At 66.7% G+C, this 54,917-nt stretch carries 50 protein-coding genes (2 of these 50 running past the window's edge); 22 read left to right on the top strand and 28 right to left on the bottom strand.

Annotated elements, in window-relative coordinates; genetic code table 11:
• Positions 1-825: the 5' portion of an acyl-CoA dehydrogenase family protein gene (locus tag AC1EJR_RS08945; protein ID WP_092292465.1), read on the bottom strand. 438 nt of this gene lie to the left of the window's left edge; only the first 825 of its 1,263 coding nucleotides appear in the window; its start codon is at positions 823-825; its stop codon lies beyond the left edge, outside the window.
• Between the two features lie 156 nt (positions 826-981).
• On the opposite strand from AC1EJR_RS08945, the gene AC1EJR_RS08940 reads away from it, so the two are divergent.
• From AC1EJR_RS08940 to ggt, 3 genes are all read left to right on the top strand, one after another.
• The gene (locus tag AC1EJR_RS08940; protein ID WP_092292467.1) at positions 982-1,923 is read left to right on the top strand and encodes a LysR family transcriptional regulator; all 942 of its coding nucleotides are present in this window, start codon (positions 982-984) and stop codon (positions 1,921-1,923) included.
• Between the two features lie 237 nt (positions 1,924-2,160).
• A complete protein-coding gene (locus AC1EJR_RS08935; RefSeq protein ID WP_477112988.1) occupies positions 2,161-3,327 on the top strand; it encodes a CAP domain-containing protein in 1,167 nt (388 codons plus the stop codon).
• Between the two features lie 154 nt (positions 3,328-3,481).
• Complete coding sequence (gene ggt, locus AC1EJR_RS08930) at positions 3,482-5,398, top strand: gamma-glutamyltransferase (RefSeq protein ID WP_441643838.1); 1,917 nt, start codon at positions 3,482-3,484, stop codon at positions 5,396-5,398.
• Positions 5,399-5,492: 94 nt separating this feature from the next.
• Here the strand turns inward: ggt and AC1EJR_RS08925 are convergent, their stop codons facing one another.
• From AC1EJR_RS08925 to AC1EJR_RS08910, 4 genes are all read right to left on the bottom strand, one after another.
• On the bottom strand, positions 5,493-6,494 hold the full coding sequence (locus AC1EJR_RS08925) for a Bug family tripartite tricarboxylate transporter substrate binding protein (RefSeq protein ID WP_092292473.1): 1,002 nt from the start codon (positions 6,492-6,494) through the stop codon (positions 5,493-5,495).
• A 198-nt stretch (positions 6,495-6,692) separates the two neighbouring features.
• On the bottom strand, positions 6,693-7,769 hold the full coding sequence (locus tag AC1EJR_RS08920) for a phosphotransferase (RefSeq protein ID WP_477110248.1): 1,077 nt from the start codon (positions 7,767-7,769) through the stop codon (positions 6,693-6,695).
• 60 nt (positions 7,770-7,829) lie between these two features.
• A complete protein-coding gene (locus tag AC1EJR_RS08915; RefSeq protein WP_441592011.1) occupies positions 7,830-8,609 on the bottom strand; it encodes an oxepin-CoA hydrolase, alternative type in 780 nt (259 codons plus the stop codon).
• A 67-nt stretch (positions 8,610-8,676) separates the two neighbouring features.
• Positions 8,677-10,200: a 3-hydroxyacyl-CoA dehydrogenase gene (locus tag AC1EJR_RS08910; RefSeq protein WP_441592012.1), complete on the bottom strand. Its 1,524-nt coding sequence runs from the start codon at positions 10,198-10,200 to the stop codon at positions 8,677-8,679.
• A 178-nt stretch (positions 10,201-10,378) separates the two neighbouring features.
• Here AC1EJR_RS08910 and AC1EJR_RS08905 point away from each other — a divergent pair, with 178 nt between their 5' ends.
• The 3 genes from AC1EJR_RS08905 (at position 10,379) to AC1EJR_RS08895 (ending at position 12,174) form a co-directional block, all read left to right on the top strand.
• Entirely contained in the window at positions 10,379-11,020 is a 642-nt protein-coding gene (locus AC1EJR_RS08905) for a glutathione S-transferase (RefSeq protein ID WP_092292481.1), read from the top strand.
• 314 nt (positions 11,021-11,334) lie between these two features.
• Entirely contained in the window at positions 11,335-11,559 is a 225-nt protein-coding gene (locus tag AC1EJR_RS08900) for a hypothetical protein (RefSeq protein WP_477112987.1), read from the top strand.
• Between the two features lie 3 nt (positions 11,560-11,562).
• Positions 11,563-12,174, top strand: a complete 612-nt coding sequence (locus AC1EJR_RS08895) for a hypothetical protein (protein WP_477112986.1) — start codon at positions 11,563-11,565, stop codon at positions 12,172-12,174.
• A 761-nt stretch (positions 12,175-12,935) separates the two neighbouring features.
• On the opposite strand, the gene AC1EJR_RS08890 is transcribed toward AC1EJR_RS08895, so the two are convergent.
• Both AC1EJR_RS08890 and AC1EJR_RS08885 read right to left on the bottom strand, forming a co-directional pair.
• Complete coding sequence (locus AC1EJR_RS08890; protein WP_441643836.1) at positions 12,936-14,108, bottom strand: pyridoxal phosphate-dependent aminotransferase; 1,173 nt, start codon at positions 14,106-14,108, stop codon at positions 12,936-12,938.
• A 52-nt stretch (positions 14,109-14,160) separates the two neighbouring features.
• On the bottom strand, positions 14,161-14,688 hold the full coding sequence (locus tag AC1EJR_RS08885; RefSeq protein ID WP_477112985.1) for a putative toxin-antitoxin system toxin component, PIN family: 528 nt from the start codon (positions 14,686-14,688) through the stop codon (positions 14,161-14,163).
• 40 nt (positions 14,689-14,728) lie between these two features.
• Between AC1EJR_RS08885 and yaaA the strand changes: the two genes are divergently transcribed.
• Both yaaA and AC1EJR_RS08875 read left to right on the top strand, forming a co-directional pair.
• Positions 14,729-15,514, top strand: coding sequence for a peroxide stress protein YaaA (gene yaaA / locus AC1EJR_RS08880; protein ID WP_441592021.1), 786 nt, complete (start codon positions 14,729-14,731; stop codon positions 15,512-15,514).
• 25 nt (positions 15,515-15,539) lie between these two features.
• Positions 15,540-16,682, top strand: coding sequence for a M14 family metallopeptidase (locus AC1EJR_RS08875; RefSeq protein ID WP_092292495.1), 1,143 nt, complete (start codon positions 15,540-15,542; stop codon positions 16,680-16,682).
• A 55-nt stretch (positions 16,683-16,737) separates the two neighbouring features.
• On the opposite strand, the gene AC1EJR_RS08870 is transcribed toward AC1EJR_RS08875, so the two are convergent.
• The 3 genes from AC1EJR_RS08870 to AC1EJR_RS08860 all read right to left on the bottom strand — a co-directional run bounded on the left by AC1EJR_RS08870 (position 16,738) and on the right by AC1EJR_RS08860 (position 19,661).
• Entirely contained in the window at positions 16,738-17,490 is a 753-nt protein-coding gene (locus AC1EJR_RS08870; protein WP_369823390.1) for a BspC domain-containing protein, read from the bottom strand.
• 286 nt (positions 17,491-17,776) lie between these two features.
• Complete coding sequence (locus AC1EJR_RS08865) at positions 17,777-18,649, bottom strand: N-formylglutamate amidohydrolase (protein ID WP_092292499.1); 873 nt, start codon at positions 18,647-18,649, stop codon at positions 17,777-17,779.
• 25 nt (positions 18,650-18,674) lie between these two features.
• Entirely contained in the window at positions 18,675-19,661 is a 987-nt protein-coding gene (locus AC1EJR_RS08860; RefSeq protein WP_092292501.1) for a Bug family tripartite tricarboxylate transporter substrate binding protein, read from the bottom strand.
• 160 nt (positions 19,662-19,821) lie between these two features.
• Between AC1EJR_RS08860 and AC1EJR_RS08855 the strand changes: the two genes are divergently transcribed.
• Complete coding sequence (locus AC1EJR_RS08855) at positions 19,822-20,724, top strand: LysR family transcriptional regulator (RefSeq protein ID WP_092292503.1); 903 nt, start codon at positions 19,822-19,824, stop codon at positions 20,722-20,724.
• 19 nt (positions 20,725-20,743) lie between these two features.
• On the opposite strand, the gene AC1EJR_RS08850 is transcribed toward AC1EJR_RS08855, so the two are convergent.
• The 3 genes from AC1EJR_RS08850 to AC1EJR_RS08840 are packed head-to-tail and all read right to left on the bottom strand — an operon-like array spanning position 20,744 to position 23,421.
• Positions 20,744-21,919, bottom strand: a complete 1,176-nt coding sequence (locus AC1EJR_RS08850; protein WP_441592025.1) for a vWA domain-containing protein — start codon at positions 21,917-21,919, stop codon at positions 20,744-20,746.
• Between the two features lie 27 nt (positions 21,920-21,946).
• Positions 21,947-22,537 (bottom strand): GNAT family N-acetyltransferase, encoded by a 591-nt coding sequence (locus AC1EJR_RS08845; protein WP_092292507.1) that lies wholly within the window; start codon positions 22,535-22,537, stop codon positions 21,947-21,949.
• Positions 22,538-22,542: 5 nt separating this feature from the next.
• Complete coding sequence (locus AC1EJR_RS08840) at positions 22,543-23,421, bottom strand: AAA family ATPase (RefSeq protein ID WP_092292509.1); 879 nt, start codon at positions 23,419-23,421, stop codon at positions 22,543-22,545.
• Positions 23,422-23,773: 352 nt separating this feature from the next.
• Between AC1EJR_RS08840 and AC1EJR_RS08835 the strand changes: the two genes are divergently transcribed.
• Positions 23,774-24,121, top strand: a complete 348-nt coding sequence (locus tag AC1EJR_RS08835; RefSeq protein WP_092292511.1) for a c-type cytochrome — start codon at positions 23,774-23,776, stop codon at positions 24,119-24,121.
• A gap of 22 nt (positions 24,122-24,143) precedes the next feature.
• Positions 24,144-24,542 carry a c-type cytochrome gene (locus tag AC1EJR_RS08830; protein ID WP_369823396.1) on the top strand — a complete coding sequence of 133 codons (399 nt, stop codon included), beginning with the start codon at positions 24,144-24,146 and terminating at the stop codon, positions 24,540-24,542.
• Between the two features lie 89 nt (positions 24,543-24,631).
• On the opposite strand, the gene aroG is transcribed toward AC1EJR_RS08830, so the two are convergent.
• The 4 genes from aroG to AC1EJR_RS08810 form a co-directional block, all read right to left on the bottom strand.
• Positions 24,632-25,711, bottom strand: a complete 1,080-nt coding sequence (gene aroG / locus AC1EJR_RS08825; RefSeq protein WP_177219872.1) for a 3-deoxy-7-phosphoheptulonate synthase AroG — start codon at positions 25,709-25,711, stop codon at positions 24,632-24,634.
• A gap of 438 nt (positions 25,712-26,149) precedes the next feature.
• Entirely contained in the window at positions 26,150-27,610 is a 1,461-nt protein-coding gene (gene tldD / locus AC1EJR_RS08820; RefSeq protein WP_092292517.1) for a metalloprotease TldD, read from the bottom strand.
• 68 nt (positions 27,611-27,678) lie between these two features.
• Complete coding sequence (locus AC1EJR_RS08815; protein ID WP_092292519.1) at positions 27,679-28,536, bottom strand: carbon-nitrogen hydrolase family protein; 858 nt, start codon at positions 28,534-28,536, stop codon at positions 27,679-27,681.
• A 36-nt stretch (positions 28,537-28,572) separates the two neighbouring features.
• The gene (locus tag AC1EJR_RS08810; protein ID WP_477112983.1) at positions 28,573-32,955 is read right to left on the bottom strand and encodes a YhdP family protein; all 4,383 of its coding nucleotides are present in this window, start codon (positions 32,953-32,955) and stop codon (positions 28,573-28,575) included.
• A 208-nt stretch (positions 32,956-33,163) separates the two neighbouring features.
• Here AC1EJR_RS08810 and glnE point away from each other — a divergent pair, with 208 nt between their 5' ends.
• The gene (gene glnE, locus AC1EJR_RS08805) at positions 33,164-36,031 is read left to right on the top strand and encodes a bifunctional [glutamate--ammonia ligase]-adenylyl-L-tyrosine phosphorylase/[glutamate--ammonia-ligase] adenylyltransferase (RefSeq protein ID WP_477106921.1); all 2,868 of its coding nucleotides are present in this window, start codon (positions 33,164-33,166) and stop codon (positions 36,029-36,031) included.
• Between the two features lie 37 nt (positions 36,032-36,068).
• Positions 36,069-36,650 (top strand): rhombosortase, encoded by a 582-nt coding sequence (gene rrtA / locus AC1EJR_RS08800; protein ID WP_092292525.1) that lies wholly within the window; start codon positions 36,069-36,071, stop codon positions 36,648-36,650.
• Here the strand turns inward: rrtA and mprA are convergent.
• The 4 genes from mprA to AC1EJR_RS08780 all read right to left on the bottom strand — a co-directional run bounded on the left by mprA (position 36,647) and on the right by AC1EJR_RS08780 (position 41,618).
• The gene (mprA, locus tag AC1EJR_RS08795; RefSeq protein ID WP_092292527.1) at positions 36,647-38,281 is read right to left on the bottom strand and encodes an MprA protease, GlyGly-CTERM protein-sorting domain-containing form; all 1,635 of its coding nucleotides are present in this window, start codon (positions 38,279-38,281) and stop codon (positions 36,647-36,649) included. The two genes, rrtA and mprA, sit on opposite strands and share 4 nt — an antisense overlap.
• 78 nt (positions 38,282-38,359) lie before the next feature.
• The gene (locus AC1EJR_RS08790; protein WP_477105048.1) at positions 38,360-38,800 is read right to left on the bottom strand and encodes a hypothetical protein; all 441 of its coding nucleotides are present in this window, start codon (positions 38,798-38,800) and stop codon (positions 38,360-38,362) included.
• A 66-nt stretch (positions 38,801-38,866) separates the two neighbouring features.
• On the bottom strand, positions 38,867-40,657 hold the full coding sequence (gene recN / locus AC1EJR_RS08785) for a DNA repair protein RecN (RefSeq protein ID WP_092292531.1): 1,791 nt from the start codon (positions 40,655-40,657) through the stop codon (positions 38,867-38,869).
• A 28-nt stretch (positions 40,658-40,685) separates the two neighbouring features.
• Positions 40,686-41,618, bottom strand: coding sequence for an NAD kinase (locus tag AC1EJR_RS08780; RefSeq protein ID WP_092292533.1), 933 nt, complete (start codon positions 41,616-41,618; stop codon positions 40,686-40,688).
• Positions 41,619-41,719: 101 nt separating this feature from the next.
• On the opposite strand from AC1EJR_RS08780, the gene hrcA reads away from it, so the two are divergent.
• The 3 genes from hrcA to AC1EJR_RS08765 all read left to right on the top strand — a co-directional run bounded on the left by hrcA (position 41,720) and on the right by AC1EJR_RS08765 (position 44,363).
• Positions 41,720-42,769 (top strand): heat-inducible transcriptional repressor HrcA, encoded by a 1,050-nt coding sequence (gene hrcA, locus AC1EJR_RS08775; RefSeq protein ID WP_092292535.1) that lies wholly within the window; start codon positions 41,720-41,722, stop codon positions 42,767-42,769.
• A 63-nt stretch (positions 42,770-42,832) separates the two neighbouring features.
• Complete coding sequence (gene hemH, locus AC1EJR_RS08770; RefSeq protein WP_477113011.1) at positions 42,833-43,948, top strand: ferrochelatase; 1,116 nt, start codon at positions 42,833-42,835, stop codon at positions 43,946-43,948.
• Positions 43,949-43,967: 19 nt separating this feature from the next.
• The gene (locus AC1EJR_RS08765) at positions 43,968-44,363 is read left to right on the top strand and encodes an RNA-binding S4 domain-containing protein (RefSeq protein ID WP_092292539.1); all 396 of its coding nucleotides are present in this window, start codon (positions 43,968-43,970) and stop codon (positions 44,361-44,363) included.
• Positions 44,364-44,367: 4 nt separating this feature from the next.
• Here the strand turns inward: AC1EJR_RS08765 and AC1EJR_RS08760 are convergent, their stop codons facing one another.
• Positions 44,368-44,532 (bottom strand): hypothetical protein, encoded by a 165-nt coding sequence (locus AC1EJR_RS08760; protein WP_177219874.1) that lies wholly within the window; start codon positions 44,530-44,532, stop codon positions 44,368-44,370.
• Positions 44,533-44,813: 281 nt separating this feature from the next.
• Here AC1EJR_RS08760 and grpE point away from each other — a divergent pair, with 281 nt between their 5' ends.
• Both grpE and AC1EJR_RS08750 read left to right on the top strand, forming a co-directional pair.
• On the top strand, positions 44,814-45,386 hold the full coding sequence (gene grpE / locus AC1EJR_RS08755) for a nucleotide exchange factor GrpE (protein WP_092292541.1): 573 nt from the start codon (positions 44,814-44,816) through the stop codon (positions 45,384-45,386).
• Between the two features lie 85 nt (positions 45,387-45,471).
• Positions 45,472-45,888, top strand: a complete 417-nt coding sequence (locus tag AC1EJR_RS08750) for a thioredoxin family protein (RefSeq protein WP_092292543.1) — start codon at positions 45,472-45,474, stop codon at positions 45,886-45,888.
• Here AC1EJR_RS08750 and AC1EJR_RS08745 read toward each other — a convergent pair whose 3' ends face one another.
• Together AC1EJR_RS08745 and AC1EJR_RS08740 are read right to left on the bottom strand one after the other, a co-directional pair.
• Complete coding sequence (locus tag AC1EJR_RS08745) at positions 45,889-47,199, bottom strand: phospholipase A (RefSeq protein WP_477112982.1); 1,311 nt, start codon at positions 47,197-47,199, stop codon at positions 45,889-45,891. It lies immediately after the preceding gene.
• Positions 47,200-47,327: 128 nt separating this feature from the next.
• Positions 47,328-47,759 carry a DUF1841 family protein gene (locus tag AC1EJR_RS08740; RefSeq protein ID WP_092292547.1) on the bottom strand — a complete coding sequence of 144 codons (432 nt, stop codon included), beginning with the start codon at positions 47,757-47,759 and terminating at the stop codon, positions 47,328-47,330.
• 106 nt (positions 47,760-47,865) lie between these two features.
• Here AC1EJR_RS08740 and AC1EJR_RS08735 point away from each other — a divergent pair, with 106 nt between their 5' ends.
• Together AC1EJR_RS08735 and AC1EJR_RS08730 are read left to right on the top strand one after the other, a co-directional pair.
• Entirely contained in the window at positions 47,866-48,801 is a 936-nt protein-coding gene (locus AC1EJR_RS08735) for a DMT family transporter (protein WP_477112981.1), read from the top strand.
• Positions 48,802-48,889: 88 nt separating this feature from the next.
• On the top strand, positions 48,890-49,477 hold the full coding sequence (locus AC1EJR_RS08730) for a malonic semialdehyde reductase (protein ID WP_092292551.1): 588 nt from the start codon (positions 48,890-48,892) through the stop codon (positions 49,475-49,477).
• Between the two features lie 19 nt (positions 49,478-49,496).
• Here AC1EJR_RS08730 and nth read toward each other — a convergent pair whose 3' ends face one another.
• The gene (gene nth / locus AC1EJR_RS08725) at positions 49,497-50,141 is read right to left on the bottom strand and encodes an endonuclease III (protein ID WP_441592040.1); all 645 of its coding nucleotides are present in this window, start codon (positions 50,139-50,141) and stop codon (positions 49,497-49,499) included.
• Positions 50,138-50,947, bottom strand: coding sequence for an electron transport complex subunit RsxB (gene rsxB / locus AC1EJR_RS08720; protein WP_477112980.1), 810 nt, complete (start codon positions 50,945-50,947; stop codon positions 50,138-50,140). Before rsxB ends, nth begins: the two co-directional genes overlap by 4 nt.
• A 231-nt stretch (positions 50,948-51,178) precedes the next feature.
• Between rsxB and AC1EJR_RS08715 the strand changes: the two genes are divergently transcribed.
• Positions 51,179-51,814 (top strand): TetR/AcrR family transcriptional regulator, encoded by a 636-nt coding sequence (locus AC1EJR_RS08715; protein WP_092292557.1) that lies wholly within the window; start codon positions 51,179-51,181, stop codon positions 51,812-51,814.
• Between the two features lie 77 nt (positions 51,815-51,891).
• On the opposite strand, the gene AC1EJR_RS08710 is transcribed toward AC1EJR_RS08715, so the two are convergent.
• On the bottom strand, positions 51,892-53,133 hold the full coding sequence (locus tag AC1EJR_RS08710; RefSeq protein WP_092292559.1) for a polyhydroxyalkanoate depolymerase: 1,242 nt from the start codon (positions 53,131-53,133) through the stop codon (positions 51,892-51,894).
• 276 nt (positions 53,134-53,409) lie between these two features.
• The gene (locus AC1EJR_RS08705; RefSeq protein WP_092292561.1) at positions 53,410-54,606 is read right to left on the bottom strand and encodes an amino acid aminotransferase; all 1,197 of its coding nucleotides are present in this window, start codon (positions 54,604-54,606) and stop codon (positions 53,410-53,412) included.
• A 191-nt stretch (positions 54,607-54,797) separates the two neighbouring features.
• Between AC1EJR_RS08705 and uvrB the strand changes: the two genes are divergently transcribed.
• Positions 54,798-54,917, top strand: partial view of an excinuclease ABC subunit UvrB gene (gene uvrB / locus AC1EJR_RS08700; RefSeq protein WP_092292563.1) — the 5' end (the start) only. 1,956 nt of this gene lie beyond the right edge of the window; the window shows 120 of its 2,076 coding nt (coding positions 1-120); its start codon is at positions 54,798-54,800; the stop codon falls past the right edge of the window.

The following is a 54,917-nucleotide window of genomic DNA, read 5'->3' as shown; positions in this document are numbered from 1 at the left end:
GGCCACGCCGATGCTGCGCATGCAGTGGTGGATCCGGCCCGGGCCGAGGCGGCCCTGGGCGATCTCGAAGCCGCGCCCTTCACCCAGCAGGATGTTGGCGGCCGGCACGCGCACGTTCTTGAGTTCGATCTCCATATGGCCGTGCGGCGCATCGTCATAGCCGAACACGGGCAGGAAGCGCTTGATCGTGATGCCCGGGGTGTCCGCCGGCACGACGACCATCGACTGCTGCTCGTGGCGGCCGGCATCGGGATTGGTCTTGCCCATCACGATGTAGACCTTGCAGCGGGGGTCGCCGGCGCCCGACGACCACCACTTGGTGCCGTTGATCACGTAATGGTCGCCGTCGCGCTCGATGCGGCAGCTGATATTGGTGGCGTCCGAGGAGGCCACGTCCGGCTCCGTCATCAGGAAGGCCGAGCGGATCTCGCCGCGCAGCAGCGGTTCCAGCCACTGGTCCTTGAGTTCCTCGGTGGCGTAGCGCTCCAGCGTTTCCATGTTGCCGGTGTCCGGCGCAGCGCAGTTGAACACCTCGGGCGACCAGGGCGCGCGGCCCATGATCTCGCACATCGGTGCGTATTCGAGGTTCGACAGCCCCTCCGGCGCCCGCTTGGAGCGCGGCAGGAACAGGTTCCACAGCCCGGCTTCGCGTGCCAGCGGCTTCAGCTCCTCGACCACCTTGGTGGGAATCCAGGCGTTGCCGGCTTCGCGGTTGGCCTGGATCTCGGCGTAGAAGCGCTTTTCGTTCGGATAGATATGCTTGTCGAAAAAGGCCAGCAGCCGGGCCTGCATGTCCTTGACCTTGGGCGTGTACTCGAATTGCATGGGGTCTCCTCGCTACATTCGGGGGTGTGACGGCAGGCATCGCTTGGGAAGGATGCCGACTGGGGCCTACTCTAGCGGACTGCGCGTAATAAGAAAAATGAATTTTCTGGATTGGACAGTATCAATGTCCTGCATTTTCATGCCAGAATGCCTGCCATGCAGCTATCCCGGATCGACCTCAACCTCTTCGTGGTGTTCGATGCCATCTACAGCGAAGGCAGCATCACCGCAGCCGCGCGTCAGCTCAACCTGACGCAGCCCGCCGTCAGCCACGCGCTGGGGCGGCTTCGCACGCTGTTCGACGATCCGCTGTTCGAGCGGCGCGGGCAGGGCATGGCGCCCACGCCGCTGGCGCGCTCGCTGGCGGGCGAGGTGCGCGGCGCGCTGCAGTCGTTCGCGCGCACGCTGCAGGATACGCCGCACTTCGATCCCACCGCCACCACGCGCCGCTTCACTATCGGCATGCGTGATGCGCTGGAGTCCACGCTGCTGCCGCCGCTGATGGCGCGTGTGACGGCCATGGCACCGCACGTGGAGATCGCGGCGATCCGCTTCGACCGTCGCGAGATGGAGTCCGAACTGCTCGCCGGCACGCTCGATGCGGCCATCGACATCCTGCTGCCGGTGTCCCCGGCGATTCACCATGCCGCGTTCATGTCCGATCCGATGGTGGTGCTGGCCCGGCGCGACCATCCGCTGGTGAAGAAGGAGCTGACGCTGGAGCGCTATCTGGCTGCCGAACATGTGCACGTGTCGTCACGCCGGCGCGGGGCGGGCCTGGAGGACCAGGCGCTGCACCGAATGGGCCTGACCCGCCGCGTGCGGCTGCGCTGCCAGCACTATGCGGCGGCGTGCCGCGTGGTCAGTTGCACGGACCTGCTCGCCACCTTGCCGATGCGCTACGCCCGCATCGCCAACGAACCGTACGCCAACCGGCTGCTGGCGTTGCCGTTCAAGGTGCCGGCGCTCGAACTGCATCTTTATTGGCATGCCGGCGGCGAGAACGACGGCGCCAACCGCTGGCTGCGCGAGCAGCTGATGGCGGTGATGACGTCGCTCGGCAATGGCATGGGCGACGGTCCCCCCGCCGACGCGTAACGCGTAACGCGCATTTCCCCCGCGTGCCGCGCGCGCGGGTCACAACGTAAGCCATTGTTAGCAGGCTGGACGGTGCGGGAGGCGCTCCCTAACATCGTCCCGTTCCACCTGCCCCGGACGCCTCATGCCACGCATGACACCGCGCCGCCGCGCGCGCGTCCACACCCAGGCAGCCCCCTCCATCCACGACGACAGATCCGCATTCCGATGCCAGGGAAACACTTGTCTAACGATTTCATGCCCTCCCGCGCGAACGCCTTCGCGCGACCGATCCCGATGGCGATCCTGGCAGCCTGCGCTGCCTTCGCGCTCAGCGCCTGTGGCGGTGGCGGTGGCGGCGATAGCGCCCCCAGCGCGGGCACCAGCGCCGCCCCGGCAGCCGGCGCCGCCAATGCGAGCCAGGCGGCGTCCGGGCAGGCCCCCGCCAACGGCAGCCAGACGGCGACGCTCCCGGCCGGCGCCGACCGCGCCTGCTACACGGTGACCGGCAGCGCGCCGGCGCCGGTCACGGGCAGCGTGAGCCTGCTGCCGGCGCGCGGCACCGGCGTCTCGGGCTATCGCGTGCTGGACGACGCGCGCAGCGCCGGCCTCTGCTACGCCAACTATCGGCGCGAGCAGGTGGGCCTGCCGCCGCTGACCGCGCGCGACGCGCTCAATACCGTCGCCCAGAACCACACCGCCTACATGCTGGCCAACAACCTGCTCACGCACGACGAGCAGTCGGGCAAGTCCGGCTACACGGGCGCCGCGCCGAACGACCGCATCCAGGCCGCCTATCCGACCAATGCCACGGCCGAAGTCGTGGCGGCTGGCAACAAGTGGACCAGCGCGGCGGGCGCCAACCTGTCGATGGCGCCGAAGGACGCGCTCGTGGCGGACCTCGTCAACGCGCCGTTCCACCGCGCCGCGCTGCTGGGCAGCTACGGCTCGGCCGGCAGCGGGTTTGCGGAAAGCGTGGGCGCCGGCAGCAGCGGCGGCACCTCGGCCAGCTACTACCAGACCATCGACCTCGCCGATGCCAGCAAGGGCGGCGCGGATAACCAGGTGGTGGCGTACCCGTACAGCGGCCAGGCCGATGTGCCGGCGAGCTGGGTCAACAATGAGAGCCCCAACCCGGCGCCTTCGTACACGGGCCAGACCATGGGCTACCCGGTGACGGTGCAGGCCATCAACACGTCGCTGGTGTTCAATGCCGATACGTTCACCATCACCGACGCCGCCGGCACCAACGTGCCCTGCGAGAAGGTGGATGCGCGCACGTCGGGCATGTCGAGCTACGCGCGCGGGCTGGCCATCTGCACGCCGCGCGCGCCGCTGGCCGCCCACACGCGCTACAACGTCACCGTCGGCGGCACGCTGAACGGGCAGGGCGTGAACCTGAACTGGTCGTTCACCACGCTGTGATGGCGAACTGACACTATGTATACGGGGCGGCGCCCGCCGCCTCGTTCCCGTGCCTCCGCGCCGGTCATCCCCGATCGGCCAATCAGCCGTTTACAAGCGCATTACCGGTCATCTGCGTCTACAATCGCCTCAGCTTCCCCCCAGGAGAGATGGCATGGCTCGCGCAGTGACGAAGACACCGGCAGTTTCCCCGTCAACCCCCTCCTTGCTGTGGCGCGGCACGCTGGCCGTGGCGCTGGCCGCCGTGCTGGCGGGCTGCGGCACCGCCGCCAAGGATGCGGGCACGCCATCGGCATCGGGCACGGCCACGGCCGCGCCGGCCCAGGCGCCGGCGGCTGCCATGCCGCCCGCGCCGGAGGTCTCGTCGGGCTACCGGCCCGACATGACCACCAGCTACGGGCAGAAGCACATGGCCGCCGCGGCCAATCCGCTGGCCACCGAGGCCGGGCGCGAGATCCTGCGCGCGGGCGGCTCGGCCATCGACGCCGCCGTCGCCATGCAGGCCGTGCTGACGCTGGTGGAGCCGCAGGCCACCGGCATCGGCGGTGGCGCCTTCATCATGTACTGGGACGGCAAACGCGTGCAGGCCTTCGATGGGCGCGAGACGGCCCCGGCCGGCGCCACCGAGAACCTGTTCATGCGCGCGGACGGCAAGCCGATGGAATTCTCCGAAGGCCAGATCGGCGGCCGCTCGGTGGGCGTGCCCGGCGTGCTGCGCGCGCTGGAGATGGCGCACCGCCAGCATGGCCGGCTACCCTGGGCGCGACTGTTCCAGCGCGCCATCACGCTGGCCGAGAACGGTTTCCCGATGTCCCAGCGGCTCTACACCCAGGTGGCGGCCGACAAGTTCATGATGGGCTCGTCGGAGATGGCCGGCTACTTCCTCGATACGCAGGGCAAGGCCAAGCCGGTCGGCACCCTCGTCAAGAATCCGCAACTGGCCAAGACGCTGCGCGAGATCGCCAAGGGCGGCCCGAACGTGTTCTATAACGGGCCGATTGCGCAGGACATCGCTGCCAAGGTCAACAGCCATGCCAATCCGGGCAGCCTGAGCACGGCCGACCTGAAGGGCTATCGCGCCAAGGAGCGCGTGCCGGTCTGCACGGACTACAAGCGCTGGAAGGTGTGCGGCATGCCGCCGCCGTCGTCGGGCGGCATCGCCATCGCCCAGATCCTGGGCACGCTGGAGGCCCTTGAGAAGCGCGACCCGCGCTACGCGCTGGCCAGCCTGAAGCCGCAGCCGGTGAACACCCCGGCGCGTGTGGAAGCCGCGCCGCTGGCCGTGCACGCCATCTCCGAGGCCGACCGCCTGGCCTACGCCGACCGTGGCCTCTACGTGGCCGATGCCGACTTCGTGCCCGTGGATGTGGCCGCGATGGTCAGCCCGGCCTACCTGACCGAGCGCGCCGCGCTGATCGGCGACAAGAGCATGGGCCGCGCCCAGCCGGGCACGCCGCCGGGAGTGAAGGTGGCGTTCGCGCCGGATCGTTCGCCGCCGCGCATCTCCACGTCGCAGATCGTGGCCGTGGACAACCGGGGCGGGGCGTTGTCGATGACGACGACCATCGAGTCGTACTTCGGCTCGCACATCATGGTGCGCGGCTTCATGCTGAACAACGAGATGACCGATTTCTCGTTCACGCCGAGCGAGAACGGCAAGCCGGTGGCCAACCGCGTGCAGCCGGGCAAGCGCCCGCGCTCGTCGATGGCGCCGACGCTGGTGTTCGACCGCCAGAGCGGCAAGCTGGTGGCGGCGCTGGGCTCGCCGGGTGGCTCGCAGATCATCGAGTACGTGTCGAAGACGTTGGTCGGCCTGCTGGACTGGGACATGGACGTGCAGACCGCCGTGGGCATGGGCAACTTCGGCAGCCGCAATGGCCCGACCGAAGTGGAGAAGGGTCTGGTGACGCCGCAACTGGTGGAATCGCTGCGCGGCATGGGCCATCAGGTGGCCGAGATCGAGATGACGAGCGGCACGCAGGCCATCGTGCGCAAGACCCTGCCGAACGGCAAGCCGGGCTGGGCCGGCGGCGCGGACCCGCGCCGTGAAGGGGTGGCGCTGGGGGAGTGATTCAGCCGGATTGATGCTGCAGGAAAGACAAAAAGGGCGCGAAGATATCGCGCCCTTTTTGCTTGCCGCGTTGCAGCGGGGAATGCCGGTGGCGTCAGCCGTCCAGCTTCACGCCTGCGGCCTTCACCACCTGGGCCCAGCGCTTTTCCTCGGTCGAGAAGAACTTGCTGGTTTCCGGCGGCGTCATGGTCACCACTTCGGCGCCCTGGCCGGCCAGTTGCGCGCGGATTTCGGGGGTGCGGATGATGCGGATCAGCTCGCTCGAGAGGCGGGCCACGAGCGCATCCGGCATGCCGGACGGCGCCATCACGCCCTGCCACGTACCCGATTCGAAGTTCGCCACGCCTTGCTCGGCAATCGTCGGCACCTGTCCGACCAGCGCCATGCGCGTGCGCTTGGACACGGCCAGCAGCTTGAGCTTGCCGGCCTGCACCTGCGGATAGGTCGCCAGCATCCCGTTCATCAGCACCTGCGCGGTACCGCCCACGGTGTCGGCAATCGCCTGCGCGCCGCCCTTGTACGGCACGTACTGCCATGCCGCGCCGGTGGCCTGCTGCACCGCCACGCCCGCCAGATGCGGCGCGCTGCCGATGGCCGTCACGGCGAAGTTCAGCGTCTGCTTGTGCGACAGCGCCACCAGTTCCTTGAGGTTGTTGGCGGGCACCGACGGATGCACCACCAGCAGGTGGGGCGAGTAGGCCAGCATCGACACGCCCTTGAGATCTTTCTCAGGGCTGAAGCTCAGCTTGGTGTAGACGGACGGGCTGATGGCCAGCGCGCCCACATCGCACAGCAGCAGCGTGTGGTTGTCCGTGCCGGCCTGCGCCACCATGGCGGCGCCGATGTTGCCGTTGGCGCCCGGACGGTTGTCCACCACCACGGCCTGGCCCAGCGCTTCGCCGAGCGGCTTGCTGATCAGGCGGGCGATGATGTCCGACGAACCGCCGGCGGGGTAGGGCACCACCAGCCGGATCGGCTTGGTCGGCCACTTGTCGGCAGCCCAGGCCGACGCCGGGGCGAGGATGCCAGAGGTGCCGAAGGCGCCCAGTGCGGCCAGGCCCGATGCCTGGCCAAGGAATTGGCGGCGATTGCTCATGCTGTGTCTCCTAATGCTTATCTGCTTATCGTCTGTTGTCGTACAACATGGCAGCAGTGTAGACGCGATTTAGCCTTTGGTCATCAGGGTTATGGCTAGGGATAGTACTCAGTTGTCTGATGACATGCAGACAATTGCCCCCCCAGAAGGCACATCGCCCCGGCGGTGCGGGGCGATGTCGGGCAGGAAGATGCAGGATCAGGCGCCTGATTTCTGCGCGTAGGCCCAGCCCATTTCGGCCATCGGGCGGGCGCGCTTGCCGGCGTCGGTGGCCTGCGCCGACGACGCCGTGCCATCGACCACGCGCTTCATGATCCCCTGCAGGATGCCCGCGATGCGGAACATGCTGAAGGCGAGGTAGAAATTCCAGTCGCCCGTGATCTGGCGGCCGGTGCGCTGCTCATACAGGCGACGATAGGCGGCTTCATCGGGAATGCCCAGCGCCTGATGGTCGAGCCCGGCGATGCCCCGGAACTGGCCCGGCTGGATATGCCAGCTCATGCAGTGATAGCCGAAGTCAGCCATCGGATGGCCCAGCGTGGACAGCTCCCAGTCGAGCACGGCCAGCACGCGCGGCTCGGTGGGGTGGAACATCAGGTTGTCGAGCCGGTAGTCGCCATGGACGATGGTGGTCAGTTCGTCGGCATCGGCCGGAATGTGATTCGGGAGCCATGCGATGAGCTGGTCCATCGCCGGGATCGATTCGGTCTCGGACAGCTTGTACTGCTTGCTCCAGCGCTCGATCTGGCGCTGGAAGTAGTTGCCCGGCTTGCCGTAGTCGGCCAGCCCGATCGCCTTGTAGTCCACCGAATGCAGCGCAGCGATGACGCGGTTCATCTCGTCGTAGATCGCGCCGCGCTGGGCCGGGGTCATGTCCGGCAGCGCCTGGTCCCACAGCACGCGGCCGCTGACGAACTCCATGATGTAGAACGCGCGGCCGATCACCGACTCGTCCTCGCAGAGCGCGAACATGCGGGCTACGGGCACGTCGGTCTGGGCGAGGGCGGCCATCACGCGGTATTCGCGCTCGATGGCATGCGCCGACGGCAGCAGCTTCGCCTTCGGCCCCGGCTTGGCGCGCATCACATAGGTCTGGCCGGGCGTGATCAGCTTGAACGTGGGGTTCGACTGGCCGCCCTTGAATTGCTCGATGGTCAGCGGGCCGGCAAAGCCCTCCACATGCTGGCGCATCCAGGTCTTGAGCGCGCCCATGTCGAAGCGCTGCTGGTCGGCCACGGGGCGGGTCCCTTCAAAATGCGAAACGTTGCTGCTCATGCTGTCTCCGGTCTGTCTTTTTTATGTGGCGATGGCGTCGGTGCGTGGCGCGGGGGGACTTCAGCGGTAGTTCGGCTTGCGCTTCTCCAGGAAGGCGCTGATGCCTTCGCCCGCGTCCGGGTGGTGCAGCGCTTTCACGAAGCTGTCGCGCTCGGCGGCCAAGTGCTCGGTCAGCGAGGCGCTGCCGGCGTGGTTGATCAGCGCCTTGATGCCCTGGACCGCGTTCGGCGATTCCTTGGCCAGGTTCTCGGCAATGCGCAGCGCCTCGGTCACGGCCTGCCCTGGCGGCACTACGCGGTTCACGATGCCGAAATGGGCCAGTCGTGCCGGATCGACCGGCTTGCCATCCATCATCATTTCACTGGCGAGCTGGCGCGGCAGCATGCGGGCCAGTTCGTAGGAGCCGCCGCCGTCCGGCGTCAGGCCCACCTTCACATAGGCCATGACGAACTTGGCGTCGCTGGCCGCCACCACGAAATCGCACGCCAGCACCAGCGAGAAGCCCGCGCCGGCGGCGGGGCCTTCCACGGCGGCGATGATCGGCTTGGGGAACGCGTGCAGCGTTTCGATCCAGTGATTGAGGATTTCGATGCTTTTGGCCTGTACCTCGGCCGGCTGGGAGCGGTTGCCGAGCAGGCGGTTCAGGTTGCCGCCGGCGCAGAACACGCCGTCGGCGCCGGTCAGCACCACCGCGCGGATGGTGTTGTCGCGCGCCGCCACTTCCAGCGCCTCCTGGCTTGCCGCGTAGATGTCCGGATGCAGCGCGTTGCGCGCCTCGGGGTTCGAGATGGTCAGGACGAGCGTGGCGTCCACGCGTTGGGAAAGCAGCTGAGCGGTCATGGCGGCCTCTTGATGGGCAATGCGGGAGAAAAAAGCGCCCCGTGTCTCGGCGGGGCGCCCGGGAGGATCAGGCTTCTTCGGTCAGCAGCGACAGGCCCAGGCCGGCCCTACGCCACAGCCACGGGCTCGGGCGGTAGCGCATGTCGCCAGTCAGGCGGTCCAGGTTGCTCAGCACTTCGAGGATCTGCGCGGCGCCAATCGCATCGCCCAGCGCCAGCGGGCCCTTGGGGTAGCCCAGGCCGAGGTTCACGGCGAGGTCGATGTCGGTCGGCGTGGCGATGCGTTGCTGGGCGATGTCGCTGGCGATATTGACGATGCAGCCGATGATGCGCTGGGCGACGAAGCCGGCCGAGTCGCGGATCACGGTGACGGGCACGCCATCGCTGGCGAACAGGCCGTGCGCGGCGTCGCGGGCGGCGGCGCTGGTGGCCGGCGTGGTCATCAGCGTGCGGCGCTTGGTGGCTTCGAACGGCAGCAGCGTGTCGATGGCGACCACGCGGCTGGCATCGAGCCCTTGCTGCAGGGCAGTCGTGGTGGCGTCGAGACCCAGCGGGGTGACCACGATCAGTGCGTCGGCGGACGGGGCGTTGCCGCCTTCCGGCGTGACGCCGAGCGCGGTCAGCAGCTTCACGGTCATCGCATGACCACGCTCATTGGCGCGGCTCACCCACACGCTGGCCGGGCGCGCATCGGGCACCGGCTTGGCGGCAGGCACCTGCTTCTGGCCGTCCGGGTAGGCGTAGAAGCCCGCGCCGGTCTTGCGGCCCAGCAGCCCGCCCGTGTAGCGCAGCGCCGTGATCGGCGACGGGCGGTAGCGCGCTTCCTGATAGAACTGGTTGTAGATCGATTCCATCACCGGGTGCGACACATCGAGCCCGGTCAGGTCCATCAGCTCGAACGGGCCCATGCGGAAACCGGCTTGCTCGCGCATGATGTTGTCGATATCGACGAATTCGGCCACGCCTTCCTGGGCGATCTTCAGCCCTTCGATATTCATGCCACGGCCGGCGTGGTTGACGATGAAGCCGGGCATGTCCTTGCAACGCACCGGCGTGTGACCCATGCGGCGCGACAGTTCCATGAGCTGATCGCCGATGGCGGGGTTGCCCGACAGGCCGTCGATGACCTCCACTACCTTCATCAGCGGCACCGGGTTGAAGAAGTGGTAGCCCACCACGCGGCCCGGGTGCCTGGCGCCCACGGCGATGGCCGTGATCGACAGCGACGAGGTGTTCGACGCGATCACCGCGTCTTCCCGGACGATGGCTTCCAGCTTGGCGATCAGGTCGCGCTTGACCTCGAGCTTCTCCACGATGGCTTCCAGCACCATGTCGCAGCCGGCCAGGTCTTCCAGCGCGTTGCACGGCTTCACGCGGGCCAGCGCGGCCTCGCTGTCGGCGGCGCTGATCTTGCCCTTGTCGGCCAGCTTGGCGAACGTGTCCTGCAGGTACTGGCGCGCGGCGGCCACGGCTTGGGCGTTGACGTCGAACAGGTTGACCGTCAGGCCCGCCTGTGCGGCAATCTGGGCAATACCGCGGCCCATGGCGCCCGTGCCGACGATGCCGAGCGTTTGAATAGTGGGTTGGCTCATCGTTCGTCCAAAAAAAGTTGTGGTTAAATTAGCACGATCGTACGATTTCTGCATCTTCCGCGACAGCGGGTAGGCTTACGTGGCGTGCGAAGATCGGCCAGGCGGGGGCGCCTCAAGCGTCCTCGGGTCTACATGGACGCGACCCGGACGATCCATTTCAATAACGGAGAGAGACGACATGCTGAAGCTCTGCGGCTTTGCCGCCAGCAATTACTACAACAAGGTCAAGCTGGCGCTGCTGGAAAAGAACCTGCCATTCGAGGAAGTGCTGGCCTGGATCGGCGAAACCGACCTCGCGGCGACGCCCCTCGGCAAGGTGCCCTACATCATCACCGATTCCGGGCCGCTGTGCGAATCGGAAACCATCGCGGAATACATCGAGGCGACTTATCTCCAGGCGCCGCTGCTGCCGCATGACGCCTACCAGGCGGGCAAGGTGCGCGAACTCGTCACCTTCATGGAGGTATATCTGGAGCTGACGGTGCGCGAGCTGTATCCGGAGGCGTTTTTCGGCGGCAAGGTCAGCGATAACCTCAAGGAGCGCCAGCGCCGCCTGCTGGACCGTTATATCCCCGGTTTCGCCAAGCTGGCGAAATTCTCGCCCTTCGTGGCTGGCGATACCTTCACGCTGGCCGACTGCGCCGCCATCTGCCACCTGCCGCTGGTGTCGTCCTGCACGAAAATCATCTACGGCGAAGATTTGCTGGCGGACCTGCCGGTCAAGGCCTACCTCAAGGCCATGTCCGAGCGGGCGAGCGTGCAGAAGGTCAACGCGGACCGCAAGGCCAACACCGAGCTGATGCTGAGCCGCAACCGGTAAATCGCCGCGATTCACCGGATAGGCTTTGATCAGCATTTTCTGGCGCCCCGCTTGCGGGGCGCTTTGCATTGGCAGGGCCGATGGGAAATGCGCGGCTCGGGGTTTTCCGAGCACTCACCATTTGGTGCAAATTAATCAGGATTCTTCTATATACGGCCGATTTTTTCGTCGGTTAGATGGCGGCTCATCTAACAACGAAGGGGCACGTATGGCGGGTCAAAAAGGCATCGTTCGCCGGGGCGATACGACGACACACGGCGGCAAGGTATTGGAGGGCGAGCCCACGTTCGTCTTCTACGGGGAACCGGCACCCGGTGAGCGGAACCTCGGCCGACCCGGCGCCCGATGAAGAGGACCGCTACGACGACCGCTACATCCTGCGCGACAGCGTCACCGGCGAGCCGCTGCCCAACACGGAATACGCGGCGGTCCGGGCCGGCGCCGCGCCCGAATTCGGCACAACCGACGCACAAGGCCGCACCCATCTGCTGGCAGCCCAGCAACGGGCCGATAACGTGACGATCTACGTCGAGGGGTGAGCGATGACCGAAACGCTGACCTCTCCGACCACGGGCAAGACGCTGGTGCGCGCCGGCGTCCGGGCGACTACGTTGACAAGGTTTGATGAAGCGAAGCCGATTCCCGTGCAGCGGGAGTTTATTGAGGTGGTGGTGTTTGATTCGAGGTTGCTTAGCCGTGGCTCGCAGTGGGGGCGCGCTGCCATCGAAATTGACGGCACCGTCTACAGCCGTGCCCCAATATTATTCTTCAAGGGCGGGTACAGAAAATATCTGATTGGTAACACGAGGCGATGGAGAACCAAGCCAGACGGCACAATCGGAAAGGGCGTATATCGCGATGCCGTCGGGCTGCTGATGTGGGTATCTCTACGAGAGAAGGCCCTCATTAGAGACGAACTGGAAAGACGTGTGGCGGTCAATGCGAAATACTCATTATTCGATAATTCATGCAGCTCCAACGTTGCCGATGTGCTTGAGTTGGCCGGCATCATGGCGCGCGATCCGCGAGCGTTTGGCGAGCTGACACCGGTCATGCCCGCTGAATTACTCGGCGTATTGAAGAAGTCGAATCGTCTCGTCGAGACGCGAAACTATAAAAAGGGGTGGGAAGGTGGCGCGTCGGCAAACTGGTAAAGCCCGTCACTGGTGCGCCGTGGGGCTTGCCTGCATTGTTGGCGGAATGCTCTATGGATACTGGGCGGGCTATCGCATCCCTCTTGGCACTCACGTTGCGACAATACCCATCGAGCTATACGGAGATGCCGCTGGGATGGTTGAGCCCGTTGAATCCGTCATAGGTAAGGTGCAGGCCGGTGAACGCTGCAGGTTTATTCAGGTGACCATTGCGGAGGAAATGATGTTCTCCTACCGGGTGAAGTGTGGGGATTTGGACGGATGGACTGACGCCGGTGGTGCATTTGCGCCGCGGCTAGATCCGTACGAACTGTTCTCACTGAAATAAAGGGGGGGGAAGGTGGCGCGTTGGCAAACTGGTAAGGCGTGGCCATGGTTCGTCGCAGCATTGTTCTGCATCGTCTTGGCTCTGGGATATTGCAGCGGCTACCAAGTACCGATCAGAACGCATGTGGCGACGAAACCCGTCCCCCTCTACGGGAATCCCGAAGGAATGGTGCCTCCAGTTGCCCCCTTGGTTGGGGAAGTCGCACCCGGTGCGCGATGCAGGTTTGTGCAAATCGGCGTTGCAGCGGAAATGATGTACACCTACCGCGTGATATGCGGGGAACTGGATGGTTGGACCGAGGAGGCGTTTGCATTCGAGCCGACTCTGAATTCCTATGAGCCAGTTCAACAGGAAGAATGGAGGGAAGGTGGCACGTCGGCAACTAACCCATGCAGCCCGGGAGCCGACCACGTTCCCGGGCTGCCGGAATCCCTCAAATCTTCGCCAACCGATCCAGCGCCAACTTCAGCGTCTCTTCCTTCTTCGCAAAGCAAAACCGTACCACGCCCGATTCGCGCGGTTGCGAATAGAACGCCGACACCGGAATCGCGGCCACGCCGATCTCGCGCGTGAGCCACATCGAGAAATCGGCTTCGCTCATATCGGAAATCGCCGAATAATCGACGCACTGGAAGTACGTCCCGTCCGAAGGCAGCAGCTTGAAGCGCGTCGAGGCCAGCCCGGTGCGGAAGTAGTCGCGCTTGGCCTGGTAGAAGCCGGCGAGGTCCAGGTAGGGCGCCGGGTCGGCCATGTAGTCGGCCAGCCCGAACTGCACCGGCGTGTTCACCGTGAACACGTTGAACTGGTGCACCTTGCGGAATTCGTTCGACAGCGCAGCCGGCGCGGCCACGTAGCCGATCTTCCAGCCCGTGACGTGATAGGTCTTGCCGAAGCTCGACACCACGAAGCTGCGCCGCGCCAGCTCCGGATGGCGCGAGACCGACTCGTGCCGCTGGCCGTCGTAGACCATGTGCTCGTACACCTCGTCCGAGAGCAGCAGGATGTCCGTGCCGGCTAGCAGATCGGCCAGTTTCTGCATGTCATCGGTACGCCAGATGGTCCCCGTGGGGTTGTGCGGCGTGTTGATGAGGATCATCCGCGTCTTGGGGGTGATGGCGGCGGCGAGCTTGTCGAACGGGATGCGGAACGCCGGCGCTTCAAGCGTGACGGGCACTGCGACGCCGCCGGCCATTTCGATGGCGGGCAGGTAGCTGTCGTAGCAGGGCTCGAGCACGATCACTTCATCGCCCGGATGCACTGCGCACAGGATCGCCGTCAGGAGGCCCTGCGTGGCGCCGGCCGTGATCGTAATTTCCGTATTCCAGTCGTACGTGTGGTCGTACAGCGTGGCGATCTTGCCGGCGATGGCCTGGCGCAGCGCGGGCACGCCGGCCATTGGTGGGTACTGGTTGTGGCCGGTGCGCATGGCGTGGGCCACGGCATCGACGATGCGCGCGTCGCAGTCGAAATCCGGGAAACCCTGGCCGAGATTGACGGCGTTCTTCTCGGCGGCCAGCGCCGACATCACGGTGAAGATGGTCGTGCCGACCTTGGGCAGGCGCGACAGCGGCGGGGTCAGGGGTGCGAGCGAGGATTCTGCGGACATGGCGCGGGAAGGAGGCAGGTTAGGGCGGCGGGTTCAGGACAAGCGGGTCATTTTAGCGGGGATCGGCGCCGGCAGTGGATGCCTCGGTCGCGGCGGCCAGCCAGGCGGCGAAAGCCGGCGGCGGCAGGATCTCCACGCCGCTCATGCGGCGCAGGCGGCTCCTGAGCTTCAGCACGGCCTTGTCCTTGGAGACCAGCAGCGCGGCGTGCGAGAAATGCGCCAGTTCGATGAACTTCTGGTCGTCGGTGTCGCGGCACTTGGGCAGCCGCACGGCGTCGAAGTCGGTCTGGTCCGGGGCGGGTTCGAGCGTGGCGAGCCGGTCCACCTGGGCCAGCGCGGCATCGATATCGACCGAAAACCGCGCGAATTGCGGGTAGGCCAGTACCCGGCACAGCTCCTCCCGGCAGTCGGCGCGGATCACCGGGGCGATGGTTCCGGCGTCAAGCGCGGCGCGGATCGGCGCCACGTGGGGGTCCTGGAATACGAGCAAATCGACCCAGATATTGGAGTCGAGGACCACGCGGGGCGGCGGGGCGGCAAAAGCGACGCAAGGGGCGCCGGCGGTGGTGTCTGTGGGCATTCGCTACAATCTGGTCTTTGTTCCTGCCCGCGATTTTGCCATGCTCATCGTTCTGTCTCCTGCCAAGTCGTTGGATTACGAGACGCCCCCGCGCATCAAGACCCACACGATGCCGCGTTTTGTCGACCGTTCCACCACGCTGATCGAGCGCCTGCGCCGGCTGGCGCCGCAGGACGTAGCCGCGCTGATGGACATCTCCGACAAGCTCGCCGTGCTCAACGTCACCCGCTTTGCGGACTGGAGCCCCGAGTTCACGGCGGCCAACAGCAAGCAGGCGGTGCTGGCCTTCAATGGCGATGTTTACGATGGGCTGGACGCGAAATCGCTGTCCACCGATGACCTCGGGTTCGCCCAGAAGCACATTCGCATCTTGTCCGGCCTGTATGGCGTGCTGCGCCCGATGGATTGGATGCAGCCGTACCGGCTGGAAATGGGCACGCGCCTGGACAACGTGGCCGGCAAGGACCTCTATGCGTTCTGGGGCGACGACGTCACGACCCTCCTGAACAAGGACATGGCCGACCTCAAGCACGAGGGCGCGGCCACGCTCGTGAACCTCGCCTCCGAGGAATATTTCAAGGTTGTGCGACCCAAGGTGCTTGCCGCGCGCGTGATCACGCCAGTGTTCGAGGACTGGAAGGGCGGGCGCTACAAGATCATCTCGTTCCACGCCAAGCGCGCCCGGGGCACGATGGCGCGCTATGCGGTGACGCACCGCGTGACCGAGGCCAGCAAGCTCAAGCGGTTTGCCGAAGACGGCTACGCCTACGACAAGGCCGCGTCGGACGACACCCGCTGGGTGTTCCGCCGCCGCCTGGAAGACTGATCGCTGACTGGAGAACCCGATTCCCATGACCTCAGCCCTGCATATCTCCACGCTGTTCGATTCCGGCGCGATCGAAGTCGAGGCGCTGGACCGTGCCGACGATATCCGCCTGCGCATTCGCGCCGACTCCCACGCCGATTTCCGCCAGTGGTTCCATTTCCGGCTGCAAGGGGCGGCGGGGCAGGCGTGCCGGCTCCAATTCGTGAACGCCGGCGAGTGCACCTATCCCGATGGCTGGCGCGACTACCGCGCGGTGGCGTCCTACGACCGCGCGCACTGGTTCCGCGTGCCCACGCGCTATGAGGGCGGCACGCTGACCGTCGAATTCACGCCCGAGCACGACAGCGTGTGGTTGGCCTATTTCGAGCCGTATCCCGAGGAGCGCCACCTGTCGCTGCTGGCCTCGTGCCAGCGCTCGCCGCTGGCGCGGCTGTCGCATCTGGGCAGTACCGTCGATGGCCGCGACCTGACCTGCGTGACCGTGGGCCAGCCGGGGCCAGGCAAGAAGACAGTGTGGATGATCGCCCGCCAGCATCCGGGCGAGAGCATGGCCGAATGGTTCTGCGAAGGCGTGCTGCAGCGGCTGACCGGCACCGGCATGTGGGCCGGCGACCCGGTGGCCCGCAAGCTGCTGGACCGGGCGGTGTTCCACATCGTGCCGAACATGAATCCGGACGGTTCTGCGCGCGGCAACCTGCGTACCAATGCCGCGGGCGCGAACCTGAACCGTGAGTGGATGCAGCCGAGCCTGGAAACCAGCCCCGAGGTATGGCACGTGCGCCGCGCCATCGAGGCCACGGGCGTGGACCTGTTTTTCGACATCCACGGCGACGAAGGGCTGCCCTATAACTTCGTGGCCGGGAGCGAGATGCTGCCGGGCTTCACCGATGCGCAGCGCGAGCAGCAGACGCGCTTTATCGACGCCTTCAAGCGCGCCACGCCGGACTTCCAGGACGTGCACGGCTACGCGGCCAGCAAGTACAACGCGGACGCCCTGAAGCTGGCGTCGAAATACATCGGCCACACCTTCGGGTGCCTGGCGCTGACGCTGGAAATGCCGTTCAAGGACAACGCCGACCTGCCCGATCCCGCGGTGGGATGGAATGGTGCGAAAAGCGGCCTGCTGGGCACGGCGATGCTCCAGGCGGTGCTGGAGTATCTGGAATAAGGCTCAAGGTGTTCCTCCCCTCCCCGCAAGCGGGCGAGGGGAGAACCTCCAGCGCTTACTGCTTCTTCTTCGTCTTGGTTGACGTCTTCGTCGTCGATTTTGTCGACTTCGACGACGATGTCGACGCCTTGGCGCTGCTCTTGCCCTTCTTCTTCGACGTCGTCGTCGGCGTGGCCACGGCCGGCGCGGCGGCTGGCTCGGCGATGACGTCGCCGTTGCTGTCGAGCAGTTCGTAGGCCAGCATCATCCCCTCGTCATACCCACAACGCACCCGCACGGGTTGCCATTGCGCCTCGCCGACACGCTTGTGGGCCGAGGCCGCGAACGTCACCACCGAATTCACCGGCACAGCCTGCTTGCCCTGCGAGAACCGGCCGCTCCACGGCTCCACCGTGGCCTGCCCATTGCTCAGCGCGCCGGTGGGAATCTTGAGCGCGTCGTAGGTGGCCGAGCGCGGCACCACCCAGCTGGCATGCGCGGCGCAATCGGCCACGCTGGCCGTCGCGTTCTCGGTCTTCATCAGCTGTTCGCGCATCCGGGTCCGATACTCGGCCAGGCTCACGCGGCCCTTGTCGGGCAACGTCACGGTCTTGATCGGTGGGTTGGTATTGACGACTGGCGGGGGCTTGACAGTCGGTGTGGCAGAAGCGGGAGCGGTAGCGGCGGGCGTGGTGCCCGGGGCGGCGGCGGTGTCGGTGGCCTCATCGCCCGGTGCGGTGGCGCACCCGGCGAGGGCCAGCGCGCCTGCCACTGCGGCGGTCAGCATGCACAGCCGGCCACCAAACAGTTCGGAAATTCGTCGGATCACGGGATCGTCTTTGCTTGTTCAGCAAGGAGGGTTGGCGAAGGATTGCCATGATAGAGGAAAGCCCCGCGCCAAAGTTCCGAAATGTTGTTACGTTCCGTTCGAATTGCGCGTAACGGCAGCGCAACCGCCGTGATCACGCTGCGTTCATGCGGGATCGGCTCCGTTCCAATATCAGAAAAGGCGCACGCGGCGCAAGTCAGGCGAACCCCGATGCAGTGCACGCGATGGAATGATCCCCGCCCGCGAGCGCGGGCGGGAACGGTCAGGGATGACCTTGGGGAAGACCTCAGGCGGTGCGCGTGAAGCGCAGCAGGTCGTCCATCAGCGCGTTGAGGTCGCGCTTGAGCTTGTCGAAGCCGGCGTTGGGCGCGAGGCCGACTTCATCCATGTACAGCTTGCGGTTGATCTCAAGCTGCAGGCTGTTGCGGTTGGCCTGGGGCTGGCCCAGCACCCGCACGATCTCCACGCCCTTGTAGGGGTGGTTGCGCCAGACGTCGTAGCCCATCTCCTTGAGCACGCCTTCCACCCGGTCGGTGAAACGCGTGTCGCAGGTGGTGCCGTCACGGTCGCCCACCACGAAATCCGGGTGTTGCAGGCCGGGGTGCTCGGTCGCGTACTGGGCGGCCTCGCTCGGCATGGAATGGCAGTTGATGTGCCAGACCTTGCCGTGGCGCGCCACGCCTTCGTCCGCCAGCCGTTGCAGCTGGGCGTAGTAGGGCACGTAGTAGCGGTCGATGCGGGACTGGAGTTCGGCCACGCCGAGCTTGCGGTCGTAGATCGGCTCGCCGGTGTCCAGCACGCGCCAGACCAGGCCCTTGCCGAGGCGGGTCTTGGAAGTTTCCTGCTTGGCGCCGGGCCACGGCGCGTCCAGCAGGACTTCGTCGATCTCCCCCAGGCCGCGGTTGGCGTCGAGGTAGCTGCGCGGGAAGCCGGCGCAGAGCAGCGGGATGCCGCGCCCGGGGGCGTCGGCATAGAGCGCATCCACGAAGGTGTCTTCCGCCTGCCGCAGCAGCGGCAGGGGCAGGTTGCCGGCGTAGCGGAAGTCCGCCGGATACGTGGTGCAGCTGTGCGGGGAATCGAGAAAGAGCGGGCTGCTCTCGCCTTCCGGCATGTGCAGGAAGTACGGGCTTTCCGCGGTCTTTCGGTCTGCTTCAGTCATGCTGTGCCTGAGTTTGTTCCGTGGATTAGTCCAGGGAGATCTTGGCGGCGGCTGCCACGCGCTTGTTCTTGGCCACTTCGGTGGAAATCTGCTTGGCGAACTGCGCCGGGGTGTCGCCCACCGGGGTGGCGCCGAGCTTTTCCAGCTTGGCCTTCACTTCCGGCATCGCCAGCACCTTCACGGCGGCGGCGTTCAGCTTGGCCTGGATGTCGGCGGGCAGCTTGGCCGGGGCGATCAGGCCGAACCATGCCGAGTCGTTCACTTCGCCCAGACCCAGTTCGGCGAAGGTCGGCACGTTCGGCAGGGCAGCCACGCGCTTCGGCGCGGCTACGGCCAGCGCGCGGAGCTTGCCGCCTTCGATGAACGGCAGCGAGGAGGGCAGGTTGTCGAACAGCACCTGGACCTGGCCGGCCAGCGCGTCGTTCAGCGCCGGGCCCACGCCCTTGTACGGCACGTGCAGCAGTTCGGTGTGGCTGCTCATCTTGAACAGTTCGCCCATCATGTGCGAGACGCTGCCGTTGCCGGCCGAGCCATAGGCCATCTTGTTCGGCTCGGCCTTGGCCAGCGCGATGAACGACTTCATGTCGGTGGCCTTCACACCCGGGTGGATGCTCATCACGTTCGGCACCGAAGCCAGGTTCGTGATGGGGGTGAAGTCCTTGGTGGCGTCGTATTGCAGGCGCGGGTACACGGCCGGGTTGATGCCGTGGGTCGAGGCGGTGGCGATGCCGAGCGTGTAGCCGTCCGGCGCGGCCTTGGCGAGGTAGCCCGTGCCGATGCTGCCGCCGGCGCCGCCGCGGTTATCCACGACTACGGCCTGGCCCAGTTGCTGGCCCAGCTTGTCGGCCACGATGCGGGCCACGATGTCGGTGGTGCCACCGGCCGGGAACGGCACGACCAGCGTGATCGGCTTGGTCGGATACGTGCCCTGGGCAAAGGCGGGCAGGGTCAGGCCAGCGGCCGCGAAGGCAGTGGCGGCGGCGATGGCTTGGAGCAGGGGACGGCGTTGCATCAGGTCGATTCCGAGGAGGGAAAGAGGGGGAAGAGGGGGAAGAGATTCGAAAAGAACGGTTTTTCCGATTCTGCGCGTGCGTGCAAGGGACTGGCAAACGAAATAAAATCCCCGGATCATTCCAATTGGTATTGAAGGAGTTAGATTTGGGAGGTGAAGCATGCGCCGCTTATGTCCGTCAATGACGGAGTTGCAGGCCTTCGAAGCGGCGGCGCGCCACAACAGCTTTACCGTCGCCGCACGTGAACTACACGTCACACAGGGGGCCGTGAGCAAGCAGGTGCGCAGCCTGGAGGCGTTTCTGGGCGTGGAATTGTTCGAGCGTGTCCGCCAGCGCCTGATGCTGACCGACGCGGGCGAGCGCTATCTGGAGCGCATCCGCCCCAGCCTCAACGAGATCGAGGCGGCCAGTGTGGAGTTGATCGCGCGACAGGGCCGCGGCGGCATCCTCCACATCGCCAGCATGCCTACGCTCGGCGCCAAGTGGCTGATACCGCGCCTGCCGCAGTTCTTCGCCCGGTATCCGGAAGTCACGCTGGAGTTCGTGCCCCATGCCCAGGGCTACGATTTTTCCCAGCCCGATCTCGATGCGGCGATTCGTTTTGGCGATGGTGTCTGGCCGGGGAGCCTGGCCGACTATATGACCGGGCGCGAGGTGCTGCCAGTCTGCCGGCCCGGCCTGCTGGCCCAGGAGCCCGACGGGGTGGCGCGCACGCCGGCGGTGCTGCTGGGCTACCCGCTGCTGCACCACACCACGGTGCCCGAGGCGTGGCCAGACTGGCTGTCCGAGCTGGGCGTCTCCACTCGCCAGGCCTGGAGCGGCGCGCGCTTCGACCAGTTCTCGCTGCTCACGCAGGCGGCGATGTCGGGGCTGGGCATCGCGCTGATTCCGCGCTGCCTGATCGAGGAGGAGTTGGCCACCGGCACGCTGGTGGTCGCCCATCCCGCGCGCGTGCTGGCGCGGAAAGGCTACTACCTGTGCTACCCGGAACAGAAGGCGCACCTGCCGGCGCTGCAGACGTTCCGGGCGTGGGTGATGGAAGGGGTGGACGTGGTGGCGTGAGGGGAAACGAGGGCCTGAACTACTTCGACAGCACCTTCATCGCCTGTTCCAGCCCGGCCAGCGTCACCGGATACATCCGGTTCTTCATGATCTGGTTGATCACCGTGATGGACTGGCGGTACTGCCACAGCCCCTCCGGCTCCGGATTGAGCCAGACAAAGCGCGGGAACTGCTCGATCATCCGGTTCAGCCACACCGCCCCGGCCTCGGGGTTGTTGTACTCGACCGAGCCGCCCGGCTGAAGAATCTCATAGGGGCTCATCGTGGCATCGCCGACGAAGATCACCTTGTAGTCGGGCGTGTACTTGTGGATCAGGTCCCAGGTGGCGATCTTCTCGGCGTGGCGGCGCCGGTTGTTCTTCCACACGTAGTCGTACAGGCAGTTGTGGAAGTAGTAGTACTCGAGGTGCTTGAACTCGGTCTTGGTGGCCGAGAACAGCTCCTCCACGCGCTTGATGTGGTCGTCCATCGAGCCGCCGACGTCCATCAACATCAGCACCTTGACCTTGTTGTGGCGCTCCGGCCGCAGCTTGATGTCCAGCAGCCCGGCGTTGGCGGCCGTGGAGTGGATGGTGTCGTCGAGGTCCAGTTCGGTGTCGGCCCCCTCGCGCGCGAAGCGGCGGAGGCGGCGCAGCGCCACCTTGATGTTGCGCGTGCCCAGTTCGACCTGGTCGTCGTAGTCCTTGTAGGCGCGCGACTCCCAGACCTTGATCGCGGTACGGTTGCCCTTGGACGGCCCGCCGATGCGGATGCCCTCCGGGTTATAGCCGCCATGGCCGAACGGCGAGGTGCCGCCCGTGCCAATCCACTTGTTGCCGCCCTCGTGCTTTTCCTTCTGCTCTTCCAGCAGCTGCTTCAGGCGTTCCATGAGCTTGTCCAGCCCGCCCATGGCCTCGATCTTGGCTTTTTCCTCGGCGGACAGTTCGCGCTCGAGCGTCTTCTGGAGCCAGTCGAGCGGAATGTCGCTCTTCCAGTCCACCAGACTCTCCACGCCCTTGAAATAGGCGGCGAAGGTCTGGTCGAATTTGTCGAAGTGCTTCTCGTCCTTGACCAGCGTCATGCGCGACAGGTAGTAGAACTCGTCGATCGACGGCGAGATGACCTGCGCGCGCAGGGCCTCCAGCATGGTCAGGTATTCCTTGACCGAGACCGGCAGCTTGGCGTGCCGCAGCGAGAAGAAGAAGTCGATCAGCATCGCATTTCCCTTAATTTCTGGCTGCGATCAGCGCGGCCGCTCGAGCTGGAACTGCAGATGCGCGCGCACGGTGGGCCATTCGCTGGCGATGATGGAGAACACCACCGTGTCGCGCAGCGAGCCGTCCGGCATGCGCGAGTGACTGCGCAGCACGCCATCCTGCTTGGCGCCCAGCCGGGCGATGGCGGCGCGGCTCTGGTGGTTCATCCAGTGCGTGCGGAATTCCACGGCGATGCAGTCGAGCGTCTCGAACGCGTGGCGCAGCAGCATCAGCTTGCATTCAGTGTTGAGCCCGGTGCGTTGCACGCGGCGCGCGTACCAGGTCGAGCCGATTTCCACGCGGCGGTTGGCACCGTCGACATTCATATAGGTGGTCATGCCGGCCAGCCGGCCGGCGGCGTCGCGCACGGCGAACGGCTGCATCAGGTCGCGCGCCTGGAGGTCCAGGCGGCGCCGGATCTCGGCCTCCATGCCTTCGGGCGTCGGCACGCTGGTGTACCAGAGCTGATGCAGTTCGCCATCGGCGGCGGCTTCGCGCAGGCCGGCAGCGTGGTCGGGCGAGAGCGGCTCGAGCGTGGCGTGGCGCCCGGTCAGCGTGACGGGTTGGACGAAAGCCATGCCGATCAGCGGTTCGCGCGGTTCATGAACACCAGGCGCTCGAACAGGTGCACGTCCTGCTCGTTCTTGAGCAGCGCGCCGTGCAGCGGCGGAATCGCGGCCTTGCGGTCGGGGCTGCGCAGCGCCTCGGCGGGAATGTCCTCGGCCATCAGCAGCTTGAGCCAGTCGATCAATTCGGACGTGCTCGGCTTCTTCTTCAGCCCCGGCAGGTTGCGCATCTCGTAGAACGCGTCCAGCGCGGCGGCCACCATCTCGCGCTTGATGCCCGGGTAGTGGACGTCCACGATCTGCTGCATGGTGTCCGCGTCGGGGAACTTGATGTAGTGGAAGAAGCAGCGGCGCAGGAAGGCGTCCGGCAGCTCCTTCTCGTTGTTCGAGGTGATGATGACCATCGGCCGGTGCCTGGCCCGGATCAGCTCGCGCGTCTCGTAGACGTAGAACTCCATGCGGTCCAGTTCGCGCAGCAGGTCGTTCGGGAATTCGATGTCGGCCTTGTCGATCTCGTCGATCAGCAGCACCACGGGCTCGTCGGCCTCGAAAGCCTGCCAGAGCACGCCCTTGACGATGTAGTTGCGGATGTCGTGGACCTTGTCGTCGCCGAGCTGGGAGTCGCGCAGGCGCGACACCGCGTCGTACTCGTACAGGCCCTGCTGGGCCTTGGTGGTCGACTTGATGTGCCATTGCAACAACGGCATGCCCAGCGCGGCGGCCACTTCCTCGGCCAGCATGGTTTTGCCGGTGCCCGGCTCGCCCTTGATCAGCAACGGCCGCTGCAGCGTGCGGGCGGCGTTGACGGCCAGCTTCAGGTCATCGGTGGCAACGTACTGGGCGCTACCCTCGAAGCGTGTGGACGGGGACGGATTGGCGTTGGCGGGCGTGGACATGAGGCAACCTGTTTTAGGCGGAATGGGCCAGTATAAAAGCAGAAACCGATTCGCGTTTAGTGGGGGACACCCGGGGCTGGTCGTCTGGACTGCCACGTGCCGCCTGCGGTACAATGCGCCGGTTTGACGCGCCCCCAAAGTCAAGTTCCCACATGCCCGGCAGTCTGCCCGTTGTCATGCAGATCCCCCGGTGCCGGCAACAAGCGCGAGATGGTTGCAGAATGGTGTCAGAGCACCCGCGGCACATCCACAACGCTTTTCCGCGATTGCATCCCCACCCCCGTTCCTAAACCGTCTCCGGCCAGCAGGGCAGGTCACGCACGGTTTAACACTTCCCAATCATCTAAAGACAATGAAAAAGCTCCTCACGATGGTGGTGTTGGGCGCGGCCGCAACGGCTGCGCAGGCCCAGGACGCAAAGGGCAATGTGGACACTGCCAAGGACAAGGTTGCAATGTGCATTGGTTGCCACGGCATTCCGGGCTACCGTGCATCGTTCCCGGAGACATACGAAGTACCGATGCTGGGCGGCCAGACCGCCAAGTACATTGAAAACGCGCTCAAGAGCTATCAGAAGGGCGATCGCAAGCATCCGACGATGCGGGCGATTGCCGCGAGCCTCTCGGACAAGGACATTGCAGACGTGGCGGCCTACTACTCGCAGCAGAAGGCCGATACCAAGAACAACACGCTGAAGTAAGAGGCTCAGAGACATGAAGACGCTGATGACGCTGAACAAGCTCCGATTTGCGGTGGGCGCGCTCGTGCTGGGCGCTGCCACCCTCCCGGCCGCCGCCGCCGACATCGCCGCCGGCAAGGCGCTGGTGGAGAAGGGCGCCTGTGTGGCCTGCCACGGTGCGGGCCTGAACGCCCCGATTACGCCCGACTATCCCAAGCTGGCTGGCCAGCATGCGGACTACCTCTACCACGCGCTGGTGTCCTACCAGATCAGCGGCAACCCGCAGGTGGGTCGTACCAACGCGATCATGGCTGGCCAGGTCAACGCCAACCCGGCCGTGACCGACAAGGCCGGCAAGCCGCGCCCGTTCACGCGCAAGGAGTTGAAGGACATCGCCGCGTATATCGAGTCGCTGCCCGGCGACCTGGTACTGAAGAAGTAAGTCCCCACGCGGGGATGTAAAAAAAGCCGCTTCCGAGGAAGCGGCTTTTTTGTTGCGCCGGCGCTGAAGCTGGAGCGCCCGCAGAGGCTTTAGTTGCCGCTGCCGGTCACCAGGCGGCGCTGCTTCACCGCATTGGCCAGGGTTTCGAGCACGGTCACGGAGTCGTCCCAGCCGATGCAGGCATCGGTCACGGACTGGCCGTAGGTCAGGTTCTCCACCGGGGTGCCCTGCACGTGGTCCTGGCGGCCGCCCACGAGGTGCGACTCCACCATCACGCCGACGATGCGCTGGTCGCCCCCGCCGATCTGGCGGCCGATGTCCTCGCAGACCGGGATCTGGTTCTCGTGCTTCTTGCTGCTGTTGGCGTGCGAGGCATCGACCATCAGCCGCGCGGCAAGACCCGCCTTCGAGATGGCGTCGCACGCTTCCTGCACGCTGGCGGCGTCATAGTTCGGCGTCTTGCCGCCGCGCAGGATGATGTGGCAGTCCTCGTTGCCGGACGTCGACACGATGGCCGAGTGGCCGCCCTTGGTCACCGACAGGAAATGGTGCGGCTGCGAAGCGGCCTTGATCGCATCGACGGCGATCTTGACGTTGCCATCGGTGCCGTTCTTGAAGCCCACCGGGCACGACAGCCCCGACGCCAGCTCGCGGTGCACCTGCGATTCCGTGGTCCGGGCGCCGATCGCGCCCCAGCTGACCAGATCGGCAATGTATTGCGGGCTGATCATGTCGAGGTACTCGGTGCCGGTCGGCACGCCCAGCTCGCTGATGTTCAGCAGCACTTCGCGCGCGGTACGCAGGCCGTCGTTGATCTTGAAGCTGCCGTCCATGTGCGGGTCGTTGATCAGCCCCTTCCAGCCCACCGTGGTGCGCGGCTTCTCGAAATAGACCCGCATCACCACTTCCAGCTCGTTGGCGAAGCGGTCGCGCTGCACCTTGAGCATCTTGGCGTATTCCAGCGCGGCACGGGTGTCGTGGATCGAGCAGGGTCCGATGATGACGATCAGGCGGTCGTCCATGCCGTGCAGGATGCGATGCATGGCCTGGCGGGCACCGTAGATCACGTCGGACGCTGCCTCCGAGCAGGCGAACTCGCGGATCAGGTGCGCGGGCGGCAACAGTTCCTTGAGTTCGCGAATACGCAGGTCGTCGGTGTTCTTCAACATGATGGCTCCGGGTCTTTGTGAGGTCGTTAGTCTGGTGGTGGGTTGCGACGCGGACGTGGCGGGGATAAAAAAAGCCGCCAGGTTCGCTGGCGGCTTTTTCTGAATTTCGGGCTACTTACAACTGTCCCTCTCCATCCGCCAGCGGTGCGAGATCGCTAAAAAAGTAAAAGTAAAACTTGGCGGACATGGCGGTGTTTCGGGTCAGCTTGTGTCGGAATCTGGGTGATGCGTCGAATTTATGCTGTGGTGCGCGATGAAAAGGCATTTAATTGCGCGGCCATCGGTCAAATCATGGCTCGCAATCGCCACACGCCCGACAACGAAGCATCTTTATATCGCTTTTCAAGATCGATGGCAAGCGTCAATCGCGTGGAATCGCAACAGATTTCGCCAAAAAACGGCAGGCCGCCGCCATCGATCCCGGGTCCGTCACAGACTTCAGGCGGTGCCGCCCACGGTCATGTTCTCGATCCGCAGCGTCGGCTGGCCCACGCCCACCGGCACGCTCTGGCCTTCCTTGCCGCACACGCCCACGCCCGAGTCCAGGCGCATGTCGTTGCCGATCATGGTCACGTCCTTGAGCGATTCGGGGCCGTTGCCGACCAGCGTGGCGCCCTTGACCGGCGTGGTGATCTTGCCATCCTCGATCAGGTAGGCCTCGCTGGCCGAGAACACGAACTTGCCGTTGGTGATGTCCACCTGGCCGCCGCCGAAGTTCACCGCGTACAGGCCGCGCTTCACGCTGGCGATGATCTCCGCCGGGTCCTTGTCGCCGTTGAGCATGTAGGTGTTGGTCATGCGCGGCATCGGCAGGGCGGCGTAGCTCTCGCGGCGGGCGTTGCCGGTGACCGGCATCTTCATCAGGCGCGCATTGAGCGTGTCCTGGATGTAGCCGCGCAGGATGCCGTCCTCGATCAGCGTCGTGCATTGCGTCGGGTTGCCCTCGTCGTCGAGGTTCAGCGAACCGCGCCGGTTGGCCAGCGTGCCGTCATCGACGACGGTCACGCCCTTGGCCGCCACGCGCTCGCCCATGCGCCCAGCGAAGGCCGACGAGCCCTTGCGGTTGAAGTCGCCCTCCAGCCCGTGGCCGACGGCCTCGTGCAGCAGCACGCCGGGCCAGCCCGGGCCGAGTACCACGGTCATTGCGCCGGCCGGGGCGGGGCGCGCCTCCAGGTTCACCAGCGCCGACGCCACGGCTTCATCCACATACTTGGCCAGCAGTTCGTCGGTGAAGTAGCCGTAGGCGTAGCGGCCACCGCCGCCCGAGGAACCCACCTCGCGCCGCCCGTTCTGCTCGGCGATCACCGTGACCGACACGCGCACCAGCGGACGCACGTCGGCGGCGATCACGCCGTCGCTGCGTGCCACCAGCACCACGTCATATTCGCCGGCCAGCCCGGCCATGACCTGCACCACGCGCGGGTCCTTGGCGCGCGCCATCTTCTCGATGCGCTCCAGCAGCGCCACCTTCTCGGTGGCGGTCATCGAATCGAGCGGATCGTTCGGCGTATAGAGGTTGCGCCCGGTCTGGGAGGCCAGCGCGCCGGCCACCTTCACGCGGCCGCTGCCGCTCTTGCCGATGGTGCGCGTGGCCGCCGCAGCCTGCGACAGCGCCGGCAGGCTGATGTCGTCCGAATAGGCGAACGCGGTCTTGTCGCCGGATACGGCGCGCACGCCTACGCCCTGGTCGATGCTGAAGCTGCCCGACTTGACGATGCCTTCCTCCAGGCTCCACGCCTCATTGCGCGTGTACTGGAAGTACAGGTCGGCATAGTCGACCTTGTGCGTGAAGATGTCGGCCAGCACGCGCTGGAGCTTGGCCTCGTCGAGCCCATACGGCGCCAGCAGCAGTTGCTGCGCCGTGGCCAGGTTGCGGATTCCGAGATCACCGGCGTTCATGATTGTCCTTTCAGCATTCATTGAAGCCGGCACGGGCCGGCTTCAGATCGTAGTCGTTGGGGTAGATGCTACAGCACCCGATGGCGCAGCGCCGGCAGGTTCTGGCGGACTTCCGCCAGCCGCGCCGGGTCGATCACGCCGGCCACCACGCCTTCGCCCTCGGGCAGCACGCCAAGCACCTCGCCCCACGGATCGACCAGCATCGAGTGGCCCCACGTGCGGCGGCCGTTTTCGTGCTTGCCGCCCTGTGCGGCAGCCAGCACATAGCACTGGTTTTCGATCGCCCGGGCGCGCAGCAGGATCTCCCAGTGCGCCTGGCCCGTGGTGTAGGTGAAGGCGGCCGGCATCAGAATCAAGCTCGTGCCGCCGCCGGCGGCCAGATGGCGGTACAGCTCGGGGAAGCGCAGGTCGTAGCAGACCGACATCGCCACGCGTCCGCACGGCGCCTCGAAGGCCACCGGCTCGGTCCCGGCCAGGATGGTGCGGGACTCGTCGTAGCTTTCGGTGCCCTTGGTAAAGCCGAACAGATGGATCTTGTCGTAGCGCGCCACGCGCTCGCCGCGCGGGTCGAAGGCGAGCGAGGTGTTGTAGACCCGGCCTGCGTCGCCGCAGTGCAGCGGCAGCGTGCCGCCCACCAGCCAGATCCGGTGGCGTCGCGCGGCATCGGCCAGGAATTGCTGCACCGGCCCGTCGCCGTCCTGCTCGCGAATCGCGACCTTGTCGGTCTCCTGTCGGCCCATCATGCCGAAGTACTCGGGCAGCAGCACCAGTTCGGCACCGCCGCGCACGGCTTCGGCGATCAGCGCGTCGGCGCGGACGAGATTGGCATCGAGCGATGTGCCCGTCACGGTCTGCACGGCGGCGACGCGGAACGGGGCCGAAGGTGTGGCGGAAGGTGCGGCTGAAGGCGGGGCGGAAGCGGTCATCGTGGGGCGTCCTGTGTCTGGGCGGCCAGCCGGTTCCTAGCGAAGGAACTCGGTCGCGCGGTCCTGGATCGACGGCTGTCGGGGCTTATTGTCCTCCACTTTCGTGATCTTGGGATCGGCCCAGGATCCGGACACGTGATAGTGCAGCGTGAACACCTTGGAGAACTCGTCCGCGAACAGCAACTGGGCGGCCAGCGTGCCGATGCCGAGCACCGGATTGATGAACGCGGCCGCCACCGAGGTAGTCGTGGCGTTGATGCGCGGCACCACCGAGACCTGGAGGTCCTGGGTCTCGCGCAGCAGGTTGGCCGTGCCGCTCATCGACGCCATCATCTGGCTGCTCTTGAGCTGGAATTCGTCGATCTTGCCGACGCCGTTCTCGATCGTGCCGCTGCCGGTCAGGTCGTCGAAGACCACGCCCCGGTTGGACAGGCTGCGGAAATCGAGCGTCGCGAACTTCAGCAGGCTTTGCAGGCTCAGCACGCCCAGCAGGCGCGCGGCGCCCGGCTCCACGCTGAGGATCTGGCCATTTTCCAGTTTCAGCGAGAGCCGGCCGGACAGCGACGGGTAGTCGATCGACAGCGGCGAGCCGCGCCACGCGATGCGGCCTTCGAACGCGCCCTTGCCGTCGCGCAGCGTGTGCGCCATGCCCATGCGGTCCAGCACGTCGCCGGCGTCGCGGATGTCGAGCTTGAAGTTCAGCAGCGTGCGGCGGCCCTCGGTGGGAGAGGCGTTGCCGCTCGCCACGGCATCGCGCAGGCGGCGCGGTACGCGCCAGGTGCCATTGCCGGTCAGCGTGGCGCCCGGCTGTTCGATGGTGAGGTTGTCCAGCGTCCAGACTGGCTCGTTGCCGGCGTGGCTGGTGTGCGCCTTGACTTCCAGCTTGCCGAAGTCCTTGCCGCGCAGGATGAACTTGTCCGCCACGAGGTCCAGGGCGGGCAGTTCCTCGATATTGCGCGCCATGGTGTCGACGGCATGGCCGTCATCGGCGGCTTCGGGGATGTCCAGCCGCGACAGCCGCACGGACAGCGCGCCGGACGGCGTGTTGGCATCGCGCCGCCATTGCGCCGTGCCGGCGATCTGGCGCGAGGTCATCTGCGCGTTCCAGCCGCTGCCTTCGCGGGTGGCGTCGAGCGAGACGTCGTCGAGGCTGCGTCCGAAGGCATCGAGCGCCTTGGCGCGCACGGTCACGCGCTCGGGCAGGAAGGGCGAGTTGCGATCGACGTTGTTCGGGTTGTCGCGGCCCGGCGCGGCCGGCGATGGCGCCGTGCCGCCCAGCGCGTTGCGCCAGGCATCGACGTCGAACCGCTCGGCGGTCAGTGCGGCCGTGACGCCGGTGGCCGGCTGCGGCGCCGGCTGGCCCACGCCGATGCCGCCCGAGATGACCTCCAGGCCCTCGGCGCCGCGCCGCAGGACATAGCGCGCCGCCACCGCGTTGCCCAGTTGCACGGTCAGATCGTCCTGCCCGGCGCGGGCCGCCGCCGTGGCGGGACGCAGGTCGAAACGCAGCGGCATTTCCTGCGCAGCCGTCTTGACCAGCGGCGCCGGCAGGTTCAGCGCCATGCCGACGAGGCTGGAGCCCACCTGGATCTGGAGATGCGTGTCGCGGATGCCGATCTCGGCGTTGTAGGCGGTGGCGCCTTCCATATGCGTGCCCGCGCTGCTGCCCGCCGCGGCCAGCGCGTCGCGCAGGCCGGCCGCCGTGGCGGTGCCGCCCACGGTCACGCGCGTGGTGCCGTCGGACTGGGTGCCGCCTCCGATCCGCGTCTCGCCGCCAAGGAAGCGGCCGCGCACGTTATCGAGCCGGAAGCCGTGCTCGTTGAAGGCCACCACGCCGGTCGCGCCGTAGAGCGTGGGCAGTTCCGGGAACAGCGTCACATCGTTGCCGGGGAAGCGGAACTGGCCGTCGACCTTGGTGCCGGCTGCGTGATGCAGCGGCAGGTCGAGTTTCAGCTTCAGGTCGCCCTGACCGGGTGCGTGTGAGTTTTCCGTCACGTTTCCGGTCCAGCCCTTGACCGGGGTATTGGCGATGAAGCGCAGGAAGCTCTGCACCGGCCCGTTGGCCATGCCATCGATCATCAGGTGGCCGTGGTCGCTCAGATCGTCGATGCGGCCGTTGACGTTCTGCAGCACCACGCCCGGCACGCCGCGCACTGCCGCGCGCTTGGCCAGGAAGGTCAGGCTGCCGCGCTCGAACATCACATTGCCCTGGATGTCGGTGAAGTCGGGCCAGGCCGTGCCGGCGTTGGCATTGCTATTTCCGTTGCCATTGGTCTTGCCGTGGCCGTTGCCATTACTGTTGCCGGTCACGCCACCATTCACGTTCGGCCCGGTCTCGTGCGGGGCCACCTGGTAGCTCACGTTCTGCACCGGAATCTCGGCGCGGAAGTCGCCCGCCTTCTGGAACGGGGGATGGAACGGGAAGTGGGCCAGGTCGCCCTTGATCAGGAACTTGGCGCCGGTGGCCTCACCGCCGACCAGCGCGCCGCCCAGGTAATGGCGCGTGCTGGGCAGCGTCAGCGGCAGGTAGCGGACGATGCGGTTGGCCAGGGCGCGGTCCAGTTCGCCCGAAATATCGGCGATGCCGCCATGGCCGTCGCCGCCGGCGTGCCAGCCGCCGCGCACCGTGCCGGCCGTGTCGGCGTTGGCAAAGCGCACGCCATCCGTGTGCACCGCGAGCTTGCCGGACTCCTGCGTCCAGCGGATCTCGCCGCGCAGTTCGTCGAACGGGATGCGCGGCTCCTCGAACACGCCCGGGAACATCAGCGCGGCATCGGTGCTGTCCACGCGCGCGGTGCCCTGGCGGTCATCGAAACTGAAATTGCCCGAAATCTGGGCGAAGCCGGGCGTGCCGGCGCGGGGCAGGCCATCGGCAGCCATGGCCGGCACGGCCGGCTGGCTGTTCACCGAAACCTTGCGCAGCGTGCCCTGCACGGCGTAGTGGGATGCCCCCGGGGCGCGTGACAGCCTCCCGGCGCGGTCGCGCGACCACGCCACGTCGAGGTTGTCGATGTGGCCGGCCGGCTGGAGCGCGCGCAGTTGGCGTAGCAGCGCGGTGTCCAGCGGCAGGGAGGTGGCGAGCGCGCGCACCGTGTTCAGGTCGAACGTGGGCGCCTTGAGCGCGAACTTGCGCAGTTCGCCCTGGTTGTCGCGGGTCCAGTTCACGGTGACCTTGCGCATGCCTTCGCGCCAGGACGTATCGGCGCTCGAAGGCGGCCCGGCCAGCGGCTCGGGCTGCCAGAGCAGGGTGTCGATGGTCAACTGGTGGTTGCCGGCACGGTCGCCCTTGTGCAGCAGCAGCGCCTGCGCGTTGGCCAGCTTCAGCGGCTCGGCGGCGCCGGCCAGCTGCAGGTCCACGCCCGTGGCGCGCATCCGCATCTGGCTGCCGATCAGGTGGCCTTCGCGGAAATCGACCGACCCGGACGTGCTGAAGACGCCGCTGTCCACGTGGTCGAAGATGGCGAGGTAGCGCTGCACCACCGGCAGCTGCATCTGGCTGAAGTCCCAGTTGGCCTGGCCGGTCCAGTGGCGCCAGTCGCCGGTGGCGCGCAGGTAGTCGTGACGCAGCGCGGCCTGGAAGACCAGTGGCTGGGGCGCCAGCGAGGCGCTGCGTGCCTCCAGCCGGACCGTGTGCTGGGCGCCGTTGCGGTGCGCGGTGAAATGGATGTCGGCCACGTCCAGCTGCGGCAGGCGGGCCTTTTCGTCGAGCCAGCGCAGGTTGCCGCTCATCAGCTCGATATGGCCCTGGGCCAGCAGCCAGTTCAGGAGCGGATCGTCATTGGTCGTGGACGGGTGCGCCTCGATCGGCACGCCGGCCACCAGCAGGCGGCCCTCGGGCGTGCGGCGCACGAGCACATCGGTGCGCTCGGCCATCAGGCTGGCGAACTGCAGGGTCAGCGCCGGCACGGAATGCCAGGAGAGCTTGCCGTCGAGGGTGCCGGCGGAGAGCAGCACGCGCTGCTGGCTGTCCACGGCGCGCACGTTGCGCGCGCGGAACGCCGGATGCCAACCGTCCCAGAATGTATCCAGTTCGCCGATGGTCAATTGGGCGGTCAATGCCGCCGAGCCTTGCTGCTCCAGCCACTGGCGCGCAGTATGGGCCTGCGGCCACAGCACGAAGCGGATCAGCAGCACCGCCACCACGGCGAGTGCGGCCAGCGCCAGCACGATGCGCACCAACATTCGCCAGAGCCGGGGCCAAACCGGATGCACGACGCCGGCACACAGCGCGCGCCAGCCGCTACGGGCGGCCGCACGCAGCCGCGCACCCACGCCGGACGCCACGCTGGGCGCGGGTGCGGAGGAGGATTGAGAAGCCTGGGAAGACTGCCCGGCGGTGGCGGCGGACGCCTCGGCAGCGGCGCTGGCGGACGTTGAACCGTCGGCGGGCGCGGCAGGGGCGGCGGGGCGTCTGGACATGCGCAGATTATCCGACAATACTAGCCGCTCTCCAAAGTGGTCGATAAGGGTGCGTTGTTGCGCCACCGCGTATCGCCACGGCGCCTGCCCGCATTGCAAAGTTACTGGAATGACTGTCCCTGATCCGACGAGTTCCGCCGCGGGCGCCGCCCCGGCTCACCCCCTTCCCACCGAGGCGCCGGATGCGCCGCCTGGACCCATCGGCAACATGGTCGAAGGGGCCTATGCCACGGTGATGGCCAGGGAGTTACCCGCCACGGATTCCAATGCCGCCGGCGAGGGCGACGTATTGTACTCGGGGCAGGCCTCCCATTACGCCCGCCGCGTGCTCCAGGCGCGCCCCGAACTGGCCGCCGTGGTGGCCGATGCCGCCCGGGCGCCCCTGACGCGTGCGTGGATGGAGTCGCGGCTGCAGGCGCTCCACGCCCCGTCCGCCGATGCCGAAGCCGCCGCCGCCCAGGCGCTGCGCCGGCTGCGGGCCGAAGTCATGTGCGTGGTAATCGAGCGCGACCTGCGCGGGCTGGCCCCGCTCGGCGAGATCACGGGGGCGATGACCGACCTCGCCGAACTCGGCATCCAGTTCGGCCTGCGCGTGCTCGGCGACGACCTGGCCGCCACCTACGGCCGGCCCACCGGCGCCCAGAGCGGCGAGGTGCAGGAACTGGTGGTGGTGGGCATGGGCAAGCTGGGCGGGCGCGAACTCAACGTCTCGTCAGATATCGACCTGATCTTTCTTTATGACGAGGATGGCGATACCCAGGGCGGGGCGCGCAGCCTCTCGAACCACGAATATTTCATCCGAGTGGGGCGGCGCCTGATCAACCTGCTGTCCGAGGTGACCGCCGACGGCTACGTGTTCCGCGTGGACATGCGGCTGCGGCCCAATGGCGATGCCGGCCCGCTGGTGTGCAGCCTGGGCATGCTCGAGGAATACCTCGTCGTGCAGGGCCGCGAGTGGGAGCGCTACGCGTGGATCAAGGGCCGCGTGGTGTCCGCGCTGGACACGCCGCACGCCACGCGCACCGCCGCGCTGCTGGGCCGGCTGACCACGCCGTTCGTGTTCCGGCGCTACCTCGACTATGGCGTGATCGCCGCCATCCGCGCGCTGCACGCCCAGATCCGTGCGGAAGCGGCCAAGCGCAGCGGCGGGCTGGCCGGCCACGGCGTGAACCAGCGCTCGTTCAATATCAAGCTCGGGCGCGGCGGCATCCGCGAGATCGAGTTCATGGCGCAGGTGTTCCAGTTGATCCGCGGCGGCCAGGACCCCGCGCTGCGCGTGCGGCCGACGCTCGAAGTCCTCGACGTCGCCGTGGCCCGCAACCTCCTCCCGGCGGGGCAGGCCGAGCAGTTGGCCGATGCCTACCGCTTCCTGCGCCAGCTGGAACACCGCCTGCAATACCGCGACGACGCCCAGACCCACCACCTGCCGACCAGCGAGGATGAACAGCTGGCCGTGGCGCGGATGATGGGCTACGAGGACTGGCCTGCGCTGGTCGCCCAGATGGATGGGCTGATGGCGCCCGTGGCGCAGCAGTTCGAAGCCACCTTCGCCGATCCGTTCAGCGACCCGGACGCGCCGCAGTGCGAGGCGCTCTGGCCCGAGATCGTGCGGGAAGGGCAGGGCTCGCGGCCCACGCAGGACGGTCCGGACGAGACCGATCCCGAGTCCTCGCCATGCCAGCGGCTCCAGGCGGCCGGCTTCAGCGACTGCACCGGCCTCTACGACCGCCTGCGCGCCATCGCCACCTCGGTGCGCTACCGCGCGTTGTCCGAGTCGAGCCGGGCGCGCTTCGACCAACTGGTCAACCGCGCGCTCGACCTCGCCAACAAGCAGGACGATGCCGACAGCACCATCGCCCGTTTCCTCGATTTTCTCGATGCGATCAGTCGGCGGGCCTCGTATCTTTCGCTGCTGTCCGAGTACCCGCAGGCGATGGATCGCGTCGCCCAGACGCTGCATGCTTCGCGCTGGGCGGCGGCCTACCTGACGCGCCATCCGCAACTTCTGGACGAACTGCTCGATAGCGAGGCCCTGGCGAGCGCGCCGGACTGGCCCGCCTTCCGTGCCCGCGTGGCCGAGCGCCTGCAGGTGGCGCACGGGCAGATCGAGATGCAGATGGACATCCTGCGTCGCGAGCACCATGCCGAGACCTTCCGGATCCTGCTGCAGGACCTGCACGGCCTGCTAACGGTGGAGCAGGTGGCCGACCGTCTCTCCGATCTGGCCGATGCGATGCTCGAAGTCACGCTCGGGGCGGTCTGGGCCCAGTTGGCCACGCGCCACACCGAGACACCGCGCTTCGCGGTCATCGCCTACGGGCGGCTGGGTGGCAAGGAGCTGGGCTATGCGTCCGACCTCGACATCATCTTTCTTTATGACGATGACCACGAGCGCGCGCCTGACGTCTACGCAGCCTACGCTCGCCGCCTGATCACGTGGCTCACGAGTCACACGGCGGCCGGGATGCTGTTCGACGTGGACATGCGGCTGCGGCCCAACGGCGCGGCGGGGCTGCTCGTGACGAGCTTCGACGCGTTCCGGCGCTACCAACTGCGCGAGGGCGACAACACGGCCTGGGTCTGGGAGCATCAGGCGCTCACGCGGGCGCGCTGGTGCGCCGGCGACAGCGAGATCGGCGCGCGCTTCGAAGCACTGCGCGAAGAGGTGCTGCGACAGCCGCGCGACGCCGCCGCGCTGCGCGACGAAATCGTGCAGATGCGTGCCAAGGTGGCCGAGGGCCATCCCAACCCCATGCCGCTGTTCGACCTCAAGCACGACCGGGGCGGCATGGTCGACATCGAATTCACGGTGCAGTACCTCGTGCTGCTGCACAGTGGCGCGCATCCGTCGCTGACCGGGAACAAGGGCAATATCGCGCTGCTGCGCATGGCCGGCGAGTTGGGTTTGATCGACAAGACCGTCGCTGTGGCCGTGGGCGATGCCTACCGGCTATTCCGCGCACGCCAGCACAAGCTGCGGCTCGATGGCCAGGACCAGGCGCGCGTGCCGCCGGCGTCCGTGGCGGAGCAGGCCACGCAGGTGCGAGCCCTGTGGAGCGCAGTCTTCGGTGAGTAGTTCGGCCCCGCCCCAGCCCGACCACGGCTGGCCGGCCATGCTGGCGACCATCGCCGGTGTGGCCGGGGTGGCCGCGCTGTTCACCTTCGTCCCCTGGCTGCACGCCCACGGGCTGTACCTGCGCGATGCCGTGCGGCTGGACGGCCAGTGGTGGCGCCTGGCCACGGCAATGTGGGTCCATCTGGACTGGCGCCACTATCTGGTCGACTTGGCCGCGGCCGCAGGCTTGCTGCTGCTGGCCGGCCGCGCCACCCGCATCCGCGAGATGCTGGCCGTGCTGGTCATCAGCGGGCTGGCCGTGCAGGTGGCCTTGCTAAGAATCCCCTCGGTCGGCTGGTACGGCGGGCTCTCCGGCGCGCTCCACGGCCTGGCCCTCTGGACCGGCCTGCGCCTGCTGCAAGCCCCAGGTGTCTCGCGCGTGATCGGCGTCATCACCTGCCTGGTGGTGATCGGCAAAGTCTGGACCGAGCAGTCCTGGCTCGCCGCTCTCGTCTTCGACCCCTCCTGGGGCTTCAGCATCGTCCGCGCGGCCCACGCAGCCGGCGCAATCGCCGGGCTGGCGTGCTGGGTCCTGCAGGAATGGTGGCGCACGCGGCGCGGGAATGACGCGGGGCGCTAGCGAACCCGCCGCCGCATCCCAAATCCCACCACCCCAATTCCCAGCAACACCACCGCGCTCCAGGGCGCGATGGCGCCACCGCCACCACCCCCGCCTCCGCTATCCGAGGCCACCGGCGCGGGGGCGGGGGTTGCCGTGGCGGCCGGGTTCGCGGCGGCCACCAGCGCGCCGTCGGCGTCCAGCAATCCTGCGCCGCATTTGCCGACGTTGGCACTGGCCGTGCAGTAGGTATTGGCGGGATGGGCGCGCGCGGAGCTTTTCAGGCCAGCGGTGACCTGGGCTGGCGTCAGCGCGCCGTTGACCGCGAACATCATCGATACCACGCCGGAGACCATCGGCGCGGCGAAGCTGGTGCCGGCCGAGTTGCTGATGACGAAGTTGCCGGCGGTGGTCGTGCCGGAATTGCTCAGCGTGCGGATCAGCGACGAGCCGCCGGGCGTGGAGCAGGTGGGTGTGTTGCCGACCATGACCACGCGCGAGTTGCCGCAGCCGCCGCCCGGGGCGCTCAGGGCGACCTGCGGGCCGACGTTGGCGAAGCTGGCGTTCTCGCCATCGTTCGCGTGAGCGGTGACGGCGATGACGCCGGTGCAGTCGGCGGGGGCTTCCACGGCACCGGCCGAATTGCCGGCTGCGGCCACGACCACTACGCCGGCGGCGTTCAGGTCGTTGACGGCCTGCTGTTCGATGGACGAGCAGCTGCCGCCGCCCAGGCTGATATTGACGACCTTGGCGGGCGTCGGATTGGCCGGCACGCCGGGCACGGCGAGCCCGCCGGCCCAGCGCATGCCATCGACCGTATCGGACAACAGCGCGCCGCAGCGGCCCGAGACGCGCACCGGCTGGATCCGCGCGGCCCAGTCCACGCCGGCGATGCCCACGCCGTTGTTGGTCAGCGCGCCCAGCACGCTGGCCACGCGCGTGCCGTGCCACGTGCTGTTGGCCTGTCCGCTGCCGTCCTGACACGTCTGGCCGGCCGGCACGAAATCGCCCGGATCGATCGGATCGCTGTCGCGGCCATCGCCGTCATTGGAGACGGCGGTGGTGCTGATGAAGTCGTAGCCAGGCACGAGCCGGTCGATCAGGTCGGGGTGGGGCAGGTAGCCGGTGTCGACCACGGCCACCACGATGCTGGCGTTGCCGCGCGAGCGGTCCCAGGCGCGTGTGAGGTTGGCGGCGCCCACGACCTGGCTCGGCAGGGCCATATAGGTCTGGGCGCTGGCGAATTCGGGGTCGTTGGGAATGGAGTCGTGCAGGCGCAGCCAGCGGTCGGGCACCGCATCGGCGATGCGCGGGTCCTGGCGCAGCCGCTTCGCCACCGTTTCGGGGTTGTCGCCCTTGGTGTCGGTCACGCTCATCAGTTGCAGCGTGCCCGCCATCGACCGCTTCACGCCGAGCGCCAGGCCCGTGTTGGCCTCCACGTTGCGCATCTGGGTGGACATCTGGGTGGAGGTGGCGGGCTGGCTGCCGTCCCGCCAGCGCACGATGTAGTTGCCCGTGTAGACCGGCGCGGCCCGCGCTCCGGCGGCGCCCTGCGCGGTCGCCGGCAGGCTCCAGCAGGCGGCTACCGCCAGCAGTGCGGCGGACAGCCCTTGGGCGGCGCGACGGCCGCGCTTCAGCGTGTGGTGTGGCATCTACGACTCCTGGGGGCGTTGGTAGTGCGATGCGAACTGCTGAACTGCTGAGCTACAACCTACAGGAAAACGGGCGCCTTATTGTGCGGGCATGTCCCGGGAAGTCGGCATGGTGCGATGCGGCTTGAGCGTGCGGTCCGACGTGGCCGATTCGACGCGCGGCGCGGCCTGGAGCGTGGTCACGGCCTGCTCGAGCGTGATGTCGGGCGCGGCCGTTATGGCGGTGACCAGCCACACGCCACCGGACATCGGCCGCTTCACCACGTACCGCACCGGGCCCTCGATCGTCGCCAGCAGCTTGCCGGCATCCTCGGACACCGTCACCTCGGGTGGTGTGAACTTGACGAGGATGTCGCCGATGGCGCGGTCGTCGGTGATGCTGCCGCGCGGCGGGGCGAACGATTTCGACTCCGACGCGCAGCCCGAGACGGCGCCCAGCGATGCCAGCGAAGCAGCGGCGGCCAGCGCCATCGCCAGGACCTTGCGGCGGGGGTGTTGCGGGGACTGACCAGCGGTCATGGGGCGAAGCTCCTGAAATCTGTATCTATATATATAGCGGGATGCGGACGTGGCGACGGTGCGGCTTTAGCCAGCAGCCCGGCGCGGGCGGCGCGAGCCCCCTTCGCGCGGGGTGGTGCTGGCCTGGTTGGCCGCAGGACTCGCGGCCAGTTCCGCAGCGCGTGCCCCTTGCGCCAGCATCTCCTGCGCGTGTTGCGTCGTCGTGGCGGTGACCGTGGCCCCGCCCAGCATGCGCGCGGTCTCGTTGACACGGCCCTCGGTGTCGAGCACGCGGATCCTGGACCGCGTGACGGCGGCCCGGGCCTTCGTGGCGTCGGCCGTCTCCTTGCTGACCAGCAGGTGCGTGCCGGCCTGCGCCGCCACCTGCGGCAGGTGGGTCACGCAGAGCACCTGCCGCGCGCGGCCCAGTTCCTGCAGGCGCCGGCCCACCACCTCGGCCACGGCGCCGCCGATGCCGGTATCCACCTCGTCGAAGATCAGCGTGGGCGTGGGCGCGGCTTCGCTCGTGATGACGGAGATGGCGAGGCTGATCCGCGCCAGTTCGCCGCCGGACGCCACCTTGGCCAGCGGGCGGGCCGTCACGCCGGCATGGCCGGCGACGAGGAATTCCACCTGCTCCAGCCCGTGGCTCTGGCCTTCGGCCTCGTCGAGCGGGTTCAGCGCCACCACGAAGGTGCCGCCGGCCATCGACAAGCCCTGCATGGCGTCCGTGACCGCGCCGGACAACGCCTTGGCAGCGGTCTTGCGTGCGGCGGACAGGTGCCGCGCCAGCGTCAGGTAGGCGGCGCGCGCGGCGGCCTCGCGGGCCAGCACCTTGTTGAGGTCTTGCGCGGACTGCAGGTCGTCGAGTTGCTGGCGGCGGGCCAGTAGTTCGTCCGGCAGTTGCTCCGGCGGCAGGCGATACTTGCGCGCCGCCGTGTGCAGTGCCTGCATGCGCGCTTCCACGGCCTGCAGGCGTTCCGGATCGAGTTCGAGCCGGTCGACGTAGCGCGTCAGCGAATGCGCGGCTTCCTCGACCTGCACCTGCGCCGGTTCCAGCGCGGCGAGCACGTCGCGTAGCGCGGGATCGACATCGGCCAGTTGCTGGATGCGGTGCACCACGCTGTTGAGCACGGACAGCACGGCGCCATCGGCCTCGGACAACGCGTCCAGCGCGGCGCGGCTGCCGTCGATCAGGCCGGCCGCGTGCGAGAGGCGGTTGTATTCGCCCTGGATCTCTTCCCACTCGCCCGCCTGCGGCGCCAGCTTGTCGAGTTCGCCAACCTGCCATTCCAGGCGCTCGCGTTCGAGCTGCATTTCGCGCGATTGCGACTCCACGGCTTCGCGCTGGCGCACGCAGGCGCGCCAGGCCCGCCACGCCTCCGCCACCGCGCCGGCCTGTTCGGTCAGGCCTGCGTGGGCGTCGAACAGGTGGCGCTGGGCGTCCGGGCGGAGCAGTAGCTGATGGGCGTGCTGGCCGTGGATGTCGACAAGCTGGTCGCCCACCTCGCGCAACTGGGTCAGCGTGGCCGCCGTGCCGTTGATGAACGCCTTGCTGCGCCCGCCTGCATCGACGGTGCGGCGCAGCAGCACGGTGCCTTCGCCGTCCAGGCCGGTTTCGTCGCCGGACAGTTCGCGCTCGGCCAGCCAGGCGTCCAGCGCCGCGTGCGTGCCGAAGGTGGCGCTGATGCTTGCGCGGGTGCTGCCTTCGCGCACCACGCCGGCGTCGGCGCGTTCGCCGAGCACCAGGGCCAGTGCATCGATCAGGATGGACTTGCCGGCGCCGGTCTCGCCGGTGAAGACGGTGAAGCCGGTGGTGAAGTCGAGGTCGAGCGTATCGACGATGACGAAATCGCGGATGGACAGGCTGCGGAGCATCGTGGCCTTGGGGGGAGTGGGGGCCGGCTCAGAGCCGGTTGTCCTCGGTCGGGTATTCGTGCCAGTGCAGCTTCTTGCGCAGCGTGGCGTAGTAGTTGTAGCCCACCGGATGCAACAGGGTCACGGTCTTGCTGGAGCGGCGCACGACGATCCGGTCGCCCTGCAGCAGCGAGGTCAGAGACTGCATGTCGAAATTGGCGCTCGCGTCGCGCGCGGTGGCCACCTCGATCGTCACTTCGGCGTCGTGCGGCAGCACGATCGGGCGATTGGACAGCGCGTGCGGAGCAATTGGCACCAGTACCAGCCCAGACAGCGTAGGATGCAGGATCGGTCCGCCGGCGGCCAGCGCGTAGGCGGTGGAACCGGTGGGCGTGGAGACGATCAGGCCGTCCGAACGCTGGTTGTACATGAAATAGCCGTCCACCGAGACGGCCAGCTCGACCATGCCGGAAATGCCCGAGCGGTTGACCACCACGTCGTTGAACGCCAGCGCGGAGAAGATCACGCCGTCGTCACGGATCACGCGGGATTCCAGCAGCATGCGGGTCTCGGCCTCGTAGCGGCCGGCCAGCATCTCGGGCAGGGCGCGCGTCACGTCTTCGAGCGGGATGTCGGTCATGAAGCCCAGCCGGCCATGGTTCACGCCGATCAGCGGCACATTCAGCCCGGCCAACTGGCGGGCCAGGCCCAGCAGCGTGCCGTCGCCGCCGAGCACCACGGCCACGTCGGCCTCGCGCCCGATCTCGTCGGCCGAGAAGACGGGGTAGCCGGAGAGGCCGGTCGCCTGCGCGGTTTCGCGCTCGAACACCACGTCCTGGCCGTTGCGCGAGATGACGGCGGCCAGTTCCTCGAGCGGGCCCTCGATGCCGGCGGTCGCGTACCGGCCGACCAGGGCAACGGTCTGGAACGCGGCGCGGGGCGCGGCGGCGGGGGCGATGGCTGGGTTCTGGGGGGCAGACATGCCGGGATTAGACCATACCGCCGTGACCATTGTCAGTAGGCGGGCACGCACCGGTGCGAAGCCCGCCCGAACCGGGGAAAGTTGTTTAAAATCGGGGCACTATGGACGAACGTTCGAAAACGCTTCTCAAGACCCTGATCGAGCGCTACATCGCCGAAGGCCAGCCCGTGGGCTCGCGCACCCTGTCCAAGTACTCGGGTCTCGATCTCTCGCCGGCGACCATCCGCAATGTGATGTCCGACCTCGAGGAAATGGGGTTCATCGCCAGCCCGCATACGTCGGCCGGCCGGATTCCCACGCCGCGCGGATACCGGCTGTTTGTCGATTCGATGCTCACGGCGCGCCCGCTGGAGGGCGGCACGATCGAAATGACCGCCGAACTGGCCGCGCTGACCGGCCAGATCCAGGGCCAGCTGGGCGGACAGCAGCTGGGGCCGCAGCGGATGATCACGGCCGCCGCGCATACGCTGTCGAACCTCTCCCGCTTTGCCGGCGTGATCATGACGCCGCGCCGGGGCCAGTCGTTCCGCCAGGTGGAGTTCATGCGCCTGTCGGAGAAGCGCATCCTGCTGATCATCGTCAGCCCCGAGGGCGACGTCCAGAACCGCATCATCCAGACCGAACTGCCGTACACCCCCGCCCAGCTGATCGAGGCGGCCAATTTCTTCAATTCCCACTACGCCGGCATGAGTTTCGATGCCGTGCGCAGCCATCTGCGCGTGGAATTGCAGGACATCCGCCGCGATATGTCAGCGCTGATGCAGGCCGCCGTGGAGGCGGGCAGCAGCGCCATGGCCGAGGATGACGACCAGGTGTTCATCTCCGGCGAGCGCAAGCTGCTCGAGGTGGAAGACCTGTCGTCCAGCATGGACAAGCTGCGCCGGCTGTTCGATGTCTTCGAACACAAGACCAACCTGCTGCAGCTGCTCGATGTCTCGAGCCACGCGCAGGGCGTGCAGATCTTCATCGGCGGCGAAAGCCAGCTCGTGCCGCTCGAAGACATGGCCGTCATTACCGCGCCCTATGGTGTCGATGGGCAGATCGTCGGCACGCTCGGCGTGATCGGCCCGACGCGGATGGCCTATGAACGGGTCATCCCGATCGTCGACATCACCGCGCGGCTGCTCTCGAGCGCGCTCTCCCAGAACTGATGGCAGCTTGCGGGCACGCCACGTGACAGCGCGTGCGTGGCGCCCGCCATTTCCGGAAACCCTATGACGTTCTCGGCAGAACCGGCTTACCAGCATGGCCAGGCGCCCCGCACGGCCATCCTGCTTATCAACCTGGGCACGCCGGATTCGCCCACGCCCAAGGCGGTGGGGCAGTATTTGAAGGCGTTCCTGTCCGACCCCCGTGTGGTCGAGATCCCGCGTCTGGCCTGGCTGCCGATCCTGCACGGGCTGATCCTGCCGTTCCGCTCGCGCGCTTCGGCCATGAAGTACGAATCGATCTGGCTGCGCGAGGCGCACATGACCGGCTCGCCGCTGCTGGTGCACACCGAGCGTCAGGCCCACGCGCTCCAGCAGCACATGCACCGGCTCGGCCACGACGTGACCGTGGCCTGCGCCATGCGCTACGGCAATCCGTCGATTGCTTCGGTTATGGAGGCCCTGCGCCGGCAGGGTACGGAACAAGTGCTGTTATTGCCACTCTATCCGCAGTTTTCCGGGACGACCACGGCCACCGCGTTCGACGAGGTCTTTCGCGTGCTCGCCGGCTGGCGAAATCAGCCGGAATTGAGACTGATAAAGCACTTTCACGATCATCCGGCCTATATTTCGGCCCTGCAGCAGCAGGTGAGCGGTTATTGGGCGCAGCACGGCATGCCGGACTTTGCCCGGGGCGACAAGCTGATCCTGTCCTTCCACGGCCTGCCGCGCCGATTGTTGGATCTGGGGGACCCCTACCATTGCGAATGCCTGAAGACCGGGCGGATGCTGGGCGAGGCGCTCGGCCTGCAAGCGGGTCAGTATCAAGTGACGTTTCAGTCGCGTTTCGGCAAGGCGGAATGGCTCCAGCCCTATACCGCGCCGACGCTGACCGAACTCGGCAAGGTCGGCACGCATCGCGTGGACGTGTTCTGCCCCGGCTTCCCGGCCGATTGCATCGAGACGCTCGAGGAAATCGCCATGGAAGGGCAGTCCGAATTCCGCGTGGCGGGCGGCCAGGAATTCCATTTCATTCCCTGCCTGAATGATGCGGACTACTGGATTGCCGGGCTGGCCGAGATCGCGCTGCAGCATCTGCAGGGTTGGCCATTGCGCCAGCCGCATCCGCACGAGTTGGAAGCGCGGCGCTTGCGGGCGCAGACCCGCGGTGCCGCGGCGTAAGGAATCAAGGAGTTAGACGATGGATGTGGACTTCGAGGCGGGTGCCCGGCAACGCATCGACAAATGGCTGTGGTGCGCCCGGTTCTTCAAGACGCGCTCGCTGGCGGCCGAGGCCGTGGAGCGGGGCCGGGTGGAGGTTAACGGCCAGCCGGTCAAGAATTCACGCGAAGTGAAGCCCGGCGACGCCGTGATGATCGACGCGCACCAGCAGCGTTGGGAGATCGAGGTGAAGGGCGTGGCCGCCTCGCGCGGGTCGGCGCCCGTGGCGCAGACGCTGTATGCAGAAACGCCGGCAAGCCAGGCCCGGCGTCAGGAAGAGGCGGAACGGCGGCGCATGCAGCCTGAGCCGACGGCGCAGCTACAGGGCCGCCCGACCAAGCGCGATCGGCGCCGGATCGACGATTTCAGAAATTAGGGATTCAGCGGTTGTACGGGAAGTACGGAACGATGTAGTGCTTGAACACCGCCTTGCCGCTGCCATACTCGGTTTCACGCGGCGTGAACGCGCCGGAGGCGCAGATGAAGAGTGTCATCACCGACAGCGCGGCGAGTAGGCACACGGTAACAACAGGCAGCTTGTGCATGGCGAACCTTCCGAAGGATGCACCAAAATGATTCACAGCGTGCTCCCGTTATTTTTGTCATTTTTCATTGATAGATCTTAGTCATTGCGTTGCAGCAAAGCAATGAACACCAGATTGCATCAATCACGGCTTTGTAACCGCGTATTTCGGCGTCTCGCCCCCTTCACACTTGAAAAAACGGGGAGTGGCGCCAACTGCGGCTAGACTTGCCGGTTTGGCATCCCGACCCACCCGACGGCCTGCGCCAGGCGGGCCGAGTTTTAGATTTGATACGGATCGACATGGAAGAACAGAACCAGACCCAGACGCCATCCTCAGCTTCGAGCACGCCGCAGGCGGCGGACGATGCCCTGCGCGCCCAGCAGCCTGGCACGGACGCCCCGGCCGGCGATGACGTGGCCCGCCTCACGCAACAGGTGGCCGACCTGGAGGCCAAGGCCAAGGAAAACTACGAGCTGTTCCTGCGCGCCACGGCAGAGGGCGAGAACATCCGCCGCCGGTCGCAGGACGAGGTCAGCAAGGCACACAAGTTCGCGATCGAGAACTTCGCCGACAACCTCGTGCCCGTGATGGACAGCCTGCAGGCTGCGCTGGCCGACAACACCGGCGACCTCAAGAAGCTGCGCGAAGGCGTGGAGCTGACCGCCCGCCAGCTGGCCGCCGCCTTCGAGCGCGGCAAGATCGTCGAGTTGAACCCGGTGGGCGAGAAGTTCGACCCGCATCGTCATCAGGCGATTTCGATGGTGCCGTCCGAGCAGGAGCCCAACACCGTGGTGAACGTGCTCCAGCGCGGCTACATGATTGCCGAGCGCGTGCTGCGCCCGGCACTGGTGACGGTCTCGGCGCCGCGCTAAATCCCGCGCAAGCCGGAAACCCCCAAGCCTGACCCGACGCCCGGTGCCTGAACGCCCGGGCGTTGTTGTTTCCAGGAACCCTGCGATGTCAGACGACGCTCAATCCCCCCATCCCGATCATCTCGATCACCGCGCCTTCGACGCCTTCGCCATGCAGGCTGTTGATGGGAGCACCATCGACGCGGCCATCGCCGCCGCTGGCGAAGACCTGGTCTGCGTGTTCTTCTGGGGCGTGGACTGCTTCAACTGCGAGATGGCCAAGAAGGCGATGCTCGCCAACCCGGACCCGATTCGGGCGCTGAACCTGCGCTGGCTGCACGCCAACGTCTACGAACACCCCGAGCTGGGCAAGCGTTTCGGCCTGCACGGCATTCCGGTGTTCATGTTCTTCCAGCGGGGCAAGAAGCTGGGCCGCGCCACGGGCTGGCACGGCCACGGCCAGTTCACGGCCGCCGTGGCTAACGCGCGGCTCAAGGCCGAGGGCAAGCCGCTGGCCGGTTGATCAGCGCGACAGCGCGTAGCCGATACGGAACTGCCACGGCGTCTTCTGGTTGTAGTCGAGCAGGCTCTCGCCGTAGCCGTAGAAGTAGCCGGCCATCAGGTATCCCGCCGTGCCCGGCAGCAGCCGCGCGAGCGGGTAGGTGAGCTGCGCGTCGACGCTGCCATAGCCTTTGCGCGTGCCCTTGCGCAGCGTGGCGGCGAACTCCCACGAATCGGGCCGGCCATAGGCCACCAGCAGGTCCATGTAGCCGCGATAGTGGGCGATGTCCTCGTTGTCGCTCTTGCCGACGTAGGCGTACACCTTGGGCGCCACGCGCCAGTGCCAGTCGGTCTGGTCGCCGAAATACATGGTCGGCTTCAGGAACAGCGTGTTGACGCTGCGCGACTGGTCGCCATCGCGCCCGTTCGACTCGTGCTCGAAACCGGTGGCCAGCGAGAGTCGGCTGATCACGCTGTTCTTCACGCCCGTATCGGACAGGTAGTAATAGAGGCTGGGCCGGTAGTTGGTGTCGCGGAACGGGCGCGATTCGTCGTGCAGGTCCCATAGCGAGAACTGCGTGTAGGCGAAGTACAGGTTGTCCAGCACGCTCTTCGAGGTCGGGTTCTCGCCCTCGAACAGGCGGTACTTGAAGCTGATCTGGAACTTGGCGTTGGCGCCGTCGTGGCCGCCGAACATCAGGTACATCGGCTCGTTGAACGAGAGGCGCTGCGCGTCGCGCAGGTCGGCCGGCGAGGGCCCCGGCGTGCCGCCGTTGGCGGCGGTGACGATCGGCGTGACGGGTACGGTTGCCCCATCCGGCTGCGGCGTGCCTTGGGCGGAAGCCAGATCCTTGTGCTCCGTCGCGGCGGTGCCCGGGGCCGTGGCCGCTACGGCGGGTGCAGCGGGGACTTCGCCCGGCAGCGGCGCGCGGTTCAGCGAGACGACGACCGGCGCGGCGTCGATGCCGGCCACGTCGAGCCGCACCTGGCCACGCATGCCGGCCGGCCAGTCGGCGGTATAGGTGATGGTGCGGATGTCGCCGTGGCGCAGGTTCAGCACGGAGGGGCCGCCGCCGGTGCGCTTCATCTCGATCCGCACGGGCGCGGCGAGATCGCCGGTGGCGCTCACCTGGAGCGTATCGGGCACCGCGTAGCGCCGCGTCGACTGGTCGGCGCTGACCAGCAGCGTGAGCGTGAAGGGGCGCGTGCCGTCGATCACGCGCGGCGGTTGCAGCAGCGAGACGGCGGCGTGCGCGGAAATCGGGCCCGACAGGGCGAACGAAAGGAGAGCCGCGCTGCCGAAGCCGGCGCGGCGAGGCACGGAGAGAGACATGGATCGTGCGCGTCGCGTCGGCGCAGGGGCCGGGGACACGTCAGAGTTTGGAATGCCCGACAGCCTAACACGTGGCTCGCGGGCATCTTGTGACGAATTGTTGGTGTGAAAAGTGCGGGGTAAGCCGGTCAGCCGGCAGCGCGGCGGCGGATATTGTCGACGTAGGCCTGCCCATCTGGCGGCATACCGGTGCGCTGTGCATTCCAGAGCATTTCGCCGAGGCATTCCATGATCTGGTGCTGGGCCTCGTGCTGGGAATCGAGTCGCCGCGAAAGTGCCTCATACGCCGCGCGAATGCCGGGCGGCTGATCGATCGACACCTGTTCGGAGATCGACAGGTGCATCGCCAGATGCAGGAACGGATTGGTCTGGCCGCCTTCGGGCGTGTAGTCGCGCGTGAGCGCGCCTTCGGTATCGGTCAGCAGCGGGTGGTATTCGGGATGCTCGTCGATCCAGTCGACGGCAATCACTTCGAGCGGGGTGAGGACATTGCCCGCCACCCGTTTCTGCCACGCGTCGCAGAAGAACCGGCGGACTTCTTCTCTTGATGGATTGAACATGATGGGCGGTATTGTAAACGAGCCCTCCGAACGCTGCCGGCCGCCCGCCGCGCGCAAGTAGAATGCGGGCTTCCTGGTGTCTCCTTCCCGCTTCTTCGCACCGCCCATGACCGCTTCCGCCACTCTCGGCCAGGCCCGCCACACGCTCGCCGGCGTGCTGATGATTGCGCTGTCCGCCAGCGCCTTTGGGGCCATGGCGATCTTCGCGCGCTACGCCTATGCCGCCGGCGCTGATGTCTATGGCCTGCTGGCGGTGCGCTTCGTGCTCGCCGCCGTGGCAATGGCCGTGGTCATGCGCACGCGCGGCATCCGTCTGCCGCCGTGGCGGCGCGTGCTGGCGCTGGCGGCGATGGGCGGCATCGGCTACGTCAGCCAGTCCTACTGCTTCTTCACGGCGCTGAACTACGCGCAGGCCAGCCTCGTGGCGCTGCTGCTCTATCTCTACCCGCTGTTCGTGACGATCCTCGCGGCGATCTTTCTCAAGGAAAAGCTGACCAACGCGGCGGTGATCGCGCTGGTGCTGTGCTCGGTCGGCGCCGGCCTGACAGTGGGCGGCGGGGAGGGCAGCCCGCTCGGCATCGCGCTGGGCGTGGCGGCGGCGGTGATCTACTCGATCTATATCGTGGTGGGCGCGCGCGTGACGGCCGGCGTCAACGCCATCGCCACCACCACGGTCATCTGCACGGCGGCGGCGCTGGTCTATGTGACGGTCGGCATCCTGCGCACTGGCGCCGGCGTGCCGCCGCAGTTCCCGGGCGACGCCGGCGGCTGGCTCGCCTTGATCGCCATCGCGCTGGTCTCCACGGTGCTGGCCATCCTGACCTTCTTCGCGGGCTTGCAGCGGCTGGGCGCTTCCAAGGCGTCGATGCTGTCCACGCTGGAGCCGGTGGTGACGGTGCTGCTGGCGGCAATGTTGCTGGGCGAGCACATTGGCGCCACGCAGGCCATCGGCGGTGGGTTGATCCTGGCCGGGGTGCTGTGGCTCACGCGTCGCGCCAGCGGCACCGCCCAGCCAGACACCGCCGTCGACGAAAGGATTTGAGGGACATCGTGAAAGCCGTTGCTCGGCTTTCCGCGCATCGATCGGTACAATCGCGCTTTCTTTCATCCAGAAACCGGGAAGACGCGCAATGAAATCGATCGATCAGGCAGCAGTCGCACAATTGTTCACCGAAGCCCGCACGCACAACGTGTGGCAGGACAAGCACGTGGACGACGCCCTGCTGCAGCAGATCTATGAAGCGATGAAGTTCGGCCCGACCGCCGCCAACAGCAGCCCGGCCCGCATCGTGTTCGTGAAGTCGGCCGCCGAGAAGGCCCGGCTGCTGGAATGCGTGTCTGCCGGTAACGTCGAGAAGACCCGCTCGGCGCCTGTCACCGCGATCATCGCCTTCGACAACCACTTCCACGACCAACTGCCGAAGCTGTTCCCGCATGCCGACGCCCGCGCGTGGTACGCCGGCAACACCGAAAAGATCGCGCGCGATGCGCTGATGAACAGCTCGCTGCAAGGCGGCTACTTCATCCTGGCCGCCCGCGCGCTGGGCCTGGACTGCGGCCCGATGGGTGGTTTCGATGCCGCCAAGGTCAACGCGGCGTTCTTCCCTGACGGCAAGTGGTCGGTGAACTTCCTCGTGAACCTGGGCTACGGCGACGCTGCCCAGCTGCATCCGCGCGGCCCGCGCCTGTCGTTCGACGAAGCCTGCCGGATCGTCTGATCCCCGCCGGCGCCGGGGCTTACGCCTTCGGCGCCGGGGTTTTCTCGCGGAACTCGCACAGCGGCTCGATGGCGCAATGCCAGCATTCGGGCTTGCGTGCCTTGCACACGTAGCGCCCATGCAGGATCAGCCAGTGGTGCGCGTCGTGCAGGAACTCCTTCGGCACCACCTTGAGCAGCTTCTGCTCGACGATATCCACATTCTTGCCCGGCGCCAGCCCCGTGCGGTTGGAGACGCGGAAGATGTGCGTATCCACGGCGATGGTCGGCTGGCCAAACGCGGTGTTGAGCACCACGTTGGCTGTCTTGCGGCCCACCCCTGGCAGGGCCTCCAGCGCCTCGCGGTCCGGCGGCACGCGTCCGCCATGCCGCTCCACCAGAATCCGGCAGGTCTCCATCACATGCTTGGCCTTGGTCTTGTAGAGGCCGATGGTCTTGATGTAGTCGATCAGCCCCGCCTCGCCGAGCGCCAGCATCTGCTGGGGCGAGTGGGCCACCGGGAACAGCAGGCGCGTAGCCTTGTTCACGCCAACATCGGTGGCCTGCGCGGAGAGCAGCACGGCAATCAGCAGCTCGAAGGGCGAGCTGTATTCGAGTTCCGTGGTCGGGGTCGGGTTGACGTCTCGCAGCGTTTCGAAGATCGCGCGGGTCTTGGCGGCGTTCATGCGTCGGGAGTCTTCTTGTTGTTGTCGGGGGTTGCCTGCGTCAGGCCGGCCTTGGCGCGGCGGGCTTCGGCGGCATCGATCTGGGCCTGCACGGCCGGCGACACATTCTCGGTGTTGCGCGGCGTGGCGGCCGCCTGTTTCTGGCGCGCGCGCTCGATCGCGGCCTGGATGATCGCCTTCTTGCGGTCCTGGGCGGCGCGCTCGGCATCGGAGATGACGGGTTCCGCCTGGAGCGCCTCCAGCTTGGCCGCGGCCTTGGCGGCCAGGCGCGCGTCGTTCTCCTCGCGCTCGCGCACCAGCCGGGCGCGGCGCGCCAGGTAGCGCGTGTGGGCGGCGTCGGCCTGCGCGGGCGACCACGCAGCCCAGCCCGTCTTGTCGCCCGTCACCGGAATCATGTCGATGCAGTCCACCGGGCACGGTGCCACGCAGAGATCACAGCCTGTGCACCAGTCGGGCAGCACGGTGTGCATCTGCTTGGCCGCGCCGGCGATGGCATCGACCGGGCATGCCTGTATACAAAGCGTGCAGCCGATGCAGCGCGATTCGTCGATGCGCGCCACGGCCCGCGACTGCTCCACGCCATGCTCCGGGTCCAGCGCACGCGGCGCCACACCGAGCAGGGCGGACAGCCGCAGGATGCCCTCGGCGCCGCCCGGCGGGCAGCGGTTGGGTGTGGCCTCGCCCCGGGCCATGGCCTCGGCGTACGGGCGGCAGCCATCGAACCCGCATTTGGTGCATTGGGTTTGCGGCAGCAGGGCTTCTAGGCGGTCCGCCAGCGTGGCGGCGGCGTTGAGGGTGATGGTCACGACTGCGAGGAACGATGTGAGGGACGACTAACGCTTCTGCACGCCTCTGCGGGCGTGTGCGCGGCAAGGATTATCCCCGATTTCCCGAAACGGCAGAACCGGCGATGATTGGCGCGCCACGCCGTCGCCTCACCCGTTTGGGCGATATGTGGCGGATCTTTGGACGAGGCACGAGCAATATATGCTCGCCCGTGCCATATAATCCCGCGCAACCGACCGACTCCGGAACCCATGTCAAACGAGCCAAAAACCAAGCGGGATCCCGAAGGCACGCGCCGGCGCATCCTGGCCGCCGCCACTGAAGAATTCGCAAAGGGCGGACTGGCCGGCGCACGCGTCGACCAGATCGCCCGGCGGGCCGAGACCAACGAGCGGATGCTCTATTACTACTACGGCAGCAAGGAAGGTCTGTTCCTGGCCGTGCTCGAAAAGCAGTACGCCGAGTTCCGTGCCGCCGAGGAACAGCTTCACGTGACCGATGAAGACCCGGTCGCTGCTGTCCGCACGCTGGCCCGCTTCGTTTGGGACTGGTACTACCAGCACCCCGAGTTCATCCGCCTGGTCAACAGCGAGAACCTGCACGAAGCGCGCCACCTGAAGAAGTCCGCCCAGTTGCACCAGCTGATCAATCCGGTGGTCAACGTGCTGGCAGACATTATCCGGCGCGGCCAGCAGCAGGGCGTGTTCCGCGATAACGTGGACGTACCTCAGTTCTACCTGACCATTTCGGCGCTCGGGTACTACGTGCTGTCCAACCGCTACACCATCAGCGCGGTAATTGGCCGCGACGTGGCTTCGGAAGACGAGCACGCGCGCTTTGCCGAGTTGCACACGGACATGCTGCTGGCCTTCCTGCAGAAGCGCTGAGCGGTTATCCCGGTCGGAAAAACAAAAATGCCCGCGAGATCATCGCGGGCATTTTTGCATTCGGCGTCCGGCTCGCTTCAGCGCGATTTACGGATGAAATCGCGCAGTTCCGGATAAATATTCTCGCGCCAGCGGCGGCCCGAGAAAATCCCGTAGTGGCCGGCCTTCGGCGCGGTGATGTGATGCCGCTTGGCCTTGGGAATGCCGGTGCACAGGTCGTGCGCGGCGGCGGTCTGGCCGGCGCCCGAGATGTCGTCCAGTTCGCCTTCGATGGTCAGCAGGGCCGTGGTCTTGATGTCCTGCGGACGCACCGGCGCGCCGTCGATCTCCCACGTGCCGTTGGCCAGTCGGAACTCCTGGAACACTTCCTTGATGGTGTCGAGGTAGTACTCGGCGGCCATGTCGAGCACGGCGTTGTACTCGTCGTAGAAGCGCACGTGCGCCTCGGCATCGTCGGCATCGCCCTCGACCAGGCTCAGGTAAAAGTCATAGTGCGAGGACAGGTGGCGGTCCGGGTTCATCGCCACGAAGCCGGCATGCTGCAGGAAGCCCGGGTAGACGCGGCGGCCGTGGCCCGGATAGTTCGCCGGCACGGTGTAGATGACGTTGTTCTCGAACCACTCGTACGACTTGTTGGTCGCCAGCGAATTGACCGCCGTGGGACTCTTGCGCGCGTCGATCGGGCCGCCCATCATCGTCATCGTGCAAGGGGTGGTTTCCTTGTTCGACGCCATCAGCGAAATCGCGGCCAGCACCGGCACCGTGGGCTGGCAGACCGAGATCACATGCAGGTTATCCGCGCCGATATGGCGGATGAATTCCTGAATGTAATAAATGTAGTCAGACAGGTGGAACGGGCCGACATCGGACGGGACCATGCGCGCATCGACCCAGTCGGTCACGTAGACCTTGTGGTCTTGCAGCAAGGTGCGCACGGTGTCGCGCAGCAGCGTGGCGTGGTGGCCGGAGAGCGGGGCGCAGACCAGGACGACGGGTTCGTCCTTGAGCAGCTTGATGGTCTCGGGGTCGTCCGCGTAGCGCTTGAAGCGCACCAGCTTGCAGAACGGTTTTTCGAAGACGGTTTGCTCGACGATGGGGATGTCCCGGCCGTTGGAGCGCACCGACTTGATGTCAAACGACGGTTTCTCGTATTCCTTGCCGAGCCGGTAGAGCAGTTCGTAGCCGGCCGCTAGGCGAGGTGCGCCCGGCACCAGGGAAAGAGGACTGAGCGGGTTGGTGAAGGTCTTGGCCGTCGCCTGAGCCCAGGCGGTCAGCGGGTTCAGCATGGAGCGCTGGAATTCGTGCAGTTGGTAAAGCATGCCGGTACCTGTTGCCTTTCTGTCGGGCGTTTGTGCCCGATGGATTATGCCCGCAATCGAACGGTCGTGCTTTGCAGCATACGCTTCCAAGTTACGCCGCCAAGCGGGGAAGACAATAGGACATTGGCTTGAATTCGTGGTGACAGACACCTACAGACACAAAAAGGCGACCGGGAGTGACCTCCCCGTCGCCTTTTATGTGGCACTGCGTCAGAACTGGCGCAATCGGCGTGTTGCTTTTTGGTGCAATGCGCCGAAGCCTTCGTGCTGTGATGCTTAGTACACTGCAGCGATGGCGTTGACCACCGCGTCGATGTTGCGGCTGTTCAGCGCCGCCACGCAGATCCGGCCCGTACCCACGGCGTAGATACCGTGGTCGTTGCGCAGGCGATCCACCTGGTCAGTGGTCAGGCCCGAGTACGAGAACATGCCGCGCTGGGCCTTCACGAACGAGAAGTCACCCGGCACGCCCTTGGCGGCCAGCTTGTCCACCAGCGCATGGCGCATCAGCTTGATGCGATCCCGCATTTCGCCGAGTTCCTGCTCCCACATGGCGCGCAGCTCGGGGCTGTTCAGCACCGTGGCCACCACCGTGCCGCCGTGCGTGGGCGGGTTGGAGTAGTTCGTGCGGATCACGCGCTTGACCTGCGACATCACGCGCTGGGATTCTTCCTTGCTCGTGGTCACGATCGACAGCGCGCCCACGCGCTCGCCGTACAGCGAGAAGCTCTTCGAGAACGAGCTGGAGACGAAGAACGGCAGGCCGGAATTGGCGAACAGGCGCACGGCGGCGCCGTCCGGGTCGATGCCATCGGCAAAGCCCTGGTAGGCCATGTCCAGGAACGGGATCAGGTTGCGTTCCTTGACCAGTTCCACCACCTGCTTCCACTGGGCTTCCGACAGGTCCACGCCGGTCGGGTTGTGGCAGCAGGCGTGCAGCACGACAATGGTGTTGGCCGCGTAGGACTTCAGCGATTCCACCATGCCGGCGAAGTTCAGGCCATGGCTGGCGGCATCGTAATAGGCGTAGTTCACGACCGGGAAGCCGGCCGATTCAAACAGCGCGCGGTGGTTTTCCCAGCTCGGGTCGCTGATGGCGACCTTGGCATCCGGGTACAGGCGCTTCAGGAAGTCGGCGCCAATCTTCAGGGCGCCGGTGCCACCAAGTGCCTGGGCCGTCACAACGCGGCCTTCGGTGATCAGGGCCGATTCCTTGCCGAACAGCAGGGTCTGCACGGCCTGATCATAGGCGGCGATGCCTTCGATCGGCAGGTAGCCACGCGGCGTGGCGCTGGCCAGGCGAGCCTTCTCGGCCTCCTGCACGGCGCGCAGGAGGGGAATTTTCCCTTCGTCGGTGAAGTACACGCCAACGCCCAAGTTCACCTTGGTGGTGCGGGTGTCGGCATTGAAGGCTTCATTCAGGCCCAGGATCGGGTCGCGCGGGGCCATCTCGACGGCAGAAAACAAACTCATTTGGATTCTCGTGGTCAGCTGTGTAACAAAACGGAGGGCGTAGAATGCTTCGGGCTGCGCTGGCGGATCGCGTCGATGGCCCTACTGACAGGAACTGACAGTAGCGTGATGCCACAATGCTTGAAGCGGGTCCGCGCAACCCCAAGATTCTAGCGTATCCGCCAGTTTTTCCTCAGGTTTTTCCCTACCCTATGACGAATCTCGCCGAAGTCGCCCCGGTCCTGGACGAAGACAAATTCGTCACCTTTCCGGGCTCCCCGTTCCAGCTCTACCAGCCGTTCCCGCCCGCGGGGGACCAGCCCCAGGCCATC

Source organism: Cupriavidus sp. 05T42, assembly GCF_056396345.1.
Note: the sequence above shows the minus strand (reverse complement) of the source record. Positions and strands in the feature narration are given on the sequence as shown.

Bases quoted from the DNA above. Each gene is read 5' to 3' on its own strand.
- AC1EJR_RS08850 (WP_441592025.1), bottom strand. From the start codon at position 21,919: ATGCTGATCGACTTCTTCTTCTCGCTGCGGCACGCCAAGCTGCCGGTC.
- AC1EJR_RS08710 (WP_092292559.1), bottom strand. From the start codon at position 53,133: ATGCTTTACCAACTGCACGAATTCCAGCGCTCCATGCTGAACCCGCTG.
- AC1EJR_RS08815 (WP_092292519.1), bottom strand. From the start codon at position 28,536: ATGACCGCTTCCGCCCCGCCTTCAGCCGCACCTTCCGCCACACCTTCG.
- AC1EJR_RS08920 (WP_477110248.1), bottom strand. From the start codon at position 7,769: ATGAGCAGCAACGTTTCGCATTTTGAAGGGACCCGCCCCGTGGCCGAC.
- AC1EJR_RS08840 (WP_092292509.1), bottom strand. From the start codon at position 23,421: ATGTCCACGCCCGCCAACGCCAATCCGTCCCCGTCCACACGCTTCGAG.
- AC1EJR_RS08780 (WP_092292533.1), bottom strand. From the start codon at position 41,618: ATGTCTGCCCCCCAGAACCCAGCCATCGCCCCCGCCGCCGCGCCCCGC.
- hemH (WP_477113011.1), top strand. From the start codon at position 42,833: ATGACGTTCTCGGCAGAACCGGCTTACCAGCATGGCCAGGCGCCCCGC.
- AC1EJR_RS08845 (WP_092292507.1), bottom strand. From the start codon at position 22,537: ATGGCTTTCGTCCAACCCGTCACGCTGACCGGGCGCCACGCCACGCTC.
- mprA (WP_092292527.1), bottom strand. From the start codon at position 38,281: ATGCCACACCACACGCTGAAGCGCGGCCGTCGCGCCGCCCAAGGGCTG.
- AC1EJR_RS08875 (WP_092292495.1), top strand. From the start codon at position 15,540: ATGACCTCAGCCCTGCATATCTCCACGCTGTTCGATTCCGGCGCGATC.
- AC1EJR_RS08745 (WP_477112982.1), bottom strand. From the start codon at position 47,199: ATGTCTCTCTCCGTGCCTCGCCGCGCCGGCTTCGGCAGCGCGGCTCTC.
- nth (WP_441592040.1), bottom strand. From the start codon at position 50,141: ATGAACGCCGCCAAGACCCGCGCGATCTTCGAAACGCTGCGAGACGTC.
- AC1EJR_RS08730 (WP_092292551.1), top strand. From the start codon at position 48,890: ATGAAATCGATCGATCAGGCAGCAGTCGCACAATTGTTCACCGAAGCC.
- yaaA (WP_441592021.1), top strand. From the start codon at position 14,729: ATGCTCATCGTTCTGTCTCCTGCCAAGTCGTTGGATTACGAGACGCCC.
- AC1EJR_RS08760 (WP_177219874.1), bottom strand. From the start codon at position 44,532: ATGCACAAGCTGCCTGTTGTTACCGTGTGCCTACTCGCCGCGCTGTCG.
- AC1EJR_RS08735 (WP_477112981.1), top strand. From the start codon at position 47,866: ATGACCGCTTCCGCCACTCTCGGCCAGGCCCGCCACACGCTCGCCGGC.
- AC1EJR_RS08855 (WP_092292503.1), top strand. From the start codon at position 19,822: ATGCGCCGCTTATGTCCGTCAATGACGGAGTTGCAGGCCTTCGAAGCG.
- hrcA (WP_092292535.1), top strand. From the start codon at position 41,720: ATGGACGAACGTTCGAAAACGCTTCTCAAGACCCTGATCGAGCGCTAC.
- grpE (WP_092292541.1), top strand. From the start codon at position 44,814: ATGGAAGAACAGAACCAGACCCAGACGCCATCCTCAGCTTCGAGCACG.
- AC1EJR_RS08790 (WP_477105048.1), bottom strand. From the start codon at position 38,800: ATGACCGCTGGTCAGTCCCCGCAACACCCCCGCCGCAAGGTCCTGGCG.
- AC1EJR_RS08835 (WP_092292511.1), top strand. From the start codon at position 23,774: ATGAAAAAGCTCCTCACGATGGTGGTGTTGGGCGCGGCCGCAACGGCT.
- AC1EJR_RS08860 (WP_092292501.1), bottom strand. From the start codon at position 19,661: ATGCAACGCCGTCCCCTGCTCCAAGCCATCGCCGCCGCCACTGCCTTC.
- AC1EJR_RS08740 (WP_092292547.1), bottom strand. From the start codon at position 47,759: ATGTTCAATCCATCAAGAGAAGAAGTCCGCCGGTTCTTCTGCGACGCG.
- recN (WP_092292531.1), bottom strand. From the start codon at position 40,657: ATGCTCCGCAGCCTGTCCATCCGCGATTTCGTCATCGTCGATACGCTC.
- AC1EJR_RS08905 (WP_092292481.1), top strand. From the start codon at position 10,379: ATGCTGAAGCTCTGCGGCTTTGCCGCCAGCAATTACTACAACAAGGTC.
- AC1EJR_RS08810 (WP_477112983.1), bottom strand. From the start codon at position 32,955: ATGTCCAGACGCCCCGCCGCCCCTGCCGCGCCCGCCGACGGTTCAACG.
- AC1EJR_RS08715 (WP_092292557.1), top strand. From the start codon at position 51,179: ATGTCAAACGAGCCAAAAACCAAGCGGGATCCCGAAGGCACGCGCCGG.
- AC1EJR_RS08890 (WP_441643836.1), bottom strand. From the start codon at position 14,108: ATGTCCGCAGAATCCTCGCTCGCACCCCTGACCCCGCCGCTGTCGCGC.
- AC1EJR_RS08765 (WP_092292539.1), top strand. From the start codon at position 43,968: ATGGATGTGGACTTCGAGGCGGGTGCCCGGCAACGCATCGACAAATGG.
- rrtA (WP_092292525.1), top strand. From the start codon at position 36,069: ATGCTGGCGACCATCGCCGGTGTGGCCGGGGTGGCCGCGCTGTTCACC.
- tldD (WP_092292517.1), bottom strand. From the start codon at position 27,610: ATGAACGCCGGTGATCTCGGAATCCGCAACCTGGCCACGGCGCAGCAA.
- AC1EJR_RS08750 (WP_092292543.1), top strand. From the start codon at position 45,472: ATGTCAGACGACGCTCAATCCCCCCATCCCGATCATCTCGATCACCGC.
- AC1EJR_RS08895 (WP_477112986.1), top strand. From the start codon at position 11,563: ATGACCGAAACGCTGACCTCTCCGACCACGGGCAAGACGCTGGTGCGC.
- AC1EJR_RS08915 (WP_441592011.1), bottom strand. From the start codon at position 8,609: ATGACCGCTCAGCTGCTTTCCCAACGCGTGGACGCCACGCTCGTCCTG.
- AC1EJR_RS08940 (WP_092292467.1), top strand. From the start codon at position 982: ATGCAGCTATCCCGGATCGACCTCAACCTCTTCGTGGTGTTCGATGCC.
- AC1EJR_RS08865 (WP_092292499.1), bottom strand. From the start codon at position 18,649: ATGACTGAAGCAGACCGAAAGACCGCGGAAAGCCCGTACTTCCTGCAC.
- aroG (WP_177219872.1), bottom strand. From the start codon at position 25,711: ATGTTGAAGAACACCGACGACCTGCGTATTCGCGAACTCAAGGAACTG.
- AC1EJR_RS08910 (WP_441592012.1), bottom strand. From the start codon at position 10,200: ATGAGCCAACCCACTATTCAAACGCTCGGCATCGTCGGCACGGGCGCC.
- ggt (WP_441643838.1), top strand. From the start codon at position 3,482: ATGGCTCGCGCAGTGACGAAGACACCGGCAGTTTCCCCGTCAACCCCC.
- glnE (WP_477106921.1), top strand. From the start codon at position 33,164: ATGGTCGAAGGGGCCTATGCCACGGTGATGGCCAGGGAGTTACCCGCC.
- AC1EJR_RS08935 (WP_477112988.1), top strand. From the start codon at position 2,161: ATGCCCTCCCGCGCGAACGCCTTCGCGCGACCGATCCCGATGGCGATC.
- AC1EJR_RS08925 (WP_092292473.1), bottom strand. From the start codon at position 6,494: ATGAGCAATCGCCGCCAATTCCTTGGCCAGGCATCGGGCCTGGCCGCA.
- AC1EJR_RS08705 (WP_092292561.1), bottom strand. From the start codon at position 54,606: ATGAGTTTGTTTTCTGCCGTCGAGATGGCCCCGCGCGACCCGATCCTG.
- AC1EJR_RS08885 (WP_477112985.1), bottom strand. From the start codon at position 14,688: ATGCCCACAGACACCACCGCCGGCGCCCCTTGCGTCGCTTTTGCCGCC.